44 protein-coding genes, 5 tRNA genes and 1 riboswitch (1 of these 50 running past the window's edge) are annotated in these 49,465 nt (G+C 42.6%); of the genes, 36 read left to right on the forward strand and 13 right to left on the reverse strand.

The features are described 5' to 3' along the window. Positions 1-7, forward strand: partial view of a putative lipid II flippase FtsW gene (gene ftsW, locus N518_RS0104850; protein ID WP_005017125.1) — the 3' end only. Its footprint begins 1,190 nt before the window's first position; 7 of the gene's 1,197 nt are visible here — the last part of the coding sequence; the start codon falls outside the window, past its left edge; the stop codon is at positions 5-7. Between the two features lie 5 nt (positions 8-12). Here ftsW and N518_RS0104855 read toward each other — a convergent pair whose 3' ends face one another. The 7 genes from N518_RS0104855 to N518_RS0104885 all read right to left on the reverse strand — a co-directional run bounded on the left by N518_RS0104855 (position 13) and on the right by N518_RS0104885 (position 6,734). After that, the gene (locus N518_RS0104855) at positions 13-243 is read right to left on the reverse strand and encodes a zinc-ribbon domain-containing protein (protein ID WP_005022982.1); all 231 of its coding nucleotides are present in this window, start codon (positions 241-243) and stop codon (positions 13-15) included. A 68-nt stretch (positions 244-311) separates the two neighbouring features. Continuing rightward, positions 312-1,187: a tRNA glutamyl-Q(34) synthetase GluQRS gene (gluQRS, locus tag N518_RS0104860; protein ID WP_016801156.1), complete on the reverse strand. Its 876-nt coding sequence runs from the start codon at positions 1,185-1,187 to the stop codon at positions 312-314. A gap of 46 nt (positions 1,188-1,233) precedes the next feature. Next, positions 1,234-1,767: an RNA polymerase-binding protein DksA gene (gene dksA / locus N518_RS0104865; protein WP_005022984.1), complete on the reverse strand. Its 534-nt coding sequence runs from the start codon at positions 1,765-1,767 to the stop codon at positions 1,234-1,236. Between the two features lie 211 nt (positions 1,768-1,978). Beyond that, on the reverse strand, positions 1,979-2,788 hold the full coding sequence (cpdA, locus tag N518_RS0104870; protein ID WP_005022985.1) for a 3',5'-cyclic-AMP phosphodiesterase: 810 nt from the start codon (positions 2,786-2,788) through the stop codon (positions 1,979-1,981). 9 nt (positions 2,789-2,797) lie between these two features. Continuing rightward, positions 2,798-3,418, reverse strand: a complete 621-nt coding sequence (locus N518_RS0104875; RefSeq protein ID WP_026444028.1) for an NUDIX domain-containing protein — start codon at positions 3,416-3,418, stop codon at positions 2,798-2,800. Positions 3,419-3,494: 76 nt separating this feature from the next. Next, entirely contained in the window at positions 3,495-5,387 is a 1,893-nt protein-coding gene (thiC, locus tag N518_RS0104880) for a phosphomethylpyrimidine synthase ThiC (protein WP_005022988.1), read from the reverse strand. Positions 5,388-5,476: 89 nt separating this feature from the next. Continuing rightward, a riboswitch (TPP riboswitch) is annotated at positions 5,477-5,603 on the reverse strand. Positions 5,604-5,669: 66 nt separating this feature from the next. Further along, a complete protein-coding gene (locus tag N518_RS0104885) occupies positions 5,670-6,734 on the reverse strand; it encodes a hypothetical protein (RefSeq protein ID WP_005022990.1) in 1,065 nt (354 codons plus the stop codon). Positions 6,735-7,095: 361 nt separating this feature from the next. Between N518_RS0104885 and N518_RS0104895 the strand changes: the two genes are divergently transcribed. Next, entirely contained in the window at positions 7,096-8,448 is a 1,353-nt protein-coding gene (locus N518_RS0104895) for a TolC family outer membrane protein (RefSeq protein WP_005022991.1), read from the forward strand. Between the two features lie 99 nt (positions 8,449-8,547). Then, the gene (gene phoU, locus N518_RS0104900) at positions 8,548-9,270 is read left to right on the forward strand and encodes a phosphate signaling complex protein PhoU (RefSeq protein WP_005017107.1); all 723 of its coding nucleotides are present in this window, start codon (positions 8,548-8,550) and stop codon (positions 9,268-9,270) included. A gap of 528 nt (positions 9,271-9,798) precedes the next feature. On the opposite strand, the gene N518_RS0104905 is transcribed toward phoU, so the two are convergent. Both N518_RS0104905 and argH read right to left on the reverse strand, forming a co-directional pair. Further along, the gene (locus tag N518_RS0104905; RefSeq protein ID WP_005022992.1) at positions 9,799-10,071 is read right to left on the reverse strand and encodes an oxidative damage protection protein; all 273 of its coding nucleotides are present in this window, start codon (positions 10,069-10,071) and stop codon (positions 9,799-9,801) included. Positions 10,072-10,100: 29 nt separating this feature from the next. Beyond that, positions 10,101-11,534 (reverse strand): argininosuccinate lyase, encoded by a 1,434-nt coding sequence (argH, locus tag N518_RS0104910; RefSeq protein WP_010700193.1) that lies wholly within the window; start codon positions 11,532-11,534, stop codon positions 10,101-10,103. Here argH and N518_RS0104915 point away from each other — a divergent pair. The 29 genes from N518_RS0104915 (at position 11,525) to N518_RS0105055 (ending at position 40,098) form a co-directional block, all read left to right on the forward strand. Then, entirely contained in the window at positions 11,525-12,664 is a 1,140-nt protein-coding gene (locus N518_RS0104915; protein ID WP_026444031.1) for a sensor histidine kinase, read from the forward strand. The two genes, argH and N518_RS0104915, sit on opposite strands and share 10 nt — an antisense overlap. Positions 12,665-12,732: 68 nt before the next feature. Next, positions 12,733-13,470: a LytR/AlgR family response regulator transcription factor gene (locus N518_RS0104920; protein ID WP_005017100.1), complete on the forward strand. Its 738-nt coding sequence runs from the start codon at positions 12,733-12,735 to the stop codon at positions 13,468-13,470. Positions 13,471-13,572: 102 nt separating this feature from the next. Further along, positions 13,573-14,493: a hydroxymethylbilane synthase gene (gene hemC / locus N518_RS0104925; protein WP_026444029.1), complete on the forward strand. Its 921-nt coding sequence runs from the start codon at positions 13,573-13,575 to the stop codon at positions 14,491-14,493. Between the two features lie 5 nt (positions 14,494-14,498). Beyond that, positions 14,499-15,281 carry a uroporphyrinogen-III synthase gene (locus N518_RS0104930; protein WP_005023000.1) on the forward strand — a complete coding sequence of 261 codons (783 nt, stop codon included), beginning with the start codon at positions 14,499-14,501 and terminating at the stop codon, positions 15,279-15,281. Then, complete coding sequence (locus N518_RS0104935) at positions 15,278-16,126, forward strand: hypothetical protein (protein ID WP_005023002.1); 849 nt, start codon at positions 15,278-15,280, stop codon at positions 16,124-16,126. Before N518_RS0104930 ends, N518_RS0104935 begins: the two co-directional genes overlap by 4 nt. A gap of 9 nt (positions 16,127-16,135) precedes the next feature. Further along, on the forward strand, positions 16,136-17,329 hold the full coding sequence (locus N518_RS0104940; protein WP_005023003.1) for a membrane protein: 1,194 nt from the start codon (positions 16,136-16,138) through the stop codon (positions 17,327-17,329). A 9-nt stretch (positions 17,330-17,338) separates the two neighbouring features. Continuing rightward, a complete protein-coding gene (locus tag N518_RS0104945) occupies positions 17,339-17,776 on the forward strand; it encodes an acyl-CoA thioesterase (RefSeq protein WP_005023004.1) in 438 nt (145 codons plus the stop codon). Between the two features lie 166 nt (positions 17,777-17,942). Continuing rightward, the gene (locus N518_RS0104950) at positions 17,943-18,269 is read left to right on the forward strand and encodes an H-NS family nucleoid-associated regulatory protein (protein WP_005017085.1); all 327 of its coding nucleotides are present in this window, start codon (positions 17,943-17,945) and stop codon (positions 18,267-18,269) included. A gap of 165 nt (positions 18,270-18,434) precedes the next feature. Next, positions 18,435-19,178: a type II secretion system protein N gene (gene gspN / locus N518_RS0104955; RefSeq protein WP_017400648.1), complete on the forward strand. Its 744-nt coding sequence runs from the start codon at positions 18,435-18,437 to the stop codon at positions 19,176-19,178. After that, complete coding sequence (locus N518_RS0104960; RefSeq protein ID WP_005023006.1) at positions 19,178-20,020, forward strand: type II secretion system protein N; 843 nt, start codon at positions 19,178-19,180, stop codon at positions 20,018-20,020. The genes gspN and N518_RS0104960 overlap by 1 nt, the downstream gene beginning before the upstream one ends. A gap of 41 nt (positions 20,021-20,061) precedes the next feature. After that, positions 20,062-22,317: a type II secretion system secretin GspD gene (gene gspD, locus N518_RS0104965; protein ID WP_017400649.1), complete on the forward strand. Its 2,256-nt coding sequence runs from the start codon at positions 20,062-20,064 to the stop codon at positions 22,315-22,317. Between the two features lie 65 nt (positions 22,318-22,382). After that, positions 22,383-23,042, forward strand: a complete 660-nt coding sequence (locus tag N518_RS0104970; protein ID WP_017400650.1) for an FHA domain-containing protein — start codon at positions 22,383-22,385, stop codon at positions 23,040-23,042. Between the two features lie 55 nt (positions 23,043-23,097). Further along, positions 23,098-23,769, forward strand: coding sequence for a phosphoglycolate phosphatase (locus tag N518_RS0104975; RefSeq protein ID WP_017400651.1), 672 nt, complete (start codon positions 23,098-23,100; stop codon positions 23,767-23,769). Between the two features lie 117 nt (positions 23,770-23,886). Continuing rightward, on the forward strand, positions 23,887-25,380 hold the full coding sequence (gene trpE / locus N518_RS0104980) for an anthranilate synthase component I (protein WP_005405839.1): 1,494 nt from the start codon (positions 23,887-23,889) through the stop codon (positions 25,378-25,380). A 98-nt stretch (positions 25,381-25,478) separates the two neighbouring features. Further along, a tRNA-Thr gene (locus N518_RS0104985) sits at positions 25,479-25,554 on the forward strand. A 48-nt stretch (positions 25,555-25,602) separates the two neighbouring features. Then, positions 25,603-25,686 (forward strand) — tRNA-Tyr (locus N518_RS0104990). A gap of 37 nt (positions 25,687-25,723) precedes the next feature. After that, positions 25,724-25,799, forward strand: a tRNA-Gly gene (locus N518_RS0104995). Between the two features lie 16 nt (positions 25,800-25,815). Then, positions 25,816-25,890 (forward strand) — tRNA-Thr (locus N518_RS0105000). 161 nt (positions 25,891-26,051) lie between these two features. Next, the gene (tuf, locus tag N518_RS0105005) at positions 26,052-27,242 is read left to right on the forward strand and encodes an elongation factor Tu (protein ID WP_005017071.1); all 1,191 of its coding nucleotides are present in this window, start codon (positions 26,052-26,054) and stop codon (positions 27,240-27,242) included. Positions 27,243-27,295: 53 nt separating this feature from the next. Beyond that, positions 27,296-27,371, forward strand: a tRNA-Trp gene (locus N518_RS0105010). A gap of 76 nt (positions 27,372-27,447) precedes the next feature. Next, entirely contained in the window at positions 27,448-27,888 is a 441-nt protein-coding gene (secE, locus tag N518_RS0105015) for a preprotein translocase subunit SecE (RefSeq protein ID WP_005023016.1), read from the forward strand. A 6-nt stretch (positions 27,889-27,894) separates the two neighbouring features. After that, positions 27,895-28,428: a transcription termination/antitermination protein NusG gene (nusG, locus tag N518_RS0105020; protein WP_005023018.1), complete on the forward strand. Its 534-nt coding sequence runs from the start codon at positions 27,895-27,897 to the stop codon at positions 28,426-28,428. 111 nt (positions 28,429-28,539) lie between these two features. Beyond that, a complete protein-coding gene (gene rplK, locus N518_RS0105025) occupies positions 28,540-28,968 on the forward strand; it encodes a 50S ribosomal protein L11 (protein WP_005017067.1) in 429 nt (142 codons plus the stop codon). A 3-nt stretch (positions 28,969-28,971) separates the two neighbouring features. Then, positions 28,972-29,667, forward strand: coding sequence for a 50S ribosomal protein L1 (gene rplA, locus N518_RS0105030; protein WP_005017065.1), 696 nt, complete (start codon positions 28,972-28,974; stop codon positions 29,665-29,667). Positions 29,668-29,938: 271 nt separating this feature from the next. Next, positions 29,939-30,445, forward strand: coding sequence for a 50S ribosomal protein L10 (gene rplJ, locus N518_RS0105035; protein WP_005017063.1), 507 nt, complete (start codon positions 29,939-29,941; stop codon positions 30,443-30,445). Between the two features lie 48 nt (positions 30,446-30,493). Next, a complete protein-coding gene (gene rplL, locus N518_RS0105040) occupies positions 30,494-30,865 on the forward strand; it encodes a 50S ribosomal protein L7/L12 (protein ID WP_005017060.1) in 372 nt (123 codons plus the stop codon). Between the two features lie 304 nt (positions 30,866-31,169). Then, complete coding sequence (gene rpoB, locus N518_RS0105045; protein ID WP_005023022.1) at positions 31,170-35,258, forward strand: DNA-directed RNA polymerase subunit beta; 4,089 nt, start codon at positions 31,170-31,172, stop codon at positions 35,256-35,258. Between the two features lie 89 nt (positions 35,259-35,347). After that, on the forward strand, positions 35,348-39,538 hold the full coding sequence (gene rpoC / locus N518_RS0105050) for a DNA-directed RNA polymerase subunit beta' (RefSeq protein ID WP_005023025.1): 4,191 nt from the start codon (positions 35,348-35,350) through the stop codon (positions 39,536-39,538). Positions 39,539-39,786: 248 nt separating this feature from the next. Beyond that, the gene (locus N518_RS0105055) at positions 39,787-40,098 is read left to right on the forward strand and encodes a DNA transfer protein p32 (RefSeq protein WP_228131036.1); all 312 of its coding nucleotides are present in this window, start codon (positions 39,787-39,789) and stop codon (positions 40,096-40,098) included. 47 nt (positions 40,099-40,145) lie between these two features. On the opposite strand, the gene N518_RS0105060 is transcribed toward N518_RS0105055, so the two are convergent. Further along, on the reverse strand, positions 40,146-40,646 hold the full coding sequence (locus N518_RS0105060) for a DUF4442 domain-containing protein (protein WP_005017053.1): 501 nt from the start codon (positions 40,644-40,646) through the stop codon (positions 40,146-40,148). Positions 40,647-40,952: 306 nt separating this feature from the next. Between N518_RS0105060 and N518_RS0105065 the strand changes: the two genes are divergently transcribed. The 3 genes from N518_RS0105065 (at position 40,953) to htpG (ending at position 45,879) form a co-directional block, all read left to right on the forward strand. Further along, positions 40,953-42,365 carry a Na+/H+ antiporter family protein gene (locus N518_RS0105065; RefSeq protein WP_005405221.1) on the forward strand — a complete coding sequence of 471 codons (1,413 nt, stop codon included), beginning with the start codon at positions 40,953-40,955 and terminating at the stop codon, positions 42,363-42,365. A gap of 382 nt (positions 42,366-42,747) precedes the next feature. Then, the gene (locus N518_RS0105070) at positions 42,748-43,347 is read left to right on the forward strand and encodes an OmpW/AlkL family protein (protein WP_005017049.1); all 600 of its coding nucleotides are present in this window, start codon (positions 42,748-42,750) and stop codon (positions 43,345-43,347) included. A gap of 609 nt (positions 43,348-43,956) precedes the next feature. Further along, positions 43,957-45,879, forward strand: a complete 1,923-nt coding sequence (gene htpG / locus N518_RS0105075) for a molecular chaperone HtpG (RefSeq protein ID WP_005023027.1) — start codon at positions 43,957-43,959, stop codon at positions 45,877-45,879. Between the two features lie 352 nt (positions 45,880-46,231). Here the strand turns inward: htpG and N518_RS0105080 are convergent, their stop codons facing one another. The 3 genes from N518_RS0105080 to N518_RS17495 all read right to left on the reverse strand — a co-directional run bounded on the left by N518_RS0105080 (position 46,232) and on the right by N518_RS17495 (position 48,499). Next, positions 46,232-47,386 (reverse strand): hypothetical protein, encoded by a 1,155-nt coding sequence (locus N518_RS0105080; RefSeq protein WP_016801146.1) that lies wholly within the window; start codon positions 47,384-47,386, stop codon positions 46,232-46,234. Between the two features lie 255 nt (positions 47,387-47,641). Further along, positions 47,642-47,971, reverse strand: a complete 330-nt coding sequence (locus tag N518_RS0105085) for a hypothetical protein (RefSeq protein ID WP_005405443.1) — start codon at positions 47,969-47,971, stop codon at positions 47,642-47,644. 306 nt (positions 47,972-48,277) lie between these two features. Next, positions 48,278-48,499, reverse strand: a complete 222-nt coding sequence (locus N518_RS17495) for a hypothetical protein (RefSeq protein ID WP_392388351.1) — start codon at positions 48,497-48,499, stop codon at positions 48,278-48,280. Positions 48,500-49,261: 762 nt separating this feature from the next. Here N518_RS17495 and N518_RS16695 point away from each other — a divergent pair. Continuing rightward, on the forward strand, positions 49,262-49,465 hold a 204-nt coding region (locus tag N518_RS16695; protein WP_249364825.1), incomplete at its 3' end, for a helix-turn-helix domain-containing protein.

Consider the following 49,465-nt stretch of genomic DNA (forward strand, 5'->3'; position numbering starts at 1 on the left):
CTTTTAAATTTTCTAAATCCGGGCATGCTCCAGTACCATGCCCGGCATTTCATGGCCACAATGCAGGCATTTTACAAGTTCTCCTTTAGCCTTTGACAGGGGCAGGAGAGGTATAAAAAATAAGGAAAAATACTGACGTTGCTGCTTCAGTTCATAAGCGCTGCGTGTCCGGCAAACTGGACACACAAACTGTCCATTTTCAACTGTTTTTGTTTTGGGCCCGATACCGAAAATAAAAAACATCTTGCTGCTCCACTGATCTGTTCTGCTCCATTGCAGCTTACTTTTCAGATTCAAGCAATCTTTTCATGTTACAGATAGTGACCATTTAGCATCAAGCTGTGAGGTATGGCCTCAACACTCCACTGGCTAATTGCCTGTTTGAGCATTAAAGAAGGCGTATCCAAATCAACAGCAGGCTGATTTAGAGCATTTAAAGCTTTTTGTAGTAAGACAGAGGGCTGGCTTAAATCCAGTGCTAATGCCAGATTCTGTTTGGAGAGCTTTTGTCCTTGACTATTCATTGCAAGCGGAAGGTGCATATAATGCAGTACAGGATAACCCAGCACTGAACCCAGCCACATTTGCCGGACCGTATTGTCGAGCAAATCGGCACCGCGTACCACGTGAGTAACGCCCTGTAAGTAGTCATCCACTACTACAGCCAGTTGATAGTTAATAATCCCATCACGACGTTTGAGCACAAAATCACCCAAATCATAAGCCAAGTTAGAACAATGCTTGCCTTGCAGTCGATCTGTAAAGCACAGTTCTTCGTCACTTACCTTAATACGGATGGCCTGATGCTCAAATGGCAGATTGAGATGGCGGCAGGTACCTGTATAGATATGATTGGAGCCTAATATTTTACGGGTACACTGGCAGGCATAAACTAGGCCCTGCTTTCGCAATTGTGTCAAAACCGACTCATAAATATCAAGGCGGTCTTTCTGGAAAATAATATGTGAATCTACTTCGAAACCAAAGGCCTCAACGGCACAAAGGATATGCTGTTCACTACCAAGAGAGATTCTCGGGATGTCTGTATCTTCAATCCGGACCAGCCATTTACCCTGTCGGGCTTTGGCATCACAGTAACTGGCCACCGCTGTAATAAGTGAGCCGAAATGTAAAGGGCCGGTTGGCGATGGCGCAAACCGACCCACGTAATGCTCTTGAATTGACATTTTCCTTTGTAAAGAAGAGATCAGAAAGGAATCACTGCTCACAGAATTAGCCGTTATTCTGCTTCTCTTTGATTTCCGCCAGTGTTTTGCAATCAATACATAACGTAGCAGTCGGACGCGCTTCTAAGCGGCGTAAACCGATCTCAATCCCGCAGGTTTCACAGAAACCATAGTCTTCATCTTTAATGGTCTGTAAAGACTGTTCAATCTTGCGGATCAGTTTACGTTCGCGGTCACGGGTCCGTAACTCGATTGCAAATTCTTCTTCTTGGGTAGCGCGGTCATTTACATCAGGCAGGGCAGTATTCTCATCTTGCATGGTGTTTAGAGTACGGTCTACTTCCGACATCAATTCAGCTTTCCACGCTTCTAGAATCTGGCGGAAATGCTCAAGCTGCCCTTCAGACATGTATTCTTCATTTTTTTTAGGCTGATAAGGCGCTATACCAAACAAGCTTGCTGTTGTACCTGCCTCTGAAGTTTTAGCTTTCGGCTTACGGGTACGTTTTGCAGCAGTTTTTTCACTATCTGCAGCTTCTGTATGTTCGTCTAAGACTTGATTCTGGTTGTCATTCGCCATATAGGGCATTCCTCATCATATACGTATATCTATACGCAAAAAATATGGTGATATGCAAGTATTATATCCATCCCCCTAGGGTGAATTTTCCCATCAGGGGCGGTCATCATATAGATATTTTAATTAAGATGATAGTCACACTCTCTCAGACTATCGGCTTAATACTAAATTTAAGGGTCTTAAATTAGCCCAAAATTTAAGAAATGAAAAGTTAATAGCCTGAAATTTCTGTCTCAATTCTGTGATGAAAATCTTTTAAGCGATGTACTTGCGTATCTAACTGGCCACTGCTGTGCAGCTTGAGTATCCGGTAGCCTGGAGCCTGCTCATCTAGCGCAAACTGGTCACTGAGTGGCTTAAACTGAACAGAGGTAGATGGGGTCGATAAAAACTGGATATTATTCCAGATATGGATGGAGTCCTGATGTACATGACCACAAATTACAGCCTGTATATTACTATGCTGAGCCAATATTTCTGTCAATTCCGGGGTATTCTTGAGTTTATGCTGGTCGATCCATCGGGATCGCATCTCGAAAGGGTGATGATGGCAGGCAATTAAGACATGCTGATGCGCATGTTGCTGAAGTTGCTGTTCAAGTGCCTTAAGCTGTGTCTGGCTAATGTGGCCATCTACTCGGCCATCCACTGCACTATTTAATAAAAACAAGCACCAGTTTCCAAGCTCGACAATACCCGGTTCATGATAACTCTGCTGAAACGGAAAATAATCAAGATCATCATGATTGCCTGGAACCTGAAAAAAGGGTATTCCTAAACCCTGCATATAGCTGAGATAACGCTGGTATGTGATGTGTTCGGGTTCCTGGGCCAAGTCTCCTGTATGAATAATCGCATCAATGTGGGGATGCTGGAGAAGAATCTGCTGTATGACTGCATGAAAGCTTTGTTCGGGGTTCATCTGTACAAATTCTTTTTCAGCTTGCCCCATCAGATGCGTATCGGTGATTTGTATGATCACCCAAGTATCTCGATGCTCCATTGAATGAGAGACTATCATCGTTATCCTTCAGTTCTTTATTATTGTGACTACATGCTGCCTAAGCCATTGCAAGGCCATGATGACTGGGGCATTACATAACCGATTCTGCTGAAATAGCGGGTCAATGTCCTGATAGTCCAAAATATGAAGACGAATATTTTCGCCTTCATCGGGCATACCAAAGATTCCTCCGTTTAGATCGAGCTTTGCTTGGGCTGTATATAGGTGAAATAACTCGGAGCAGGCCCCTGCAGAAGGGTAAAAGCTAAAAAGATGTTGCAGGGTGTGAATTTCGCAACCTGATTCTTCAAGACTCTCACGGTACAGACACTGTTCAGCAGATTCACCTGCATCAAGAACACCCGCAATTACTTCAAGCTGCCATGGTGATTCATGGTCATCGACAGCACCAATACGGAACTGCTCAATCAAAGCAAATTTCTGCTGTTCATCATTATAAATCAGGACACCTGCCGCCTCTGGACGATGAATCAGCTCGCGCTGTAATACAGGAGTGTAGGTATTCTCGCCAAACAGGCGATGACGCAAGGCGACTTTCTCGATCTGTATAAAACCTTGGTACACACGTTCACGTGCTTCAATCTTAACATCGGTTGCAGAATAGCTGGCCTGTTCAATGATGGTCATACGTTCAATCAGGATGAAGAAATGTTTACTTCATCCTAACTGAGATTAAGACTTACTCAAATGTTTTTTTAGAAATTTAGACTTTATGATAAAGCTTCTGGCCTGCCTCATGGTAAGCCGCCTTCATCGTTTCAAAGCCTTCTTCTACCTGCTGTGCTATTTCGAGTTCTTGGTTCTTTGCCTGATTCTGAGCATAATCCCGGACATTCTGGGTAATTTTCATTGAGCAGAATTTTGGACCACACATTGAGCAGAAATGAGCTGATTTATGTGCCTCTTTGGGTAGGGTTTCGTCATGCATACTGCGGGCTGTATCAGGGTCCAGACTCAGATTAAACTGGTCATCCCAGCGAAATTCAAAGCGGGCTTTGGATAGAGCATTATCACGCACTTGGGCTCCGGGATGACCCTTAGCCAGATCTGCTGCATGCGCTGCAATCTTGTAAGTGATAATCCCGTCTTTTACATCTTTTTTATTTGGAAGCCCCAAGTGTTCTTTTGGCGTGACATAACACAACATGGCAGTACCGTACCAGCCAATCATGGCAGCCCCAATAGCCGAGGTAATATGGTCATATCCCGGAGCAATATCGGTAGTCAGCGGCCCTAATGTATAAAATGGCGCCTCCTTACATACTTCAAGCTGCAAATCCATGTTTTCCTTGATCATATGCATAGGCACATGACCAGGGCCTTCAATCATGACCTGCACATCATACTCCCAGGCACGTTGAGTCAGCTCGCCTAGAGTTCGTAGTTCATTAAACTGCGCTTCATCATTGGCATCCTGAATACACCCCGGACGCAAGCCATCTCCCAGACTGAAAGAAACATCATAGGCTTTCATGATTTCACAAATTTCATCGAAATGGGTATACAGAAAATTTTCCTGATGATGGGCCAGGCACCACTGTGCCATAATCGAGCCGCCACGCGATACAATACCGGTCAGACGCTGAGCAGTCAGTGGAACATATCGCAGTAATACGCCAGCATGAATAGTAAAGTAATCAACACCCTGTTCAGCCTGTTCAATCAAGGTATCTTTAAAAATTTCCCAAGTCAGGTCTTCGGCTACTCCATTTACTTTCTCCAGCGCCTGATAAATTGGAACAGTTCCAATCGGTACCGGGGAGTTACGGATAATCCATTCCCGGGTTTCATGTATGTTTTTACCAGTTGACAGATCCATAATGGTATCGGCACCCCAGCGGGTTGCCCATGTCATTTTAGAAACTTCTTCATCAATTGATGAGCCCAGAGCCGAATTCCCGATATTGGCATTGATTTTGACCAGAAAGTTACGACCGATGATCATCGGTTCAATTTCTGGATGATTAATATTGGCAGGAATAATGGCCCGGCCTGCTGCTACCTCCTGACGCACGAACTCTGGCGTGATTTCACGTAAATTCTGTGCACCGAAGTTCTGGCCACTATGCTGTCGGGTGTCAACGCCGTGACACTGACGCTGATTTTCACGAATAGCAATATATTCCATTTCTGGCGTAATAATACCCTGTTTTGCATAGTGCATCTGGGTAACATTTTTACCTGCTTTGGCACGACGGGGCTGTGAGATATGGGCAAAGCGGATTTCGGCAGTAGTAATATCTTTTAAGCGCGCCTGTCCGAACTCTGAAGAAAGCTGGTTCAGGACTTCGGTGTCTGCACGCTCTTCAATCCATCGTTTACGTACATCTGGCAGGCCCTGCTTCAGGTCAATCTTGATTCTCGGATCGGTATAAACACCCGATGTATCGTAGACCATAACTGGTGGGTTGTGTTCACCGCCTAGACCGGTTGGGGTGTCGGTCAGACTGATTTCACGCATGGGAACCTGAATGTCGGGACGTGAACCCTGTATATAGACTTTTCTTGAAGCAGGCAAAATACGGGTCAGTTCTTTGGCTTCTTGCTCATGCTGACTAGATAAAGGTAAAGAAGAATGATTCGTTAACTGGTTCATGTACATGATCCTTATGAATGATATCAACGAATCAAGCACGACCAAAAACGGTGGCAGATTTATCCTGTAAGAATAAAAGAAGAGCTTCAGTTTTTAGATGGCTTGATTCCTACGCAGGTCTTAACCTGATCAGGTTCAACGGTACTCATGATCAATTCCTGAAAAAAGGAATTACATGATCTCAGCGAGTAATTACTCGCGCTCCGTCAAGCATGTAAAGATCTTAGCATGGATTTTCAGAATGAACAGCCATGCTTGAAGTAACAATGTAGTTCTTTGGTCTTAATAACTTATACAGACAGCATCACTAAAACAGTCACGATATTGGTCACGTGGGGAGTTGGCATACGGGTCACGTAACTGAACATATTTTTCCAGCTGCCGTAAGGTCAAAATATTTTCCTGTCCTGAAAGACGTTCCGGCGCAGTCAGCTGAACTTTTATTTTCTGATTACGCTGGGCGGGTGACATCTCTACAAATTCTAAAAAGCGTTTGGACTGGGCGGCCAGTTCCGAGTCGCGCTGTTTAGCAACTTGCTGAATCACAGTCAGTGCATCTGGCCGTATAGAAAGCTCACCAGTATAGGTATCAGAGATTGGGGTGTTATTCATACCTTTAAACAGAAATGAGGTATAAAGTGAAAGCAGCAGTCTGGCATCATCTATAAAGCTGCTATTCGGATATTGCTTGACATAGCTTTCCCAGAACTGTGCACGCTGTGCGATTTCATCCCAAGAAATTGTCAGTGCGCCATCACGCAGAGGACTCTGCTGGTTCTGGCTAGCCAGTTTTTCAATAAAGATTCGCTCGGCAGTCGGTAAATAGGGGGCAAAAATCTGTGCCAGATATTGTGGCTGGCGGCGATAACTGAACATGCCTTCTCCACCATCATATAGCTCATAATATACTTTGCCCTGATGCTTGAGCAGGTACTGATCACGCGGTGAAAATTTTTCGGTATAACTTTGCTGTAACGTCGGATGAGGGGACTGGTTAAAAGCATAGTCTTCAAATGCTGTCTGCTGTTCAGGAGTACGCTTAACTGTCAAAAAGCGCTGATACATGGCATTCGAGGCTTTGAGAATCTGTTTTTGCTGTTCAAATTTTAGCTGTGGCAAACAGGTTTTAATTTGTGCATTGACTTGATCTAAGGACTCTACTGTACTTTCCGAATTAATTTTCTGCATCTGTTCTGCCAGGTTCAGGCAGCGGGTATCATCCTGTTGTGGAGCAATACGGGTAGGAGGCGGCGTTTCTTGCTTGGCTGTTTTCTCCATTTCGGGCTTCTGGCAGCCAGCCATAGCTAACACCAGCAGGGAGAGAGAAAGATAAGCAAGAGGCTTCATACGTTTTTTCCTCCAAGGCGGGGGACTACTTGACTCAGGTTGTATGATGCGTGAGCAAGACAACAGCGTACTAAGAGCGAGCAAACTAGCAGAATATGGTTGATGATGATTATCTTTAAAAACCCAGTAAAAGCTGTAGTATTGTTTAAATTATTTGTAAGCAATATGTAGTATGGATTTAGGCAAGATAGCTGGATTTTACTATATTCTTACCCTATTGAAACTGCCTGAAGTCAAGAACTGGGAAAATTTAATAAAAATCATACTTAAACTTGGCTATTCATGAGTAATATGGCATACCTGAAAACTGTCCTGAAAAAGATAGTTCGGTTTTTTGCGGTGTAGATGGGCATTTAAAAAAATGAAGAAAAAAATTTTCCTGAGCCTGTTTTTTCTAACTACAAGTTCACAGCTTTATGCACTTGATCTGGTAGAGGCTTATCAGCGTGCCAAACAGTCAGACCCAAGCTGGCAGGCTAATCTTTACCAGTATCAGGCCGATCAGCTTAATCTGGGTATTGCGCGTACTAATTTTTTGCCGACAGTCAGTGTCAGCGGTAATATTACCCGTAAACATCAGGGAAGTGACCAAAGCAATAGTGTGACCATTCCAGGTTTTGAAAATTTTGGTGATGCCTTAATGTCCTCGACCTCTACCACGAAGCAAATTTCGATTACGGCACGTCAGCCCTTATTCCGTAAAGATGCCTGGGAGGGTTATAAACAGGTACAAACCTCCGTACTGCTGAGTGAAGTACAGTTACGCCAGCGCCAGCAGGACCATATTCTCAATGTGGCTGAGAGTTATTTTAATGTCTTACGTCAGCAGACACTGACCAGCTCTCATTTACAGGAAGAGAAAGCATTATTAGAGCAGCTGGAAATGATGAACGCCAAGTTACGTGAAGGACTGGTTGCCCGTAGTGATGTCAGTGAAGCCAATGCCCAGTACCAAAATGCCCGGGCCAACCGGATTTCAAGTAATGTACAGTTGCTTCTGGCGCAGGAACAGCTTGCACAACTAATTGGGCCATATCAGGAAAGTCTGGCGGTGCTTCAAGAAAATTTTAGCTATCAGCAACCTTATCCGGCTAATTTGCAAGAATGGACTACCTTGGCACAAAATCAGAATCTTTCAGTACAGCAGGCACGTTTGCAACAAAAATATAATGATGACCAACGCCGGATTGAACGGGCAGCCTTATATCCGCAGCTTGAAGCAGTAGCTACCTATGGCTATACCAAACAGTCACCGGAAACACTTATCTCTGGTGATGGTCAGTTTGACCAGATTGGCGTGGAAATGAACTGGAATCTTTTTAATGGGGGACGCACACAACAAAATATACGAAAGGCTACAGTCGATATCCGGCGTGCTGAAGCAGAGCTGGAAGCTGCTGTCCGTAAAAGTACAACTGATGCCAAACAGGCCTACCTGCAGGTTCAAACTGACCAGAATAAATTAGAGGCCCGTAAGGCTGCGATGCAATCATCCGAGCTGGTATCACGCGCTTCACGTGCTCAATATAATGAAGGTTTAAAAACTATAGTAGATGTATTGCTGGCTCAGCGTAATGCTTTTTCTGCCCGGCAGGATTATGTAAATGCACAGTATGATCATCTGATTAATATATTGCGTTTGAAAGCCGCCGCAGGTCAGCTCAATGAACAGGATTTGCAGGAAATGAACAGCTGGCTGGTTGAAAAGTTTTGACAGCTATTCATAAATGAACTGTCATCAAAGTTTCATCATAGCTATGCTTTAATACAAGATGCATCAGAATTTTCTTTTTAGCTGGCTGGAGTCTTTATCTTGAGCTTGAATAACCCTGTATTAAGTCACCATATTTCTTCACAGTTTAATGAAGAACTGCAAGGTGTTACGACTAAATTTATGACTATGGGCGGTCTGGTCGAGCAGCAGGTGGCCAATGCAATACGGGCTTTGCTGGATACAGATACCAATATGGCTATCGACGTACAGTTTCAGGATAACGTAGTAAACCGTTATGAACGGGAAATTGATGAAGGGTTAACCCTGATTCTGGCACGCCGTCATCCGGCTGCGATTGACCTGCGTATGGTGATCGCGATGAGCAAAGCAAATACTGACTTGGAACGGATTGGAGACGAAGCCGCAAAAATCGCCCGTATTGCCCAAAACTTATGTGAAGAAGGCGGATCGCCACGGGGTTATATGGAAACCCGGCATATTGGCAATCAGGTGCGGGTTATGATCCATGATGCACTGGATGCTTTTGCTCGGGTCGATGCTGAGCAGGCGCTTAAAGTACTTTTAGCCGATGCCGATATCGATCGTGAATACCAGTCAGCCACCCGTACCCTAATGACTTATATGATTGAAGATCCACGCCATATTTCCCGGGTACTGAACGTGATGTGGGTATTGCGCTCACTTGAACGTATTGGTGATCATGCCCGTAATATTTCGGAACAAGTAATTTATATTGCAAAAGGACTTGATGTACGTCATACCAGCCTAGATGAAATTGAAGAACACGTACAACGCCGCTAAACAGACGTTTTAAAAAGTGAAAAGGCCCGGGGAAAGTTTCCCGGACCTTTGAGTCAAGAGTAAGGAAAAATCATCACATCCTGTACCCATTGCAATTTTTAATTATTTTTCTATGCTCACCTAGCTTCCTGCTTGGCTACAACTTTAGTCTAATGGAATTAAGTAAATATCGTAGAAGTAAAAATCTGATATCACTGTAAGCTAAAGCTTATACAAGAGTAAGCAAAAAATTAAATATAGAATAAAAAAGTCCCAGACTTTGGGGGAAATCTGGGAACGAAAGAGGAGCTCATTCAAAATTTCACTTATGCAGAATTCATCAGAGCTTTATATAAGTTTTCTTAAAATCAGTATAAGAATTTCAGGTTTATTACTCATTATAGTTCATGTGTTTTGATGTGAAGGGCATGTAAATTAAGTTAATATAGTGTAATTAATTGCTTTAAAAATAAGCTTTGTCTTTATTTATTAAAAGTATAAATTGAACAACAATATCTTGACCCACTCTAAAGTGGGTCAAAACAAAGATTAATTTTCTGGTTTCCAGCCCTCAGCTTTTTCTACACTTGCATCATTACTGAAAAATTTTTCACGTTGCTCTTCAAGAAATTTTTTTGCGTCGGGTTCAAATACATTCAAACGCTTTTCATTAATGAGGGTGGTCTGGTGCTGTAACCATTCCTGCCAAGCCTGTTTAGAAACCGTGTCAAATAGTTCCTGACCTCTAGCGCCGGGGAAGGGCGCAAATTCTAACCCTTCCATTTCTTTTTGATATTTACGGCAAAACACCTGTCGAGACATATCAATACTCCAAAGTTAAGATATAGCGTTTAAGCATAAAGCTTTTCTAAACGCGCATGCGCACGATCAATAGCTGCTTCTACTTGAGCCGGGGCCGTACCGCCAATATGGTTACGCGCATTTACTGAAGCTTCCAGAGTTAGTGCTTTTTCAAATACATCTGCCTGAATCAGGTCAGAGAACTGTTGAAGCTGTTCAAGGCTAAGTTCAGAGAGATCTTTACCTTCCTGAACGCCCAGAGCCACTGCTTTACCTACGATTTCATGTGCATCGCGAAAAGCGACTCCATTTTTTACCAAGTAGTCCGCAAGGTCTGTTGCAGTAGAAAAACCGCGAAGGGCTGCTTCACGCATGATATCGATATTGGGTACCAGAGCTGGAATCATGTCAGCAAATGCCATCAATGAACCACGTACGGTATCAATTGCATCAAATAATGGCTCTTTATCTTCCTGATTATCCTTGTTGTATGCTAATGGTTGGCCTTTCATTAGGGTCAACAGGCTCATCAGGTCACCATAGACACGACCGGTTTTACCACGTACCAGTTCAGGGACATCGGGATTTTTCTTTTGTGGCATGATTGAAGAACCCGTACAGAAACGATCCGGGATATTAACGAATTTGAACTGTGCTGAAGTCCATAGAATCAGTTCTTCGGACATGCGTGATAAATGCATCATGATTAAAGATGCAGCAGCATTAAATTCAATCGCAAAGTCACGATCCGATACGGCATCTAACGAGTTTTCAGCAACTGTTTCAAAACCCAAAAGTTCAGCCGTATATGCACGGTCAATTGGATAAGTTGTACCAGCAAGTGCCGCAGAACCTAATGGCATGCGATTAACGCGCTTGCGGCAATCAATAAGACGTTCAGAGTCACGAACCAGCATCTCAAACCAGGCCAATAAATGATGACCAAAAGTCACAGGCTGTGCGGTTTGTAGATGGGTAAAACCGGGCATGATGGTTTGGGTATTTTTAGCTGCCAAACCCAAAATACCTTTTTGTAATTTTTCCAGCAGATCTAAAATGGCATCAATTTCATCACGGACATAAAGACGGATATCAGTTGCGACCTGGTCATTACGGCTACGGCCGGTATGGAGTTTTTTACCTGTAATGCCGATACGCTGGGTCAGGCGTGACTCGATGTTCATATGTACATCTTCAAGGTCAATGCGCCACTCAAAATTTCCTGCCTCAATATCTGCTTTAATGGCAGTTAGACCTTCAATAATGTCATCACGTTCCTGTTCGGTCAGTACCCCTACTTTGGCAAGCATGGTCGCATGAGCAATTGAACCGGCAATATCCTGTTTATAAAAACGTTGGTCAAATTGTACAGATGCGGTAAATTCAGCCACAAAAGCATCGGTAGCTTCGGAAAAACGGCCGCCCCACATACCGGAAGTCTGATTCTGGGCAGGCGTATTGGAGGAATGAGAAGATGTGGTCATGTCGGCTCAGCAAAATAAAAAAGAGTATAGCAAATTCAACAGCGCTTGCCGAAGCACAGCGTGATAATTCCGCAATACCATCAATAAATAACCGGAATAATTTATATTCTTTTACAAAGCGTGGACGCTGGCAATATCTAATCGAATTATTTCTGGTCAGTACGCTGTTGTCACTGATCCTTATTCTGGCAAAAGCGGGGACATGGCAAAACCTTCAGCTTGACCAATTGGCACAGTACATTTTTTTTATTCAATGGGTAGTATTGTGTTTTACTGCTTTGGTAGATACCTGGCAAAACCAGTTCAGACAGCTCAACCATTTTTATGCCTTACTGTTCGGTTTTCTGCTACTTCAGTGCATTGTTCTGGTATCTACCTTCAGTCTGAATATGCTGAACTATTGGGGTAGTCATTTGAGCTGGACGGGAATAGATTCCGATATTTCATTTAAAGATATAGGTTTAAATCTCAGTTTTGGGATATTGATGGGAGTTATCTTTCTACGTTATCTGTATATGCGGGAGCAATGGTTCAGACAGCAAAGTAGTGGATTAAACGCCCGTATACAGGCCATGCAGGCACGTATTCATCCGCATTTTTTATTTAATAGTATAAATAGTGTAGTAAGTCTCATCAGTACAGACCCTGACAAGGCTGAAACAATGCTGATCAGCTTGTCCAAACTTTTTCGTGCCAGCCTGCAAGACCTCAAGCTGGTCAGCTTACAGCAGGAAATTGACTTGTGCCGGCATTACCTTTCAATTGAGCAGATGCGTCTGGGTGAACGGCTCCAGGTAGAGTGGAAAATAGAAAATACTCACTCTTTAAATCAGGTTTATATTCCACTTCTGACCTTACAGCCTCTGATTGAAAATAGTATTTTCCATGGAGTTGAAAGTGTCTATACTCAAGGTGCCATCGGTATACTGGTTGAAATACTTCAAAATCAAGTTACTATAGTCATTACCAATCCTTACTCTTTAGATAAAATAACATTACGTAAAGGTCATGGTATTGCTATAGAAAGTGTACGGGAGCGGTTACAGGCCTATTTTGGACAGTCTGTACAGTTTCAAAATTTTGCCGGTGAGGGGATTTATACCACTATCGTGCAGTACCATTATAAATAAAAGAATAAAACCAGAGTCCAGATCAACATATATAAATTAAATGAAGTTGATCTAGACAAGGAGAAGAAATGGATATCCTGATTTGTGATGATGAGCCATTGGCCGTCGAACGCTTATCTCGTCTGGTTACCCAGCTCGGGCATCATGTAGTCGCTACAACATCAAGTGGTCAGCATACGATTGAACTGGTCCAGCAGTATCAGCCTGATGTTGTATTGCTTGATATTCAAATGCCGGAAATGGATGGTTTGCAATGTGCTGAACAGCTAAACCAGCTGGACCTTATGCCGGCGATTGTCTTTTGTACGGCTTATGAAGATCATGCATTGGAAGCTTTTAAATCAAGTGCGGAAGGTTATCTGCTCAAGCCCATAGAGGTCAGTGAGCTGCAGCAGGTTCTGGACAGGCTGACCCGTTTGAACCAGGCACAAATGTCGGGCCTGAAGCAGAAAGATATAGATACGGCAAAATTACAGCGTCAGCAAATTACTGCAAAAAGTTATCGGGGTGTTGAGCTGGTGCCTGTGGAGAATATTTACTATTTTTTAGCTGACCAGAAATATGTCACAGTACGTCATAAACATGGCAGCATTTTGATTGATGAGACCTTAAAAGAACTTGAACAGGAATTTTCGGAGAAGTTTATCCGGATCCATCGTAATGCACTGGTATCTGTTGACTATCTGGATGGGCTTGAGGTTGTGACTTCCGGACAGTATCAGGTACGCTGCCGTGAACTTGACGAGCGGCTGGCCGTAAGCCGTCGCCATTTACCTGGTCTGCGTGAGCGGATACAAAAGCTTTAAAGAACTAAAATAGGACGGTTTTATCGGCTTTGGACGATAATTTACTTGCATTTTTAGGGGATCACGTTAAGTTTAAAGGGACTTTTTAACGCCTGAATTATGATGATGACCTTAAAAATTGCAACCCGTAAAAGCCCTCTAGCGCTCTGGCAAGCTGAACATATTCGTGCCCGTTTGCAGGAACTTCACCCTGGCTTGACGGTAGAACTGGTCACGTTTGTAACCCAGGGCGATAAGATTCTTGATACTCCTCTGGCAAAAATTGGGGGTAAGGGCCTGTTTGTAAAAGAACTTGAAGCTGCCTTGCTGGATGGACGTGCTGATTTGGCAGTGCACTCGATGAAAGATGTGCCTATGCATTTGCCAACAGGGTTATCGTTACCTGTGATCTGTGAACGTGAAGATCCATGTGATGCTTTTGTTTCAAATCGTTTTGAAGGCTTTGAGCAGTTACCAAAGGGGGCAACAGTCGGGACGTCAAGTTTACGCCGTAAAACCCAGATTTTGAAAGCCCGTCCAGATCTGAATATTCTCGATTTACGTGGTAACGTGGGTACCCGTCTGTCTAAACTTGATGCAGGTGAATATGATGCGATTATTCTGGCTAGTGCTGGTTTGAAACGTCTGGGATTGAGTGAGCGCATTAAACATACCCTGTCTCCGGAATTAAGTCTGCCCGCTGTTGGGCAAGGTGCGCTAGGACTAGAATGCCGTACAGATGATCAGGCCATACTTGATCTGATTTCTCCACTTCAGCATGAGCAGACAAGTATATGTGTACGGGCAGAGCGAGCATTTAATAGTCATTTGGAAGGAGGGTGTCAGGTTCCGATTGCTGCTTACGCGACTCTGGAAAATGGCCAGCTCCAGCTTGAAGGCCGTGTAGGAAGTGTGGATGGCTTAATATTACTTTCATCTCAAGTTTCAGGACAGCCGGAACATGCTGAACAGTTGGGGGTTGAATTGGCAGAAAATTTATTGTCACAAGGTGCTGGCGAGCTGCTAAAAGCCCTTTATAAGTAAGTTTTATGCTATTTATTAATACCCGCCCGCAAGAACGCAGTCAGGCATTAAGTCTTGCCTTACTGCAAGCAGGTCATCAAGTACTTGAGTTGCCTTTACTTGAACTAACACCAACTGCTTACTCACTCCAGCTACAACAACTCTATCAGAATCTGCCATTCTGTCAGGTAATTGTGGTAGTGAGTCCTGCAGCAGCAGATATTGGGATGCAGTATCTTCAGCAAAGTGGCATCAGCCTGAACGATTTAAGACAATTACAATGGATAGCGGTAGGCCAAACTACAGCTGAACACCTGAAGCATTACAGTATTTCCAGTCAGGTCCCTAAACTTGAGACCTCAGAGGGGATGCTTGAGCTTGATGTATTCAGACAATTTAATGACCTGCACAGTGTAGCATTCTGGCGCGGAGAGGGGGGGCGCCAGTTTATGATGCAAAATCTGCATCAGCAGGGAATAAAGGTTTTAAACTTTATTTTATACGAACGGTCCTGCCCGACACAAAGCATTCATGATTTTTCTAAAGTTGCAGCACAGATTATACAATACGGAAATCAGGTGCTGGTCCCTATTACTAGTGAAGCCAGCTGGTCTAACTGGCTGGATTTATGCCAGAATCAGCAGTCTGTTTTGCAGCTATGTCATTATCTGGTGCTGGGAGAGCGTTTATATCAGTTGATACACGGTTATAAAATCCAGCATCAGGCCAAATTTCAGGTTTCAAAAATAGAATATTTAAAACCTGAGGTCATACTCCAGTATATTGCAGAGTTGCAAGGGAAATTATGAGAAAGTTTTTATTCTGTATAATCATTCTGGCGTTGGCTTGGTTGGCAAAAATTAGTTATGACCTGTTTCAGGTTTCCCGCCAATTACCGGAAGTAGAAGTTAGTTTGCATCGAACTGAGCAGCTCAATGCAAGCCTCAACGACCAGGTAGTAGCTCTGCAGCGCCAGATTAGCCAGATAGCAGTGACTACCTCCACTAATCCCTCTCAGTCTCCCCAGCAGCAGTCAAGTCCAGACGTTTTAGCAGAATTTAGCCCGGTCGCATTAATTGGTGAACGTTTAGAGCTGGTTCAGTTTGCTGTCCGGCAGCAGCAGTATGTGTATGCGCTGGAAAAATTATCAGAACTGGATCGTGATTTACATGGCTATGTACTGGCACCTGAACTCAAACAAAGTCTACATCAGGTGATTCATACAGATCAGTTAGCGATTCAACAGTTCGTGCAGGCTAAAACTCGGCAACAAGAATCTTTAGATGCACTGTTGTTAGAAACTGACCAGTTACTGAAGCAGGCCATACAGCAAAATAATTTAAGTCCTGCCAAGATTCAGCCGCAACATTTCTGGCAGCGCTGGTTGCAGATTGAACCAGTTCAGCGTCCAGGAGCTATATTGATGAATCGGCAACTGGTTCTCAAAGAGGTACAGCTAAGGCTGTTACTGGTAAGACAGTCACTTATGCAGGGGCAATATGCAGAATACCAGCAGGGCCTGGATGATGTAATTAAACAGCTGAATCAGCTACCCGACTATGACAGCCAGCAGTTAAAAAAACGTTTAATGAATATGAAGTATCTGCCAGTCATACCAAATCCGAAACTTGGTGCTATGACATTACTGGGTTAAGGGGGCAGTATGAAACAGATTTTTCTTGCTTATACACTGGTTAGCTTACTGGTTTTGGCCTTATTAAGTGTACTAAGTTATGGCTACGGTGCTGGTTATGTTTATGTGCAATGGCGCAACTGGCAAATGCAGACCAATTTATGGATATGGCTAGCTTTACTGGCAATATTCGGTTTGATTATCCAGCTGGTCTGGCTACAACTAAAACGTTATCTGGCTCGGGAACAGCGTAAAACAGAAACTGTACTTGACTTCAAAACCTTACATCCTTACGAGCAGTTGGGAGTGATTTGGCTGTTACAAGCGGAACAGGATCAGCAGTTATTTATTCAACGGGTCTTTTCTCAATCAGGTCTATTAAGAGGAGTGATTGAATCACGCTTATTCTTAGGTAATGCCGAGACAGACCTTGCATTGAAAAGCTTGAATCAGGCATCTCCCCATGCATTTGAACTGGCAGAGCTACAACGGATTGAAATCTTTTTGCATCAGCAAGATCCTGAACAGGCATTAACTCATCTTGAATTTCTGAGTCAACATGCTTTGTCTCCCTGGTTACAACAAGTGGAAAGTGCCTATCAATACAGGATTAATGAGCTCTGGGGGGAATTCGCAGTTCAGTATCCATGGCTCTACTTGCGCTCCAGAAAATATGGTCACTTAAGTCACGACTATAAAGAACAGTGGCTACAGCAACTGCTGGGCCAGTTTGACCAAGCAACTCTTGATGATCTGCAAGCATTGCAGCAACGTTATTTGGACATGGCAGGTCAGATACAGAACCGTACACCTGATATTCAGATTCTATGGCTTAAGTTACTGGCACGTATGCCTGAAATGAGTCAGCAGCATGAATCACTAGCCAATTTACTGCTGGCTGATAATTTTGATCAAGATGTTTTCTATTTATGGTTTCAGCAACAATTACTTAAGCAGCAACCTGACTATGAATATGTCGAGCAGCGTATTTTATTTTTAGAAAACAAGTACCCAAGTATCCCTATATTAAGTTTTGCAAAATGGCACATATATCAAGCAACTGACCGTGCATTGGAGGCAGAGCAGTTACTTGAACTCTATCCAGATAATATATTGATGATTTATTTAAGGATCAAAACAGTATTTAAAGGAAATGAGGATTTAATTCAGCAATTAAATCTGATTTTTGAAAATGACGCTAATTTTATGCAGTTAAAGATTTAAGGAATTAATATGACCAAGTTAACAGATTACCCAGTAATTTATGAACAGAATGTTGCTTGGGGAGATATGGATGCATTTGGGCATGTCAATAATGTAATTTATTACCGTTATATAGAAAGTGCCCGTATTTGTTATCTTGATAGCTTGAATATATTCAAGCTTGATATTAATACTGTTGTGGCTTCAAGCCAGTGTAAATACCTTAAACCGGTATTTTATCCAGATCAGTTGAAAATTGGCGTCAGGGTTGAAGAGATTAGGAATAGTGCCTTTCGCATGAATTACCTGATATGGAGTAGTGCCCAACAACAAAATGTCGCTTTAGGAGAAGCAGTAATTGTTTGCGTAGATAAAGAGAATATGCAAAAGACACTCATTCCTGAAATAATAAGAGAAAAAATCATTAAGATTGAAAAAACTGTTAAGCATGATTTAAATAACCGATGATTAGTTTTATTAAATAAAACCTCCTATTTCATATTAATTTGGCTATGTTGAGTTATTGTTATTAATTTAATTAAATAGTCTTGATAATTGTATTTAAAATACATAATATGAGTTTGAATATTAATTCAAATAAATATGATTAACCTGTGTTGCGGAGCCAATATTAATGAAGCCAGATATTAGTGAACTTTCGGTAGAAGATCTCAAAAGATTACAGCTTGAAGCCGAAGCATTAATCGCCAGCAAAAAAGATCAAGCAGTAGATGAAGCTTATGAACAGGTTTTAGAAATTGCTGAAAATGTGGGTCTGACTATTGAACAGTTGCTAGAATTTGGAGCGCAAAAGCGCAAGAAAACAACACGTAAATCAGTAGAGCCACGTTATCGTAATACTGAAAATCCTGAAGAAACTTGGACAGGACGTGGTAAGCAGCCACGCTGGTTAGTAGCAGCTCTTGAAAAAGGTGCAAAACTTGAAGATTTTCTGATCTAAGTTTCATCGAACTGTCATTCGACTGCCTTAGAATGTTAAAAAAGCCAAGCATGAATGCTTGGTTTTTTTATAGCAGTGAATTGGCGAGGTAGAAAAATTATGCATAATGGGACGCAGGGGAGAAATATAGTTATAGGAAAAAAATTAAATGTTGGTTATTGCTGAATGAATAAAAGAACGAAGCAATTAACGTGGTGGATATTTGCAGTCCTGGCATTTTTATTATTTGTAGTGTTACAGATACCTGCTGCCTGGATTATTTCAAAATTTTCAAAAGATAATCAAACCTTGCAAAATGTCAGCGGTAATATCTGGCAGGGCCAGGCAGACTGGCATAAAGATAAATTGCGTGGATCAGTCAGCTGGAAAACCAGGCCTCTCGACTTATTGCTATTACGCTTGGGAGCAGACCTGGAAATTCATAGTGCCAATACAAAGCTAAATGGTACAGTGGCCTATGGTTTAGGTAAAAAAATAATTATTCAAGAGATGAAGGGCCAAATAGCGCCAGAAACCTTAAAGACCTTAGTAGACTGGCAATGGCCAGCCAATAGTATTCAGCTTCAAAATATTAATTTACGTTATCAGAAAAATGATGGCTTTAGCAATGCAACTGGCCAGCTGCAATGGGCAGGCGGACAACTCCTGTATAGCTTGGGCTCACGGCAGGACCGAATGAATATACCCTCTTTAAAAGGAGAGATTCAAGACGACGGTGGAAAGCTTATCTTTAATATACAAGATCAGCGTGGACAGAAAATGGCAAATCTGGTTCTTGATCCGGACATGATGCTGGATGTGCAACTAACCCAGCGTCTACTCTTGAATGTCCTTTCTTATGACGGTAAAGCTGGACTCGATACCTATGTGATTAGCTCCCGTCAGCCTCTATTACGGGGCAACTGGTGATGAAAACCTATCTGAATAAACTCCAGGATATTTCCTGGTCTAAACTGGACCGGGCTGGACCGTTTGTGCTGGCATTATTAATTCTGATCTTTTGCTGGAAGCTGGCAGCGTTGTTCTGGTGGGTGGTAGCACCGCCACAAGGCATACAGTTTGAGCGCGTCATGCTGGGTTCGCAGCAGCCACAAGTTCCAAATATTTCTTCATTTTCCCTGTTTTACGAACCAGGTCAAAGTGCTGCGGCGAATACATCTGCTGAAAGTTTAAATATAGAGTTGCAGGGTGTGGTCATTGGTTATCCAAACCGTTATTCCTCAGCTGTAATTAAAGTAGACCAGATTGCAGAGCGTTATCGGGTTGGAGAAACCATTGCTAATTCTTCATTTCAATTGGCAGAGGTTTACTGGGACCGGGTGATATTGCGTCAACCCAATGGTACATCTCGTGAAGTTCAGTTTAAAGGAATTGAAAATGGCCTGAACCAGCCGATTGTGCCACCCGCTGACTCTGCCACTTCGGCAGCTCCTTCGCCATCACCTGCAAATTCTTCTCAATCTGCTTTAGGACAGGCGATACAAAAAATTCAGGAAGACCGTGAACAATATTTGCAGGAAATGGGTGTAAGCTCGACCGGTAACGGTTATGAGGTCACCAGCCGTACACCGGCCGCATTGCGCAGTAAGCTGGGTTTACGCCCAGGTGACCGGATTATGTCTGTAAACGGTCAGCCTGTCGGCCAGGGACAAAGTGATATTCAGTTACTTGAACAAGCCAGACGTGAAGGGCAAGTCAGAATAGAAATAAAACGTGGTGATCAGGTGATGACCATCCAACAAAGTTTTTAAGTGGGGATACCTCACAGTAGTGTTAGGAAAAATAACAGGCTATGGCTTTATTACAACATCATCGTCCACTTTGGGCTTTAGTGGCTGCAGCACCAGTCATCGCTGCTATAAGCACTGCAGCCTATGCACAAACCTGGAAAATTAATCTGCGTGATGCAGACCTGACTGCTTTTATCAATGAAGTTGCCGATATCACAGGGAAAAATTTTGCAGTTGATCCACGGGTCCGCGGAAATGTGACGGTCATCTCTAATAAGCCACTCAATAAAAATGAAGTTTATGATCTGTTCCTGGGTGTATTAAATGTCAACGGTGTAGTGGCAATTCCATCAGGGAATACTATTAAACTGGTTCCAGATAGTAATATAAAAAGCTCAGGTGTTCCTTATGATGCACGACGTAATGCACGTGGTGATCAGGTGGTCACCCGGGTAATCTGGCTGGAAAACACGAATCCTAATGACCTGATACCAGCTTTACGTCCATTAATGCCACAGTTTGCACATCTTGCTGCAGTGGCAGGAACAAATGCTCTCATTGTCTCTGATCGTGCCAGTAATATTGCGCAATTAGAAACAATTGTCCGCAATCTCGATGGTACCGGGCAAAATGATATTGAAGCAATTAGCTTGCAGTCGAGCCAGGCAGAAGAAGTGATTGGACTGTTGGAGTCCATGAGTTCAACGGGCGCTGCTAAAGATTTTAGTGGGGCACGGGTAAGAATTATGGCAGATAACCGGACTAACCGTATTTTGATTAAAGGCGATCCGGCGACACGTAAACGTATCCGGCATATGATTGAGATGCTGGATGTACCCTCAGCAGACCGTCTGGGGGGACTTAAAGTATTCCGCTTGAAATATGCCAGTGCCCAGAACCTGTCCGAGATCCTGCAAGGACTGGTGACCGGGCAGGCAGTAAATAGCAACAATAATTCAAATAATTCTGGTTCCAGTAATTCTATTAATAACCTGACTAATAATACTGGCACTAATAATCAGGGCGGCACTGGCTCTGGAATTTCTACACCGGGTATTAACCTCAACGCTAACACTAATTCCGGGCAAAATCCGATCAGTAGTTTTAATGCCAATGGGGTTAGCATTATTGCGGATACTAACCAGAATGCTCTGGTAGTTAAGGCTGATCCCCAGCTGATGCGTGAAATTGAATCAGCAATTCAGCAATTGGATATACGTCGCCAGCAGGTTCTGATTGAAGCTGCAATTATTGAAGTTGCTGGTGATGATGCAGATCAGCTTGGAGTGCAGTGGGCACTCGGTGATATCAGCAGTGGAATTGGCTTGGTTAATTTTACAAATGTAGGAAGCAGTCTCGCCAGTCTTGCTGCTGGTTATCTGGCTGGTGGTTCAGCACTTGCTAATGCAGCCAGTAATTTAAGAGGTTCATCACTTCTTTTAGGTGACTATCGTGAAGGTGCTGATGGCTCACGACGTTTGTATGGCGCCCTAATTCAGGCCTTAAAGGACAATACCAAGTCTAATCTGTTGTCCACACCCTCTATTGTTACCATGGATAATGAAGAGGCTTATATCGTTGTCGGCCAGAATGTCCCATTTGTTACCGGTTCAGTGACAACAAATGCAAATGGTGTAAATCCTTATACAACTGTGGAACGTAAAGATGTTGGTGTGACTCTAAAAGTTATTCCACATATTGGTGAAAATGGTACTGTCCGGCTGGAGGTGGAGCAGGAAGTATCAAATGTACAGCCTAATAAAGGACAAGCTACAGACTTGGTTACCAGTAAACGTGCAATTAAAACAGCAGTCTTGGCTGAACATGGTCAAACAGTCGTACTCGGTGGACTAATCTCAGATAATTCTATTTACAGTCGACAGGCTGTACCAGGTTTGGGGGCTATCCCGGGCATAGGCCGCCTGTTCCGGTCTGACAGCAACAGTAATGAAAAGCGAAACCTGCTGGTATTTATCCATCCGACCATTGTCGGCGATGCTAATGATGTACGCCGATTAACGCAACGCCGTTATGATCAGCTTTATAGCTTACAGCTGGCTATGGATAAAGACGGGAATTTCGCCAAATTGCCTGAAAATGTAGAGGATGTCTATCAGCAACGTTTGCCGGTTCCTGCTACCTCTGATAAACCTAATGTGTACAAGCAGCTTTCTTCAGGGGGTGTTACTCCTGTGGTAACGACGACTCCTGTAGCAATTGAACCTGGTATTGGACAACGTAGTGTAGCTTTGCCTCAACCGGAGGTAGAACGTACTAAAAATACAGTAACTACAACTACTCTGCGTCCGGCTTCTTAACAGACAAGGCACGGAACATGAAATAAGGCATGTTATGATATAAAAAAACCACAAGAGATGAGTTTATGACTTGGAAATTACAAGCAATTACAGGTGATATTACGGGGCAGGAAATCAGTATTACCCATGACATGCTGGTGGGCCGGCATCAGGACGCTGATGTATTGTTACAGTCTGCGGAAATCTCCCGCCGTCATGCTGCCCTGCTGTTAAAAGATCAGGGACTTTGGGTACAAGACCTTAATTCATCCAATGGTACTTTTGTTAATAATGTCAAGATTGACCATGAAACCTTGCTAAAAGATGGTGACATTCTGCAATTTGCCAGCCTTAAGTTCTCAATTTTGGCACCTGTAGCAGATGCAGTGCAGGATGATGAGCCAGAAGTTGAAATGGAGCCAGTGGTTGAGTCTACCGAGTCAGTTGTGGTTGAAAAAACTGCTGCAGAGCAGATGAACGAGCAAGGTATGCCAAGCCTGACTGAACGTGCAGAAGTTCCGGTTAGCCGTGAAGGGATGCCGCAGCGAGTAGATATTCCTAAGCCCGCGCCAATTCCTGAAACTGTCCAGCCTAAAGTGCAGCCGGAACCTCAGTCCGTGCCACTGGAACAGCCTGTATCACGTGTTGCTGAAGAAAAAGAGCAACAGAAAAATGCATCAGTAGGCTTAATGACAGTGATCGTGCTGATTATTCTGGCAGTAATTGCATGGGTATTCTTTAAATAATTATATAGTCACATTCATGGGCATGCTCGCATGCCTTTTTATCTGGATAAAAAATATGACAGTTGCTCAACTTACAACACGCAATTTAATCCTGTTTGATCTGGATGGAACGCTGGTAGATTCAGCCACTGATCTGTTTAGAGCGATGAATATCAGCTTAAATACCCTGCAACTCCCGATGGTTACAGAACAACAGATTCGGCAATGGGTAGGTAAAGGTGCATCTAAACTATGTGAAGATGTATTACTTAATCTTCTGGGTGAAGTTGAACCGAGTCAGCATCAGCAGCTCTACGCAGAATTTTTAGAAGTATACGCTGCTGGTATTTGTGTGGACAGTAAGCCATTTCCTGGGGTAATTGATTTTCTTAACTATGCCGTCCGGCAAAATATTACTTTGGCTTGTGTGACCAATAAACCACAAAAACTGGCTGAAGCCTTACTCTATGAATTAAGGCTGGACCAGTATTTTAAACTGGTGGTCGGTGGTGATAGCTTGGAACATAAAAAACCGCATCCTCTACCTCTACTGCACTGTATGGATGTTCTCAAGAGTAATACGAAACAGACACTATTAATTGGTGATTCAAGCAATGATATTGAGGCAGCACGCCGTGCAGGGGTTGATTGTATTGTCGTAAGCTATGGTTATAATCATGGTGAAGATATTCATGACTCGGCTCCACAGCAGGTCGTAGATGATTTAAGAGAATTAATTGATCATTGAAAAAGTTTAGAAAGTGAAGGATACAACAATGGACAACAGTATGGTTTTTCGATGGCGACATAACATAGCTTTAAAGCCTGATGCCTAACTTAACGAAAAACAATCAAGAGTCCCTGTATGACCACCCTAAACCAGTTTGAATCACTTAAACATGCCGGCTATAACCTGATCCCTGTTTACCGTCAGCGCCTGGCAGATACCGAAACTCCACTGTCCGTATTTGCGCGTTTAAAACACCATAGTCAAGCTTATCTGTTTGAATCGGTTGAGGGGGGTGAAAACTGGGCCAGATATTCAATGATTGGCTTGGGTGAATCTGTAGTATTTTCTTGTAATGAGGGAGAACTCACTGTAAAAGCTGCTGATGGCCAGCTTACCACCCAGCTGTGTGATGACCCGTTCCAGTTTATTCGAGACTTCCAGGCTCAGTTTAAAGTACCTGATGCGCAGTTGTTACCCGGATTGCCCGGTTTTACAGGAGGGCTGGTCGGTTATTTTGGCTATGATGCAGTGCGCTATATTGAACCCAAGCTCAATAATATGCCGCAAGCAGATCCAGTGGGCTTGCCAGATATATGGATGATGCTGTCAAAAACAGTCATTATTTTTGACAATCTTAAAGATACGCTGTTTCTGATTGTGCATGCAGATATCAATGATCCTGAAGCCTATCAGCGCGCGCAGTTACAACTCGATCATCTGGAACAGACACTGAATACACCAATCAGCTTGCAGGCTTATCCACACACCCCACCACATTTTGAGTCTCTTACCGGGAAAGATAGATTCCTTGAGTCGATTGAGACAGTTAAGGAGTATATCCGGGCTGGTGATGTAATGCAGGTAGTGCCAGGTCATCGTATGGTATCTGAGTTTGATGGAGAGGCATTGCAGGTCTATCGTGCACTACGTCACCTTAATCCATCACCTTATTTATTTTTAGTACAAGGTCAAACTTTAACTGATGGCAAGCCATTTCATATTGTAGGTTCATCGCCTGAAATTCTTTCTCGTCTGGAAAATGGGATAGCAACTGTACGGCCACTTGCAGGAACCCGTCCGCGTGGTAAAACCAAGGAAGAGGACTTGGCGCTTGAACAGGACCTTTTATCTGATGAAAAAGAGATTGCCGAACATTTAATGCTGATTGATCTGGGGCGTAACGATATCGGTCGAGTCTCACAAATTGGTAAGGTACAGGTGACGGACCGCATGGTTATTGAACGCTATTCACACGTCATGCATATTGTTTCAAATGTGCAAGGTGAAGTAAGTGAAGGTATTGATGCACTAGATGTATTTAAAGCTACTTTTCCGGCTGGAACACTTTCTGGCGCCCCTAAAATTCGTGCAATGCAAATTATTGATGAAGTCGAGCCAGTTAAACGTGGGATTTTCGGTGGGGCTGTAGGTTATTTGGGATGGCATGGTGAAATGGATATGTCGATTGCCATTCGAACTTGTGTGATTCGTGAAAATAAGGTTTATGTACAGGCTGGAGCGGGGCTGGTCGCTGACTCGAATCCTGAATCTGAATGGAATGAAACTCAAATAAAAGCTCGCGCAGTGATCAAAGCGGTTGAATTATCATCAAACGGATTGATTTTATGAGTTTTTGAGAGTTTTTTTAAAAAAAACTGTTGCATGCCTGCGAAGTTTTGCTAAACTGCACACCGTTCCGATACGAAACGTACGAAACACTAAGAAGCGCCGGCATAGCTCAGTTGGTAGAGCAACTGACTTGTAATCAGTAGGTCCACAGTTCGAATCCGTGTGCCGGCACCATCTAAAGTGTGTAAGTTTGTAGAGGAAAGCACTGAAATAAGTGCGATTGGTGGGATTCCCGAGCGGTCAAAGGGAGCAGACTGTAACTCTGCCGCGTAAGCTTCGAAGGTTCGAATCCTTCTCCCACCACCAACTTTTACTTTAAATGTAGTGGTCAATTACCAACAATGCGGGAGTAGCTCAGTTGGTAGAGCGGTAGCCTTCCAAGCTGCATGTCGCGAGTTCGAACCTCGTCTCCCGCTCCATTTAAAGCTAAATTTCGCTCTTATAGCTCAGTGGTAGAGCACTCCCTTGGTAAGGGAGAGGTCTCCAGTTCAAATCTGGATAAGAGCTCCAGATACAGTTTAGTAGATTTTTCTACAAAGTTTTTTAAAAAGCAGGCTTTTAAGTCTGCTTTTCAAGTATTGGGTGTCTGTTTTTAGACGATGGGTCGATGAGCTGAGTTATCTCAGGGCTGTTTTCTTAAGCTGGTTTCGACGTAAACGAGGAAGATCATCATGGCTAAAGCCAAGTTTGAACGTAATAAGCCACACGTAAACGTGGGCACAATCGGTCACGTTGACCATGGTAAAACAACTTTAACCGCTGCGATTGCAACAATCTGTGCAAAAACTTACGGCGGTGAAGCGAAAGATTACGCAGCAATTGACTCTGCACCAGAAGAAAAAGCGCGTGGTATTACCATTAATACTTCACACGTAGAATATGACTCTCCAACTCGTCACTACGCTCACGTAGACTGCCCGGGCCACGCTGACTATGTTAAAAACATGATCACTGGTGCTGCTCAGATGGACGGCGCGATCCTTGTATGTGCAGCAACTGATGGCCCAATGCCACAGACTCGTGAACACATCCTGCTTTCTCGTCAGGTTGGTGTACCTTACATCATCGTGTTCCTGAACAAATGTGACCTTGTTGATGACGAAGAGTTACTTGAACTAGTAGAAATGGAAGTTCGTGAACTTCTGTCTACTTATGACTTCCCAGGTGATGACACTCCAATCATCCGTGGTTCAGCTCTTCAAGCACTGAACGGCAACGACGGTCAGTATGGCGAGTCTGCAGTTCTTGCTTTGGTTGAAGCGCTTGACACTTACATTCCAGAACCAGAACGTGCAATCGACAAAGCATTCCTGATGCCAATCGAAGACGTATTCTCAATTTCAGGTCGTGGTACAGTAGTTACGGGCCGTGTTGAGTCTGGTATTGTTAAAGTCGGCGAAGAAGTTGAAATCGTTGGTATCAAAGATACAGTTAAAACGACTGTAACGGGTGTGGAAATGTTCCGTAAGCTGCTTGACGAAGGTCGTGCAGGCGAGAACTGTGGTGTTCTGCTACGTGGTACTAAACGTGAAGACGTTCAGCGTGGTCAGGTACTGGCTAAACCAGGTACAATCAAGCCGCACACTAAATTCGATGCAGAAGTATATGTACTTTCTAAAGAAGAAGGTGGTCGTCACACTCCATTCCTGAATGGTTACCGTCCACAGTTCTACTTCCGTACAACTGACGTAACTGGTGCGATCCAGCTGAAAGAAGGCGTTGAAATGGTTATGCCAGGTGACAACGTTGAGATGTCAGTTGAGCTGATCCACCCGATCGCGATGGACGCTGGTTTGCGTTTTGCGATTCGTGAAGGTGGTCGTACAGTAGGTGCTGGTGTTGTTGCGAAAGTAACTGCATAATATATAATAGTTGAATCTTCAAGCCGTGAACCCTGATTTTCGGCTTGTCTTACAGGCCAGTAGTTCAATTGGTAGAGCGTCGGTCTCCAAAACCGAATGTTGGGGGTTCGAGTCCCTCCTGGCCTGCCACTTTTTCTGAATAAAAAAGCTTGATGCTGGCTGAATTGTCATATAATAAGTCGCGAATCCTACGACGAGTACAAAAATGTCGAATGATAAATCGCGTGACGCATTGAGCGACGCGCCAATTCCTCAAAGAAATAATCCTGCTGAAGTTGTCCGTTCCGGGTCTGTGCTAGATGTTGTGCTATGGCTTATTGCTTTAGCCTTATTAATCAGTGCGACTTTGGTGAACCAGCATCTGCCAGCGTATTGGGCACCTGCAAATGATATTTGGGTGCGCGTTGGGGTAATTTTGGCTTGTATCGTAGTGGCTTTAGGTTTATTATACGCCACCCATCAAGGCAAAGCCTTTATTCGTTTGTTGAAAGACGCGCGAGTTGAGCTGCGCCGAGTCACTTGGCCAACCAAGCAAGAAACCGTGACCACATCTTGGCAGGTTCTTGTGGTTGTTATCATTGCATCAGTGGTACTGTGGTGTTTTGACTACGGATTGGGTTGGTTGATTAAGCTAATTATCGGGTAAAGAGCTATGAAACGTTGGTACATTATTCATGCCTATTCGGGCTATGAAAAACAAGTGATGCGTTCGCTTAATGATCGAATCCAGCGTAGCGCTGTTGCCGACAGCTTTGGTGAAGTCCTGGTCCCTACCGAAGAAGTGGTAGAGATGAAGGATGGCAAAAAACGTAAATCTGAACGTAAATTCTTTCCAGGCTATGTGTTAGTCGAAATGGAAATGAATGATGATACTTGGCATATTGTAAAAGAATGTCCAAAAGTGCTTGGTTTTATCGGTGGTACGCCTGAAAAACCTGCACCCATCACTCAGCGTGAAGCAGATGCGATTCTTGCACGTGTTCGCAATACTGGTGAAGCACCTCGTCCTAAGACAATGTTCGAGCCAGGTGAAGAATTACTCGTAGTTGACGGTCCATTCACCGACTTTAAAGGCGTGGTGGAAGAAGTTCAATACGATAAGTCACGTTTAACGCTGACCATCAATGTATTTAACCGACCTACACAGGTTGAACTCGAGTTTCGCCAAGTCGAAAAATCAGTTTAAGCTAGGTTGGTGTTAAAACGCCCGATTCGTCGGGCATTGTTATGGTAACGATTACTGTTACATGAATAAATCGGGGAGCCTGACGGCGTTTGTACCCAGAGGTATTTAATAATGGCTAAGAAGATTGACGGCTATATCAAGCTGCAAGTTCCAGCTGGTAAAGCGAATCCATCTCCACCGATTGGTCCTGCATTAGGTCAACGTGGTGTAAACATCATGGCATTCTGTAAAGAATTCAATGCTGCTACACAAAAAGTTGAACCAGGTCTGCCAATTCCTGTCGTGATCACTGTGTACAACGACAAGTCGTTCACTTTTATCATGAAAACTCCACCTGCAGCAATTCTTCTTAAGAAAGCTGCTGGTATCCAAAAAGGTTCAGCTATACCTAACAAAACTAAAGTGGGTAAGTTGACTCGTGCTCAATTAGAAGAAATTGCGACTACTAAAGAACCAGATCTAACTGGTGCTGATTTAGACGCACGTGTACGTACCATTGCTGGTTCTGCGCGTTCTATGGGCTTGGAAGTGGAGCTATAAGACATGGCAAAGTTAACTAAACGTCAAAAAGCCATTGCTGCTGCTATTGAAGCAAACAAAGTTTACACTTTAGAAGAAGCAGTACAGGTTCTAAGCAGCCTTCCAGCAGCGAAATTCAAAGAATCTTTGGATATCGCAGTAAACCTTGGTGTAGATCCACGTAAATCTGACCAGGTTGTTCGTGGTGCGACTACGCTTCCTGCAGGTACTGGTAAAACTGTACGTGTTGCAGTTTTTGCTCAAGGTGCACAAGCAGAAGCAGCTAAAGCAGCTGGTGCTGATATTGTTGGTTTTGATGACCTTGCTGAGAGCATCCAAGGTGGTGATCTGAACTTTGATGTTGTGATCGCTGCGCCTGACGCTATGCGCGTTGTAGGTAAATTGGGTACGATTCTTGGTCCGCGTGGCTTAATGCCAAACCCGAAAGTGGGTACTGTAACTCCTGACGTGGCAAATGCAGTTAAAAATGCAAAGTCAGGTCAAGCACGTTACCGTGTAGACAAAGCAGGTATTATCCATGCTGCAATCGGCCAGATTGGCTTTGAAGCATCTGCTGTTCGTCAAAACGTTGAAACTTTGATTGCTGATTTGAAAAAACTTAAACCAGCGACCTCAAAAGGTGTATACATCAAGAAAATCACACTAAGCTCTACTATGGGTCCTGGTCTGGTTGTTGATGTAAGCAACGTTTCTAACTAAGTTTATTCTTAGACAGAATTCTTAAAATCTCCAGTAGCTTGGAAATATAAATTTTTAGCAACTGGAGTGGACTTTGAATTGATAGGTTAAAGCCTATTAGCGTCAAAGACCTCAGGCGAGGGAAGGTTCTGTACCTGAACTCTTAATAGCCCAGCCTGCGTAGACGCGGTGGTGTGATTTATTCCTCCTCCGCGTGTAAGTCCAGTGATTGGATTTACGAATTGGGAGTGTACCTGTTTGGGTACATAAATCACCGTTAGGAGGTTTTACAATGGCTCTTCTTATCGAAGACAAAAAACAGATCGTTGCAGAAGTAAGTGAAGTTGCTTCTAAAGCGTTCTCAGCTGTTGTTGCTGACTACCAAGGTCTGACAGTTGGGCAGTTAACTGCTCTTCGTGTTGAAGCTCGTAAGCTTGGTGTTACTACACGTATCGTGCGTAACACTCTGGCTAAGCGTGCTCTTCAAGATACTCAATTCAATATCTTGAATGACAACCTTGTTGGCCCAACAATCTTGGCTTTCTCAACTTCTGAAGATGACATGGGTGCAGCTGCACGCTTGTTTGAAGAATTTGCTAAAACTAACAAAGCATTTGAACTTAAAGCTGCTGCCTTTGATGGCAAGGTTTATGAAGGTGCTGAAGTTAGTGTAATCGCGAATCTTCCAAACCAAGAAAAAGCACTTACTATGCTTGCTAATGTTCTTCAGGCTCCTATCTCGAAATTGGGTCGCCTTATTACTGCGCTCAAAGAGAAAAACGAGTCAGAAGCTGCTTAAGCTTAAATCTACTTTCACACCATTCAATATCCATTTGGAGTTACTCTCATGGCTTTAACTAACGAAGAAATCTTAAATGCAGTTGCTGAAAAAACTGTTCTTGAGCTTGTTGAACTGATCTCTGCTTTCGAAGAGAAATTCAATGTATCTGCTGCTGCTGTAGCTGTTGCTGCTGCTCCAGGTGCTGGCGCTGCTGCTGCTGAAGAACAAACTGAATTCAACGTTGAGTTGACTTCTTTCGGCGCGAACAAAGTTGCTGTAATTAAAGCAGTTCGTGAAGCAACTGGCCTTGGTCTTAAAGAAGCTAAAGATCTTGTTGAAAGCGCTCCTTCAGCTGTTAAAGAAGGCGTTTCTAAAGAAGAAGGCGAAGAGCTTAAGAAAAAACTTGAAGAAGCTGGTGCTACAGTTACTCTTAAGTAATTCTTTAAGGAGTCGATTTTTTAATCGGCTCCATAAAATGGCTGATGGCTCTTGGGTCATCAGCCTTTTTGCGTTACAATAATCGGCTCGATTTTTGTTAGTTTGCTGAATATATCGGTTAATTTAATAATAAATCAAATAAATTCAAACGCTTACCAATATTTTTTGATTTGAAAATATTGATAAGCGTTTTCATACCACTCAAGATTGCAGCTTTTGTAAAAAGTGGTGGCCATATCGGCCTGCGTAATTCCTTCTGAGCCCGTTCTGCAGGCGGGCTTGGTTTACTTTCCGAGGACTCCAGATGGCATACTCATATACCGAAAAGAAACGGATCCGTAAGAATTTTGGTAAATTGCCCCAAGTCATGGAAGCACCGTACCTGTTGTCTATTCAAGTCGACTCGTACCGTACTTTCCTGCAAGACGGCAAAACTCCAAAAAACCGCGAAGATATCGGTCTCCAAGCCGCATTTCGTTCAGTTTTTCCTATAGAAAGTTATTCTGGCAATGCTGCTTTAGAATTTGTTGAGTATAGCCTTGGTAAACCCGAGTTTGATGTCCGCGAATGTATTCTTCGTGGCTCAACCTATGCGGCACCAATGCGCGTAAAGATTCGTCTGATCATTAAAGATCGCGAAACGAAATCAATCAAAGATGTTCGTGAACAAGAAGTCTATATGGGTGAAATTCCACTCATGACTGAAAATGGTACCTTTGTCATCAATGGTACCGAGCGTGTAATCGTATCTCAGTTACATCGTTCACCGGGTGTATTCTTTGACCATGACAAAGGTAAAACCCACTCAAGCGGTAAAGTGTTGTATTCAGCACGTATTATTCCTTACCGTGGTTCATGGCTTGATTTTGAGTTTGATGCCAAAGACCTGGTATATGTACGTATCGACCGTCGTCGTAAATTACTTGCTACTGTAGTTATGCGTGCACTGGGCTATAACAATGAACAGATTCTGGATCTGTTCTATGAGAAAGTCCCTGTGTATCTGGATATGGGCAGTTATCAGATTGATCTCGTGCCTGAACGCCTGCGTGGTGAAATGGCGCAGTTCGATATTGCTGACAATGATGGCAAAGTGATTGTTGAGCAGGGTAAACGTATCAATGCACGTCATGTACGTCAAATGGAAGCTTCTGGCCTGACTAAACTGCCAGTTCCTGATGAGTACCTGTACGAACGGATTACTGCTGAAGATATTAGCCTGAAATCAGGCGATGTAATTGCTGCGAATACCTTGCTGAGCCATGAAATCATGGTGAAGATTGCTGAAGGTGGCGTGAAGCAGTTTAATATCTTGTATACCAATGATATTGACCGTGGTTCATTCGTGGCAGATACCTTACGTGCAGATACAACAAGTGGCCGTGAAGAAGCCCTGGTTGAGATCTATAAGGTAATGCGTCCAGGCGAGCCGCCAACAAAAGAAGCTGCTGAGAACCTGTTCAATAACCTGTTCTTCTCTTCTGAGCGTTATGACCTGTCACCTGTTGGTCGTATGAAGTTCAACCGTCGTTTAGGTCGCCCATACGAAGTAGGAACTGACCAGAAGTCACGTGAAGTTGAAGGTATTCTCTCGAATGAAGATATCATCGATGTATTACGTACTTTAGTTGAAATTCGTAACGGTAAGGGTGAGGTCGATGATATTGACCATTTGGGTAACCGTCGTGTCCGTTCTGTAGGTGAAATGACTGAGAACCAGTTCCGTGTAGGTCTGGTCCGTGTTGAACGTGCAGTTAAAGAGCGTCTGTCACAGGCAGAAACTGACAACCTGTCTCCACAGGACCTGATCAATGCTAAACCGGTAGCTGCTGCAATCAAAGAATTCTTTGGTTCAAGCCAGTTGTCCCAGTTTATGGATCAGAATAACCCGCTATCTGAAATTACACATAAGCGTCGTGTATCGGCACTTGGACCAGGCGGTTTGACCCGTGAGCGCGCAGGCTTTGAGGTGCGTGACGTACACCAGACCCACTATGGTCGTGTGTGTCCGATTGAAACCCCTGAAGGACCAAACATCGGTCTGATTAACTCGCTGTCTGTATACGCAAAAACCAATGAATTTGGTTTCTTGGAAACGCCTTACCGTAAAGTGGTAGATGGCCGTGTAACAGATGAAGTTGAATATCTGTCTGCAATTGAAGAAGTAGGAACTGTGATTGCTCAGGCCGACTCTGCACTCGATAAAGATGGTTATTTAACCGAAGAGCTGGTTTCTGTACGTTACCAGGGCGAATTTGTGCGTATGGCTCCAGAGCGTATTACGCATATGGATGTTTCTGCACAGCAGGTAGTTTCTGTAGCGGCATCTCTGATTCCATTCCTTGAGCACGATGATGCCAACCGTGCATTGATGGGTTCAAACATGCAGCGTCAGGCTGTACCGACACTGATTGCGGACAAACCGCTAGTAGGGACAGGTATGGAAGCGAATGTTGCACGTGACTCAGGTGTATGTGTAATTGCAAAACGTGGCGGTACCATTGAATTCGTAGATGCGTCACGTGTAGTTATTCGTGTTAACGAAGACGAGATGATTGCGGGTGAAGCGGGTGTAGATATCTATAACCTGATCAAATACACACGTTCAAACCAGAATACCTGTATTAACCAGAAAGTTCTGGTGAATCTGGGTGATAAAGTTGGTCGTGGTGATGTACTGGCTGATGGCCCGTCTACGGATGGTGGTGAATTAGCACTTGGTCAGAACATGCGTGTTGCATTCATGACTTGGAATGGTTACAACTACGAAGACTCAATCCTGCTTTCTGAACGTGTACTTCAGGAAGACCGTTTAACTTCTATTCACATTCAGGAATTGTCATGTGTAGCACGTGATACCAAACTGGGTGCAGAAGAAATTACTGCGGATATTCCAAACGTAGGTGAAGCTGCGCTTTCTAAACTGGATGAATCCGGTATTGTTTATATCGGTGCAGAAGTAACGGCTGGCGATATTCTGGTTGGTAAAGTGACACCTAAAGGTGAAACTCAGCTCACACCTGAAGAAAAACTGCTTCGCGCTATCTTCGGTGAGAAAGCAGCTGATGTAAAAGATTCATCTTTACGTGTTCCATCAGGTACCAAAGGTACGGTAATTGACGTCCAGGTGTTTACACGTGATGGTCTGGAAAAAGATGACCGTGCACTGGCGATTGAGAAAGCACAACTTGACGCTTATCGTAAAGATTTGAAAGAAGAATATAAAATCTTTGAAGAAGCGGCTCGTGAACGTATTGTACGTTTGCTGAAAGATCAGGTGTCTAACGGCGGTGGAAATACTAAACGTGGTGAGAAACTGTCTGAAGAATTGCTATCTGGCCTTGAACTGATTGATCTGCTCGAAATCCAGCCAAGCGATGAAGCGATTGCTGAACGTTTAACCCAGATCCAGGTGTTCTTGAAAGAGAAAAGCACCGAGATTGACGAGAAGTTTGCCGAGAAGAAACGCAAGCTTTCTACGGGTGATGAGCTGACTCATGGCGTATTGAAAGTTGTGAAGGTTTATCTAGCAGTTAAACGTCGTATCCAGCCGGGTGATAAAATGGCGGGTCGTCACGGGAACAAGGGTGTGGTATCACAAATCCTGCCTGTAGAAGACATGCCACATGATGCCAATGGTGTTCCGGTTGATGTGGTATTAAACCCGCTAGGTGTACCATCACGTATGAACGTGGGACAGATTCTGGAAACACATTTGGGTCTTGCTGCAAAAGGTTTAGGTGAGCAGATCGACAAGATGCTTAAACAGCAGCGTGCTATTGTTGAACTGCGTGATTTTCTTGATAAGATTTACAATAAAGTCGGTGGTGAGCAAGAACAGCTTGATACACTGACTGATGATGAAATCTTGAAACTTGCAGGAAACCTCAGCAAGGGTGTGCCACTGGCAACTCCAGTATTTGATGGTGCCGAAGAAGGCCAGATCAAAGAGTTACTTGAACTTGCAGAACTGCCACGTTCTGGCCAGCAGATCCTGTTTGATGGACGTACAGGCGAACAGTTTGACCGTCCGGTAACTGTAGGTTACATGTATATGCTTAAACTCAACCACTTGGTGGATGACAAGATGCATGCGCGTTCTACCGGTTCTTACTCTCTTGTAACGCAACAGCCGCTTGGTGGTAAAGCACAATTCGGTGGTCAGCGTTTCGGTGAGATGGAAGTCTGGGCACTTGAAGCTTACGGTGCAGCATATACTCTTCAAGAGATGCTGACCGTGAAGTCGGATGACGTTGAAGGCCGTACCCGCATCTATAAGAATATTGTAGATGGAAACCATTATATGGATCCGGGCATGCCTGAATCGTTCAACGTATTGACCAAAGAGATCCGTTCTTTAGGTATCAACATTGAACTGAAAAATGGTGACTAAGGTCTAGGACCCTTCACCTTTTCAGGTAAAAACAATATTTGTGACCCAGCCGGGCGGGCAATGTGCCCCCCGGTACACGGAGAAAAAAATTGAAAGACTTGCTCGATATCATGCGTAAGAAAACGGATTCAGACGGTCATGCACCGGTTGAATTTGACCGTATCCGTATTGGTCTTGCGTCACCAGAAATGATTAAGTCATGGTCTCACGGCGAAGTGAAAAAGCCTGAGACAATTAATTATCGTACCTTTAAACCGGAGCGCGACGGTTTATTCTGTGCCAAAATTTTTGGTCCAGTAAAAGATTACGAATGCTTGTGTGGTAAATACAAGCGTATGAAGTACAAAGGCGTCATCTGTGAAAAATGTGGCGTTGAAGTAACAACTGCGAAAGTTCGTCGTGAACGTATGGGTCACATCGAGCTTGCCTCTCCAGTGGCACACATTTGGTTCCTGAAATCATTGCCGAGCCGTATTGGTCTGCTTCTTGACATGACCTTGCGTGATATTGAACGTGTACTGTATTTCGAATCTTATGTAGTGACTGATCCGGGTATGACTCCGTTTGAGAAATACCAGTTGCTTACTGATGAAGAATACTACAACGCACTTGAAGAACACGGTGATGAATTCACCGCAAAAATGGGTGCGGAAGCTGTTCAAGACCTGTTAAAAGATATCGATCTTGAAGCAGAAATCTCTCGTTTGCGTGAAGAAATTCCACAAACTACGTCTGAGACCAAGCTCAAGAAAGCATCAAAACGTCTTAAACTGATGGAAGCTTTTAAAGAGTCGAACAATAAGCCGGAATGGATGGTGATGAATGTACTGCCAGTACTTCCACCAGATCTTCGTCCGTTAGTTCCACTTGAGGGCGGCCGTTTTGCGACTTCTGATCTGAATGATCTTTACCGTCGTGTGATCAACCGTAACAACCGCTTAAAACGTCTTCTTGACCTGGCTGCTCCAGATATTATCGTACGTAATGAAAAACGTATGCTTCAAGAATCTGTAGATGCATTGCTGGATAATGGACGTCGTGGTCGTGCCATTACTGGTTCTAACAAACGTCCTTTAAAATCTTTGGCAGACATGATCAAAGGTAAGCAAGGTCGTTTCCGTCAGAACTTGCTGGGTAAACGTGTTGACTATTCTGGCCGTTCAGTAATTACGGTAGGGCCGTCTCTACGTCTGCATCAGTGTGGTCTGCCTAAGAAAATGGCACTTGAACTGTTCAAGCCATTTATTTTTGCAAAACTGCAGGCTTCAGGCCAAGCAACCACCATTAAAGCTGCCAAGAAAATGGTTGAGCGCGAAACTCCAGAAGTTTGGGATGTTCTTGCTCACGTTATCCGTCAGCACCCGGTTATGCTAAACCGTGCGCCAACACTTCACCGTCTGGGTCTTCAAGCGTTTGAACCGATCCTGATTGAAGGTAAGGCAATCCGTCTGCATCCACTGGTATGTACCGCATTTAACGCCGACTTTGACGGTGACCAAATGGCTGTACACGTACCATTGACGCTTGAAGCCCAGCTTGAAGCACGTGCACTGATGATGTCGACTAATAACATCCTGTCTCCTGCGAACGGTGAACCTATCATTGTGCCGTCTCAGGACGTGGTCTTAGGTCTTTACTACATCACCCGTGATGCAGTGAATGCCAAAGGTGAAGGCATGGTGTTTGCTGATACGCATGAGGTAAACCGTGCACTGGCTACCGGTCAGGTAGCGATGCATGCCCGCGTAAAAGCACGTGTACACCAGACCATTATCAATGAAAATGGTGAGCGCGAGCAGCAGACAATCATTGTACAGACCACGCCAGGCCGCTGCCTGCTATGGGAAGTTGTGCCGGAAGGTTTAAGCTTCGAGCAGATCAATGTAGAGATGACCAAGAAAAATATCTCGAAACTGATTAACTCTTGCTACCGTAAGCTGGGCCTGAAAGATACTGTTATTTTTGCTGACCAGTTAATGTACTTGGGCTTCCGTCAAGCGACTCGCTCTGGTGTATCTGTTGGTATGGAAGACATGGTTATTCCGCCACAGAAACAGGCAATTATTGACAAGGCGGAAACTGAGGTTCGTGAAATTGAACAGCAGTTTGAACAGGGCTTTGTTACCGCAGGTGAGCGTTATAACAAAGTAGTGGATATCTGGGCACGTACTAATGACCAGGTTGCAAAAGCGATGATGGATAACCTGTCATTTGTAAGTGTAACCAACCGTGAAGGCCAGGAAGAAAAGCAGAAATCATTTAACTCGATTTATATGATGTCTGACTCTGGTGCGCGTGGTAGTGCAGCACAGATTCGTCAGCTCGCAGGTATGCGTGGTCTGATGGCGAAACCGGATGGTTCGATCATTGAAACGCCGATTAAAGCGAACTTCCGTGAAGGTTTGACTGTACTTCAGTACTTCATCTCGACTCACGGTGCACGTAAAGGTCTGGCCGATACTGCATTGAAAACTGCGAACTCGGGTTACCTGACGCGTCGTCTGGTTGACGTAGCGCAAGATTTGGTCATTACTGAGCCGGATTGTGGCACTGTGGGTGGCTTGACGATGACTCCACTCATTCAGGGTGGTGACGTGATCGAGCCGTTACGTGATCGTGTACTAGGCCGTGTGATTGCTGAAGATGTGATCCGTCCAGGCAGTGAAGAGGTTCTCTTCCCGCGTAATACGTTAATTGACGAAAAAATTGCTACTCAGCTTGAAGAAGCAGGTATCGATGAAATCCGTGTACGTTCAGTGATCAGCTGTGACTCGGCATTTGGTGTATGTGCAAAATGTTATGGTCGTGACCTTGCACGTGGTCATCTGGTGAATCCAGGTGAATCTGTTGGTGTTATGGCAGCGCAATCGATTGGTGAGCCAGGTACACAGTTAACCATGCGTACCTTCCACGTGGGTGGTGCTGCAAGCCGAACTTCTGCTGCAAACAGTGTTCAGGTACGTAATAAAGGTACTGTACGTTTCCATAATGTGAAAACTGTACAGCATGCTAAAGGCCACTTGGTTTCAGTTTCCCGTTCGGGTGAAGTTGGTATTGCTGATGAGCTGGGTCGTGAGCGTGAACGTTACAAACTGCCGTATGGTGCAAGCATTCTGCTGAAAGAAGGTGAAGCTGTAGAAGCTGGTGGTATTGTGGCAACTTGGGATCCGCATACCCATCCGCTGGTAACAGAAGTGGCTGGTAAGGCGCGTTTCTCGCAAATTACTGATGGTGTGACTGCAACATCGAAAACAGATGATGCAACAGGTATGACTACTGTTGAGATTCTGCCAGTGACTGCTCGTCCTGCATCAGGTAAAGATTTGCGTCCAGCGATCGTACTTGATACAGCAGATGGCAGTGAACAGTTCTACTTCCTGCCACAGAACACGATTGTGACTGTACGCAGCGGTGAAACAATTGGTGTAGGTGATGTTATTGGCCGTGTACCACAGGAATCTTCACGTACTCGTGATATTACCGGTGGTCTGCCACGTGTTGCCGACCTGTTTGAAGCACGTAAGCCAAAAGAGCATGCGATCTTGGCAGAAGTATCAGGCGTAGTAAGCTTCGGTAAAGAAACCAAAGGTAAAAACCGTCTGGTAATTACTCCGGATGATGGCGCTGAAGTTTATGAAGAGCTGATTCCTAAATGGCGTCAGATCAACGTGTTCGAAGGCGAGCATGTGAATCGTGGTGAAGTCATTTCTGATGGTCCACAAAATCCACATGATATCTTGCGTTTGAAAGGCGAAGTGGCATTGACCAACTACATCGTGAACGAAGTTCAGGACGTTTACCGTCTTCAGGGTGTAAAAATCAATGACAAGCATATTGAAGTCATCGTACGTCAAATGCTGCGTAAGGTTGAAATCACTGATGGTGGTGATTCAAGCTTCATTAAAGGTGAACAAGTGGATTATATCCGCGTGGTTCAAGAGAACCAGGCAGTTCTGTCTCAGAACAAGTTTCCTGCGAAGTTTGAACGTCAACTGATGGGTATTACCAAAGCATCATTGTCGACTGACTCCTTCATTTCTGCTGCATCGTTCCAGGAAACTACTCGTGTGTTAACTGAAGCAGCTGTAACAGGTAAGGAAGATGATCTGCGCGGCCTGAAAGAAAACGTGGTAGTAGGCCGTCTGATTCCGGCAGGAACAGGCTTGGCTTATCACTTGGAGCGTCGTCGTCAGGAAGCAGAAGCTGCAGAATTCGCTTTGGCTAATGACTTCTCTGAAGTAGATCAGGCATTTTCTCAAGCACTGAATGAAGAGCTTTAAGTTCTAGAATTTAAAAAAAGCACCTAAGGGTGCTTTTTTTATAGCTGCGAAATGATATTTCTTGATAAATCATACCTGATAAAGTGCATGAGTTTTTTACATAAATTACTGAATACTTACTTAGTTCATAACATATTCATCAGAATTGCTGCATAAATTTAAACTAAGCTAATAAAGCATAGAAGCAGGGGATAATAACCTTGAAAAAATTAGTTAGCGTATTGGCAGTGACCACTGCATCAGTATTTATGTTGGCAGGTTGTGAAAACATGTCACCTCGTGAGCAGCGCATTGGTGCGGCGGCTTTAGGTGGTGCGGTAGGTGGTGGAGCAGGGAATGCAGTAGGCGGTAAAGTCGGTGCTGGTTTAGGTGCAGCGGCTGGCGCAGGCGTAGGTACTAATTCTCAAGGTGGCACGCGCGGCAGTACCACAGGTAGTGCAATTGGTGCAGGTCTGGGAGCAGTCGTTGGTGAAGCAGTCATTGGTGGTAATGCTGGCGCTGCAATTGGTGGGGCGCTTGGTGGTGGCGCCGGTGTAGTTATCCAGGAAAGACGTCGCTAACAGCACAGAAAAAATAAGCGCTAGATGCGCTTATTTTTTTGCATAGATTAAATTTGAGTATAGGGTTTAATCAGCGTTTTAGATTTTTTACGGCGGATATATAAGGTTTTTTGCACTTCAGCAATTCTGACGCCTTGATCATCCAGAATATTTAAGGTGTAGTGACGAAGGACAGGTTCATAATTGTGGGCCAGCCTTCTGATTTCTTCAAGTTCTTCCTGGCTTAGACGTATATCGGCATATACAGTGCTGCGTCCTGGCGAAAGGAAACTGATAGAGGCTGCTTTATCCCATACAATATATTTATTGCCTAAGTGGTGCATAAGCATGAGCATATAAAATGGGTCGACCATGGAATAAAGGCTACCACCGAAATGAGTTCCTACGATATTCTGGTTTTTACGAGTCAGTGGCATTTTAACCCGGATATGATAATTGGGCAGATCAATCTGATCGATCATAATTCCGGCACCGCGATAAGGGGAATAGCGGTTAATCATGAATTTGGACACTGCAGGAATATTCTGGAGTTTCTTTAAAAGATTCATACGGACCTATAATTTTTGTCTTTATAAAATAATATTAAGTTAACTAAGATAAACTCGCATTGATCATATACTGTTCTCGTCTGAATAAATGGTCAATCTATATAAATTTGCAACCAGATTAGTTAAATTATCAATAAAAACTCTAGAGTAAATAAATTCAAAATAACTATAAATATTTGAAAAATATTGACTAAATTTGGTTCTTATCTGCATGGTCCCTATGAGTTTTCTATAGCAACTGATAGTAAGCTTGCGACTGAAAAAATTCTGTTAAAATGAGGCACTTTTTGTTTCTTCATTAAATTCATGAACGCAGTCGTAATCGCAATTGCCGTGATGTTTATTTTATCCATCGCGCGAGTTTCTGTTGTTTTGACACTAGTCATTTCAGCAATGATTGGGGGCCTGGTTGCTGGTTTAAGCCTATCTGATACAGTAAGTGCATTTAATGCAGGCTTGGGTGATGGTGCCGAAGTAGCACTCGCTTATGCAGTATTAGGTGCTTTTGCCCTGGCTTTATCTAAATCAGGTTTACCAGATTTACTGGCACATAAACTGATCGGCTTGCTCGGAGCAGAAGTCTCTCAGGCACGTGCTAAGAAAGTAAAGTTTTTGCTGTTAGGAATATTACTGATTTCAGCTATCTGTTCTCAAAACCTGATTCCAGTTCATATCGCTTTTATTCCGGTCTTGGTTCCGCCTTTACTTAAGGTCATGAATCATCTTAATCTGGATCGTCGAGCAGCTGCTTGTGTCTTAACACTAGGTTTAGTGGGGACTTATATCTTCCTGCCAGTCGGTTTTGGTGCGATTTTCCTTGAGCAGATTCTCATGGGAAATATTAATAAGATTGGGGCTGCTTATAATCTGCATGTGGACCGCTGGATGATGCCTATGGGTATGGCTATTCCTGTATTAGGTATGCTTCTTGGTACTTTAGTGGCTGTATTCATCAGTTACCGTAAACCACGCCATTACGTAGATAAAGCGGTTACCCGTGTCACCACTATTGATTTAGATAAACCTGTTCGCATTGGTGAAGTAAAACTTGAAGAAGATGCTAAAGAATTACAGCAGGTTGCGAGTGAAGCTCCAGTTATTTCAAAGAAAACCATGATCATGGCTTTTCTGGCAATTGCATTAACTCTGGCTGCTCAACTCTATTCAGGTTCAATGATTCTGGGTGGTCTAGTCGGTTTTGCAGTACTTTCTGCTTCAGGTATCTTTAAGTGGCAAGATGCTGATGACGTATTTGTACAGGGTATGCGTATGATGGCCTTGGTCGGCTTTATCATGATCTCGGCTGCTGGTTTTGCTTCAGTGATGACCCATACCGGTGACATTAATAGTCTGGTTAATGGGGTTGTGCATCTAATTGGAGATAACCATGCACTGGCTGCATTTCTTATGCTGTTTATCGGCCTATTTGTCACCATTGGTATTGGTTCATCGTTCTCGAGTGTGCCAGTACTGGCAGTAATTTATGTTCCGCTATGTGTACAGTTCGGTTTTAGTCCTTTAGCCACAGTTGCATTGATTGGTACAGCGGCTGCTCTAGGTGATGCCGGTTCTCCTGCTTCAGATTCTACTTTAGGGCCTACTGCCGGTTTGGGAATAGATGGTCAGCATGATCACATTTGGGATACAGTGATACCTACATTTATCCATTTTAATATTCCGCTGCTTATCTCCGGCTGGATTGCTGCGATGGTACTTTAAATCCATCTGGTTATTAGCTTCTTTTAAGGCTCCGATTTATCCTCTTAAGCTCATCTTAAAAATGAGCTGTTTAAAGAGATAATCTGGAGCCTATTTTATTTTAATATAAAGTTAAAATTAAAATAAATCCGATTAAATTAATATGAATAATTAAGTCTATAAATAATTATATTGATAATATATATTTTAAATAAACTATATTGTATTACTCGGATTAATATTTTTTCTTATAATTTAAAACCTAGTATTTTAGTAAATTTAAAATAAAAGTAATGTAAATCAATATATTAAAAATAAAATAAAATTTATATTATTTATGCTATTGCATATTATTAATACACAAGATTATTATAAAAATGTTAATTGTTGAGGTGATTTAAATATGTTAAAAAATATACTTGTTTTTGCTTTGCTGGGATTATCTACTTCTGTGTTTGCTGGGGACTGGCAAGTGAAAATGGGCGCTAGTGTATTGGCTCCTCAAAATGATGATAATGGGACGATTGCAAACACAACAGCAACCGTGAGCAATGAAATTGGTTTTACTCCATCGGTAGAATATTTCTTTGCAGATTCCCCTTTTTCTGTAGAACTTCTGCTTGCTACACCATTTAAACATGATGTTATTCTGGAAAATGTAGGGGAAGCCAGTTTTAAACATTTACCACCAACGCTTACTGCAAAATATAATTTCAAGAATGCCAGCCGTTTTACACCTTATGTTGGCATCGGTGCCACAGTAGCCGTGCCATGGGATGAAAAACTCAAAGGTTCTGATGCAAAACTTGAAGCTGATGTGACCTATGGTGTAGCCGGACAGGTGGGCTTTAATTTCCAGCCTGCTGATGCACAAAACTGGGGAGTATTTGTCGATGTACGTTATGCACAGGTTGAATCTGACTTGAGTTTAAATGGTACAGATATTGGTACGCTGGATATTAATCCGTGGGTTTATACACTCGGCTATAGCTATAAATTCTAAATTTTTGAAATATGTAAAACCCATATACCCAGACAGGACGTCAGGGTATAACACAATAAAAAGATTAAAAATCATTCAGAGCTTTTATTCATTTTATTCTTATTAAAAATCACTGCCCCTAATCTATAGAGTTTCTTTTTAATCCGGTTTTAAATTAATTTCAGATAAGAGGCGGTTAAATTGAAATATGTGATTGCAGTCTGACTATTTTTAGAAATATCAGTTTTACACTACTGCCATAGTTCTTTTTATGAAAAAACTCAGACTTCAAGTGAGCCTATCATCTGCCAATACCAGACTCTACCTGATGCGAATAATAAAATAGCGATAATTTATTCTGTTGTGAAGCAGTGAGTACTGATGGCTATTCCTGCCATTATTTAGAAACAATAGGTGAAATAGTTGTATCTGCGTGACCAGTATGTTGCCTCTATCGCATGCTTTCAGGACGTATACAAGTTACAGCAACCGGAGGGCTACAGATTATAGTCATACCCACAAAGACCTTTTTAAAATAAAAATATTTACCCGGATCTATTGAAAAATATAAGCCACACTCCATTGATAAGGCATTCAATAAAAATGACTGCTTATCTGAAGGAGTGAATCATGAGTGAACAAAGCACATCACAAAACTATAGCTTTCAGGCTGAAGTAGCCCAGTTATTACATCTGGTTACTCATTCTCTCTATTCCAATCCTGAAATTTTTCTTCGCGAACTGATCTCTAACGCATCAGATGCCTGTGACAAGTTGCGTTTTGAAGGTATCAACCATCCTGAATATTATGAAAACGATCCAGATCTGCATGTACGTATCAGTTTGGATAAAGACAATAAAACCATAACCATTTCTGATAACGGTATCGGTCTGAGTCAGCAGGAAGCGATTGATAATCTGGGTACGATTGCCAAATCAGGTACGAAAGACTTTATGTCTAAACTGACAGGCGATCAAAAATCTGATGCTCAGCTGATTGGACAGTTCGGTGTCGGTTTTTATTCGGGTTTCATTGTAGCAGACAAGATTACAGTAGAATCGCGCCGTGCTGGTGCCGAAGCAAATGAAGGCGTACGCTGGATTAGCGGTGGTACTGGTGAATTTGAAGTTCAGCAAATTGAAAAAGTATCTCGCGGTACAGATATTATTCTGCATTTGCGTGAAGATGCGTTGCAGTATCTGGAAAGCTATAAAGTTAAACAGATTGTGAATAAATACTCTGACCATATCAGCCTGCCAATACAGATGCAAAAAGAAGTCTGGCAGGAAGAAGAAGCGACCGAAGGTGAAGAAGCCAAGGGTGGCAAGATGGTCAAAACTGATGAATGGGAAGTTATCAACTCAGCCAGCGCACTTTGGACCCGTAATAAAAACGAGATTACCGAAGAGCAATATATCGAATTTTATAAAAATTTAACGCATGACTTTGAAGCTCCTTTAGCATGGGCACATAACCGGGTTGAAGGCAGTACCGAATATACCCAGTTGTTATATGTACCGAGTAAAGCACCACATGATATTTTCACTCGTGAGGCCAAAGCTGGTATCAAGCTCTATGTAAAGCGTGTCTTTATTATGGACGATGCAGATAACCTGATTCCAAATTATCTGCGTTTTGTACAGGGCGTGGTAGATAGTGCTGACCTTCCATTAAACGTGAGTCGTGAATTGCTACAGGAAAGCCGTGATGTTAAAACCATCCGCGAAGGCAATGCGCGCCGTATTTTGACCATGCTTGATGCCTTGGCTAAATCTGAAGATGAAAAAGACCAGGAAAAATTTAAGCAGTTCTATACTGAGTTTGGTGCAGTGCTGAAAGAGGGCTTAGGAGAAGATTTCAGCAATCGTGAGCGTATTCTTAAACTATTACGCTATGCAACTTCAAACAATGATGAAATCACCACTTCTCTGACAGATTATAAAGCACGCATGAAGGATGGTCAGAAGGCAATTTATTATGTTACTGCCGATAGTCTAACTGCTGCCAAAAACTCACCTCAGCTGGAATTATTCAAAAAGAAAGGAATTGAAGTTCTGCTGATGTCTGAGCGTGTTGATGAATGGGCTATGAACTTTGTAAATGAGTTCGATGGTATGCCGATGCAGAATATCTCCAAAGGGGCAGTGGACTTGGGTGATCTTCAGGATGCAGAAGAGAAGAAAGCTCTTGAACAAGCACAGGAACAGCTTAAGCCGGTAGTAGAAAAGCTGAGTGGAGCCTTGAAAGATAAAACCAAAGAAGTCCGTGTAACTACGCGTCTGGTTGATTCACCGGCCTGTTTGGTTACAGCTGAAGGTGAGCTTTCTCCGCAACTTATTCGTATGCTGAAACAGGCTGGGCAGCCTATTCCAGAGAGCAAACCAATTCTGGAAATTAACCCTGAACATCCGCTGGTACAAAAGCTTGAAAATACTGAGCAGTTTGATGAATTGGCAAACGTAATCTTTGATCAGGCCATGATTGCAGAAGGGGGCTTACCGGAAGACCCGGCAGCCTATCTAAAACGTATCAACAGTTTATTACTGAAATAAAATTTTTATAAAAAAGCCTCCTTTGGGAGGCTTTTTTATATGGTGTGGTTATAAATCTATTTATAAACTTTCATTCAGCTTAGGCTTAAATAAATAATCTATAAAATCAATTCAAATTATAGAATTAATAGGGGTAATATAATTTTAGTGATTACCTTATCATCTTAGCCACACTAATATCTATTAATATGACTAAAAAACTAAACCTTTAAGTTCTATAAACTGGATATTTAAATAAGTTTCTATGAAGACTCATAATATTGGAATACACTCCTATATATAGCAGCGTATTATATTTAATGACTCCTGTAGACCTATACAATATCTTTCTACCTATTAATTTACTGTTAAATTAAAAAATTGCTTCCAGACGGACCAGTGTACTTAAGTAATGACTCCGGTCTTCACGTTGATCATTTTGATAATTCAGGTCTCCCTGTACATAGAACCATTCACGCCAAAGCGGTTGACGCCATGAAATAAAGGGCCCCCAACTGTTTAAACGCAGGTCGCTATTATTATAAAAACCGCCCGTATAAAGACCATAGTTAAAACGGTTTCCGGCAAAGAACTGGTGTTCGCGATAGGCCCGGTTGTCCCAAGTGAGGTCATCATCCTGTTCATCGGCATAGACCAGTGAAAACTGGTTAGCAAGCACAGGTTGCTCTGGACGGGCATGCACCAGTTCCAGATTGGTCCTTAAATAATTTTCACTGTCGATACCATAACGATAGATTTGTTCAGCATGGAAAGTAAAATCATTACGCAGTTGCCAATCACGTTCGGCCTTTATCCGCGCATAGATATCATCACCTGAGCGGATACCTAAGTCAGCATCAATTTCAAAGGGTAGGCGCTTGGCAAAATTCGACCAGCGTAAAGCAAGAGAAGAATTTTCTTCACGGGTACGACGCGTATCAAGAGATTTACCCGGCTCATTACGGTTTTCATTACTAATTGCGACATTATTACGAATCTCGTTATCAAGAGATTCATCACCAAATACAATGCTTAAACGTTTTTCCAAGGTGGGCAAATTAATTTTACCCCGAATACGCGGTTTAATTTCATAGCCATCATGTTTATCCCAGCGGTTATCAATTAAAATTCGTAGTGTTGCATCTGCTGGTTTGTTTGGATCTGTCTCACCAAACCAGTTATCAATTTTATTTGAAGATCTATCAGCCCAGTTGCGGATCTGACGTTGTTTGCGGTCGGCCCAACTTTTGTCTTCAGTTACCTCGGTTGGAGGCACAATAGGTTCATCAGACTGCTTGGGTAATAGAGTAGGCGTTTTATCTACCCATGATGGGATATAGTCCAGCCATTCTGGTCCCCGCTCTTCAACAGGCAAGTCAGGTTCATTATCCTGACTTTTATCGCCTAGATAATTGGCGTAGGGAAGAGTGGCTGTTTTAGTTTCAGCAAAGCTATATGCACTACCTAATGCCCCAGCCGCAAAGATTAGCCCTTGTAAAAATAAATTTAAAACCTTAAGTTTTTTCATTGTAAAATCATTATTGTTACATTTGTCGGCTAACACTTTTGTTGATTTGTCCTATAAATGCAAGATATAGCTACAAAATAAAAAAAAATCCTTTATTCTTTTAACGTTAGAGCATTTAGACTAATTTATATGTTATAGACTCTTAAATTAAGCCCATTTTATGAGCCTATAAGCTGGCAGTATAGAACGCTAAATCTAAAGACGCTTATAAAAAAAGAGCCAATAATATGGCTCTCTTTAAAAATTTTCTAATAACTAGACAGCAGACTTCTTAAACCATTGAAAAAAGCCTTTTCTAGGTGAGCTTTCAGCAATTGTTTTTTCTTTCATCTTTTCTAATTGTTCTTGAGCCGCAGCTCTCTGTTTTTCCTGTTCTGATTTGCTTAAAGGAGCTTGTGCTTCTTGCTTGCTACTTTCAACCGAAGGTTCAGACTTGGCAGCTGAACGGGGTTTATTCTGCAGTTGATTATCGGATATCTTGCCTTCTGTTGTTATGGGCTGAGTATTCATAGCTTCGCCTGCAGCCAATACCTGTCCCGATACCATAATTATGGCAACAGCAACTACAGATTTCATAAAGCCCATGAAAAAATTCCTTCATTAAAAAAAACAGTCTGTATAAGAGTGACTATCTTAACAGTAAGGTTTATTTTAATACTTCATTATCTGAATTGCTGTTTTAAAAAGCCGCAACTTTATAAAATTGTCTAAAAAACGGACATTAATTACATTTGCTCTACAGATGCTGATGTTAACTATGTTCGCGTGAGAAGTTATATAAAAATCAAACTGCTCTAAAAATGGCTAACTAGATAAAAAGAGCTCCTCATGGGGGGATGAGGAGTAGGAAAGAGATACAGCTGATTTTAAATTATTATTCAGTTTACAAAATTAAGAGTGAGATAGTTTCATCTTGCAGCGACGGTCATACATTTTACCTGCAATACCACCAATAATCGCACCACTAAATGTGCCAAATACAGGTAATACACTACCGGCTACAGCACCAATCATTACACCTTTAACTGTAGGGGAAAAACGTGATTTTTTGCCAGCAGATGTGTCATAGCCAGATTTGCCTTTATTATTTGTTTGACCACCAGCGTTATCCATCATATGAGTTACTTTATCTTTAACCATATTAGTTACACCACCATGCTCTGCTGCATCTTTATTGATCTTCTCTAGGCTATCTTGTGCCTTTTCTTTAATTTGATCTACTTTTTCCATGACATTGTTCATTACGCTTGAGTCTTGCTGATTGTCATGTTGTGTAGATGCATGAGTATTTGAAGTATTGCTATCATTTTTTGCAGTAGTCATATATTTTCCCTCATGTAAAAATAAAACAGGTTAGTCATCTATATTAAGGAAAATAGAAAATTTTAATGTTGAAGTGCTGTTATATTGACCTTGCTTTTAGTTAATAAAAAGTGTCTCTTGTAGCTATATTAAAGTTATTTTAAACTTTGGTAAGTAATATATGACTTATTGAAATCAGGATAAATTATAATTTAAATATATTTAAGTTTAAGTTGTTGTTTTAATATTAAAATAAATTTAAAAATTAGAAATTTAATTTATATTATTAGATTTTAATCCATATTAGAAAATAAAAATTATTAAATATTATAAATATCTTAAGTATTTTTAATAATTTATTTTTAAAAGTCAGTAAAATAAATTAAGTCTATAAACTTTTATATAAAAATCCCCAGCTTGTGGGGATTTATTAATAAAATTATTTTTGGTCAGGTATCTCACGGCAGAGTAAAACTTGAAGTGCGACATAAACCACCTAATTAATTTAAAGGGTTTATGGAGTATATAAAATTGTCATACCATCATCTTAACTTTGAAGATCGTACTGCATTAATGCTTGAGTCAAGAAAAGAAGGCTTTTCAGCCAGAAAATTTGCTGAACTCATTAAAAGACATCCTAGTACGATCTATCGTGAGCTTAAAAGAAATAGCATCAATGACGTTTATCAAGCTCGATATGCTTCTGATAACACCTTCGCTAGACGTAGACGTGGTCACAGAAAACTCAAAATCGATTCAATCCTCTGGAAATTTATT

The sequence above is a fragment of the Acinetobacter sp. UNC436CL71CviS28 genome (assembly GCF_000620525.1).
GTDB classification, from domain to species: Bacteria; Pseudomonadota; Gammaproteobacteria; order Pseudomonadales; family Moraxellaceae; genus Acinetobacter; species Acinetobacter radioresistens.

Bases quoted from the DNA above. Each gene is read 5' to 3' on its own strand.
- rplL (WP_005017060.1), top strand. From the start codon at position 30,494: ATGGCTTTAACTAACGAAGAAATCTTAAATGCAGTTGCTGAAAAAACT.
- rplJ (WP_005017063.1), top strand. From the start codon at position 29,939: ATGGCTCTTCTTATCGAAGACAAAAAACAGATCGTTGCAGAAGTAAGT.
- N518_RS0104920 (WP_005017100.1), top strand. From the start codon at position 12,733: ATGGATATCCTGATTTGTGATGATGAGCCATTGGCCGTCGAACGCTTA.
- gluQRS (WP_016801156.1), bottom strand. From the start codon at position 1,187: ATGTCAATTCAAGAGCATTACGTGGGTCGGTTTGCGCCATCGCCAACC.
- gspD (WP_017400649.1), top strand. From the start codon at position 20,062: ATGGCTTTATTACAACATCATCGTCCACTTTGGGCTTTAGTGGCTGCA.
- hemC (WP_026444029.1), top strand. From the start codon at position 13,573: ATGATGACCTTAAAAATTGCAACCCGTAAAAGCCCTCTAGCGCTCTGG.
- N518_RS0104950 (WP_005017085.1), top strand. From the start codon at position 17,943: ATGAAGCCAGATATTAGTGAACTTTCGGTAGAAGATCTCAAAAGATTA.
- rplK (WP_005017067.1), top strand. From the start codon at position 28,540: ATGGCTAAGAAGATTGACGGCTATATCAAGCTGCAAGTTCCAGCTGGT.
- N518_RS0104945 (WP_005023004.1), top strand. From the start codon at position 17,339: ATGACCAAGTTAACAGATTACCCAGTAATTTATGAACAGAATGTTGCT.
- N518_RS0104885 (WP_005022990.1), bottom strand. From the start codon at position 6,734: ATGAAGCCTCTTGCTTATCTTTCTCTCTCCCTGCTGGTGTTAGCTATG.
- N518_RS17495 (WP_392388351.1), bottom strand. From the start codon at position 48,499: ATGGATAACGCTGGTGGTCAAACAAATAATAAAGGCAAATCTGGCTAT.
- N518_RS0104975 (WP_017400651.1), top strand. From the start codon at position 23,098: ATGACAGTTGCTCAACTTACAACACGCAATTTAATCCTGTTTGATCTG.
- argH (WP_010700193.1), bottom strand. From the start codon at position 11,534: ATGACCACATCTTCTCATTCCTCCAATACGCCTGCCCAGAATCAGACT.
- N518_RS0105080 (WP_016801146.1), bottom strand. From the start codon at position 47,386: ATGAAAAAACTTAAGGTTTTAAATTTATTTTTACAAGGGCTAATCTTT.
- N518_RS0104930 (WP_005023000.1), top strand. From the start codon at position 14,499: ATGCTATTTATTAATACCCGCCCGCAAGAACGCAGTCAGGCATTAAGT.
- N518_RS0104855 (WP_005022982.1), bottom strand. From the start codon at position 243: ATGTTTTTTATTTTCGGTATCGGGCCCAAAACAAAAACAGTTGAAAAT.
- trpE (WP_005405839.1), top strand. From the start codon at position 23,887: ATGACCACCCTAAACCAGTTTGAATCACTTAAACATGCCGGCTATAAC.
- N518_RS0104905 (WP_005022992.1), bottom strand. From the start codon at position 10,071: ATGTCTCGACAGGTGTTTTGCCGTAAATATCAAAAAGAAATGGAAGGG.
- N518_RS0104940 (WP_005023003.1), top strand. From the start codon at position 16,136: ATGAAACAGATTTTTCTTGCTTATACACTGGTTAGCTTACTGGTTTTG.
- N518_RS0104915 (WP_026444031.1), top strand. From the start codon at position 11,525: ATGTGGTCATGTCGGCTCAGCAAAATAAAAAAGAGTATAGCAAATTCA.
- rpoB (WP_005023022.1), top strand. From the start codon at position 31,170: ATGGCATACTCATATACCGAAAAGAAACGGATCCGTAAGAATTTTGGT.
- N518_RS0104935 (WP_005023002.1), top strand. From the start codon at position 15,278: ATGAGAAAGTTTTTATTCTGTATAATCATTCTGGCGTTGGCTTGGTTG.
- N518_RS0105065 (WP_005405221.1), top strand. From the start codon at position 40,953: ATGAACGCAGTCGTAATCGCAATTGCCGTGATGTTTATTTTATCCATC.
- nusG (WP_005023018.1), top strand. From the start codon at position 27,895: ATGAAACGTTGGTACATTATTCATGCCTATTCGGGCTATGAAAAACAA.
- N518_RS0104960 (WP_005023006.1), top strand. From the start codon at position 19,178: ATGAAAACCTATCTGAATAAACTCCAGGATATTTCCTGGTCTAAACTG.
- N518_RS0104895 (WP_005022991.1), top strand. From the start codon at position 7,096: ATGAAGAAAAAAATTTTCCTGAGCCTGTTTTTTCTAACTACAAGTTCA.
- dksA (WP_005022984.1), bottom strand. From the start codon at position 1,767: ATGGCGAATGACAACCAGAATCAAGTCTTAGACGAACATACAGAAGCT.
- secE (WP_005023016.1), top strand. From the start codon at position 27,448: ATGTCGAATGATAAATCGCGTGACGCATTGAGCGACGCGCCAATTCCT.
- N518_RS0104875 (WP_026444028.1), bottom strand. From the start codon at position 3,418: ATGACCATCATTGAACAGGCCAGCTATTCTGCAACCGATGTTAAGATT.
- N518_RS0105060 (WP_005017053.1), bottom strand. From the start codon at position 40,646: ATGAATCTTTTAAAGAAACTCCAGAATATTCCTGCAGTGTCCAAATTC.
- N518_RS0105055 (WP_228131036.1), top strand. From the start codon at position 39,787: ATGTTGGCAGGTTGTGAAAACATGTCACCTCGTGAGCAGCGCATTGGT.
- gspN (WP_017400648.1), top strand. From the start codon at position 18,435: ATGAATAAAAGAACGAAGCAATTAACGTGGTGGATATTTGCAGTCCTG.
- N518_RS0105085 (WP_005405443.1), bottom strand. From the start codon at position 47,971: ATGGGCTTTATGAAATCTGTAGTTGCTGTTGCCATAATTATGGTATCG.
- cpdA (WP_005022985.1), bottom strand. From the start codon at position 2,788: ATGATAGTCTCTCATTCAATGGAGCATCGAGATACTTGGGTGATCATA.
- N518_RS0105070 (WP_005017049.1), top strand. From the start codon at position 42,748: ATGTTAAAAAATATACTTGTTTTTGCTTTGCTGGGATTATCTACTTCT.
- htpG (WP_005023027.1), top strand. From the start codon at position 43,957: ATGAGTGAACAAAGCACATCACAAAACTATAGCTTTCAGGCTGAAGTA.
- rplA (WP_005017065.1), top strand. From the start codon at position 28,972: ATGGCAAAGTTAACTAAACGTCAAAAAGCCATTGCTGCTGCTATTGAA.
- N518_RS0104970 (WP_017400650.1), top strand. From the start codon at position 22,383: ATGACTTGGAAATTACAAGCAATTACAGGTGATATTACGGGGCAGGAA.
- tuf (WP_005017071.1), top strand. From the start codon at position 26,052: ATGGCTAAAGCCAAGTTTGAACGTAATAAGCCACACGTAAACGTGGGC.
- thiC (WP_005022988.1), bottom strand. From the start codon at position 5,387: ATGAACCAGTTAACGAATCATTCTTCTTTACCTTTATCTAGTCAGCAT.